General features: G+C 71.2%; 47 protein-coding genes, 1 tRNA gene and 1 pseudogene (1 of these 49 running past the window's edge). 33 read left to right on the forward strand and 16 right to left on the reverse strand.

Annotated elements, in window-relative coordinates:
• Positions 1-295 precede the first annotated feature (295 nt).
• Both ACWCQ6_RS18485 and ACWCQ6_RS18490 read left to right on the forward strand, forming a co-directional pair.
• A complete protein-coding gene (locus tag ACWCQ6_RS18485; RefSeq protein ID WP_451090371.1) occupies positions 296-1,162 on the forward strand; it encodes a PHP domain-containing protein in 867 nt (288 codons plus the stop codon).
• Between the two features lie 154 nt (positions 1,163-1,316).
• On the forward strand, positions 1,317-1,922 hold the full coding sequence (locus ACWCQ6_RS18490) for a MarC family protein (RefSeq protein ID WP_451090373.1): 606 nt from the start codon (positions 1,317-1,319) through the stop codon (positions 1,920-1,922).
• Between the two features lie 78 nt (positions 1,923-2,000).
• Here the strand turns inward: ACWCQ6_RS18490 and ACWCQ6_RS18495 are convergent, their stop codons facing one another.
• Entirely contained in the window at positions 2,001-2,153 is a 153-nt protein-coding gene (locus ACWCQ6_RS18495) for a hypothetical protein (RefSeq protein ID WP_177328023.1), read from the reverse strand.
• Between the two features lie 221 nt (positions 2,154-2,374).
• Here ACWCQ6_RS18495 and ACWCQ6_RS18500 point away from each other — a divergent pair, with 221 nt between their 5' ends.
• On the forward strand, positions 2,375-3,262 hold the full coding sequence (locus ACWCQ6_RS18500; RefSeq protein WP_451090375.1) for an NYN domain-containing protein: 888 nt from the start codon (positions 2,375-2,377) through the stop codon (positions 3,260-3,262).
• Here ACWCQ6_RS18500 and ACWCQ6_RS18505 read toward each other — a convergent pair.
• Positions 3,246-4,127 (reverse strand): alpha/beta fold hydrolase, encoded by an 882-nt coding sequence (locus tag ACWCQ6_RS18505; protein ID WP_451090377.1) that lies wholly within the window; start codon positions 4,125-4,127, stop codon positions 3,246-3,248. The genes ACWCQ6_RS18500 and ACWCQ6_RS18505 overlap by 17 nt on opposite strands.
• 117 nt (positions 4,128-4,244) lie before the next feature.
• Positions 4,245-6,077: a DEAD/DEAH box helicase gene (locus ACWCQ6_RS18510; protein ID WP_451090379.1), complete on the reverse strand. Its 1,833-nt coding sequence runs from the start codon at positions 6,075-6,077 to the stop codon at positions 4,245-4,247.
• Between the two features lie 484 nt (positions 6,078-6,561).
• Between ACWCQ6_RS18510 and ACWCQ6_RS18515 the strand changes: the two genes are divergently transcribed.
• Entirely contained in the window at positions 6,562-7,296 is a 735-nt protein-coding gene (locus ACWCQ6_RS18515) for a ferritin-like fold-containing protein (protein ID WP_451090381.1), read from the forward strand.
• 34 nt (positions 7,297-7,330) lie between these two features.
• On the opposite strand, the gene ACWCQ6_RS18520 is transcribed toward ACWCQ6_RS18515, so the two are convergent.
• The 4 genes from ACWCQ6_RS18520 to ACWCQ6_RS18535 form a co-directional block, all read right to left on the reverse strand.
• On the reverse strand, positions 7,331-7,600 hold the full coding sequence (locus ACWCQ6_RS18520; protein WP_451090383.1) for a hypothetical protein: 270 nt from the start codon (positions 7,598-7,600) through the stop codon (positions 7,331-7,333).
• A 196-nt stretch (positions 7,601-7,796) separates the two neighbouring features.
• Positions 7,797-8,024, reverse strand: coding sequence for a DUF3107 domain-containing protein (locus tag ACWCQ6_RS18525; RefSeq protein WP_451090385.1), 228 nt, complete (start codon positions 8,022-8,024; stop codon positions 7,797-7,799).
• Between the two features lie 141 nt (positions 8,025-8,165).
• Positions 8,166-8,807, reverse strand: a complete 642-nt coding sequence (locus ACWCQ6_RS18530; protein WP_018105511.1) for a TetR/AcrR family transcriptional regulator — start codon at positions 8,805-8,807, stop codon at positions 8,166-8,168.
• A gap of 168 nt (positions 8,808-8,975) precedes the next feature.
• Complete coding sequence (locus ACWCQ6_RS18535) at positions 8,976-9,191, reverse strand: hypothetical protein (RefSeq protein ID WP_451090387.1); 216 nt, start codon at positions 9,189-9,191, stop codon at positions 8,976-8,978.
• Between the two features lie 109 nt (positions 9,192-9,300).
• On the opposite strand from ACWCQ6_RS18535, the gene ACWCQ6_RS18540 reads away from it, so the two are divergent.
• The 8 genes and pseudogenes from ACWCQ6_RS18540 to moeZ all read left to right on the forward strand — a co-directional run bounded on the left by ACWCQ6_RS18540 (position 9,301) and on the right by moeZ (position 18,609).
• Complete coding sequence (locus ACWCQ6_RS18540; RefSeq protein ID WP_451090389.1) at positions 9,301-10,266, forward strand: alpha/beta fold hydrolase; 966 nt, start codon at positions 9,301-9,303, stop codon at positions 10,264-10,266.
• An 8-nt stretch (positions 10,267-10,274) separates the two neighbouring features.
• A complete protein-coding gene (locus ACWCQ6_RS18545) occupies positions 10,275-11,570 on the forward strand; it encodes a DUF3152 domain-containing protein (RefSeq protein ID WP_451090391.1) in 1,296 nt (431 codons plus the stop codon).
• Between the two features lie 145 nt (positions 11,571-11,715).
• A pseudogene (locus tag ACWCQ6_RS18550) lies at positions 11,716-11,922 on the forward strand (ABC transporter ATP-binding protein); the annotation flags it as partial.
• Between the two features lie 190 nt (positions 11,923-12,112).
• Positions 12,113-13,936 (forward strand): glycosyltransferase, encoded by a 1,824-nt coding sequence (locus ACWCQ6_RS18555; RefSeq protein ID WP_451090481.1) that lies wholly within the window; start codon positions 12,113-12,115, stop codon positions 13,934-13,936.
• A gap of 82 nt (positions 13,937-14,018) precedes the next feature.
• Positions 14,019-15,407 (forward strand): hypothetical protein, encoded by a 1,389-nt coding sequence (locus ACWCQ6_RS18560; RefSeq protein ID WP_451090393.1) that lies wholly within the window; start codon positions 14,019-14,021, stop codon positions 15,405-15,407.
• A gap of 154 nt (positions 15,408-15,561) precedes the next feature.
• The gene (locus ACWCQ6_RS18565) at positions 15,562-16,527 is read left to right on the forward strand and encodes an NAD-dependent epimerase/dehydratase family protein (RefSeq protein WP_451090395.1); all 966 of its coding nucleotides are present in this window, start codon (positions 15,562-15,564) and stop codon (positions 16,525-16,527) included.
• A complete protein-coding gene (locus ACWCQ6_RS18570; protein WP_451090397.1) occupies positions 16,515-17,345 on the forward strand; it encodes a spherulation-specific family 4 protein in 831 nt (276 codons plus the stop codon). The genes ACWCQ6_RS18565 and ACWCQ6_RS18570 overlap by 13 nt, the downstream gene beginning before the upstream one ends.
• Before the next feature lie 85 nt (positions 17,346-17,430).
• Positions 17,431-18,609, forward strand: a complete 1,179-nt coding sequence (gene moeZ, locus ACWCQ6_RS18575) for an adenylyltransferase/sulfurtransferase MoeZ (RefSeq protein WP_451090399.1) — start codon at positions 17,431-17,433, stop codon at positions 18,607-18,609.
• A gap of 70 nt (positions 18,610-18,679) precedes the next feature.
• Here moeZ and ACWCQ6_RS18580 read toward each other — a convergent pair whose 3' ends face one another.
• The 3 genes from ACWCQ6_RS18580 to ACWCQ6_RS18590 all read right to left on the reverse strand — a co-directional run bounded on the left by ACWCQ6_RS18580 (position 18,680) and on the right by ACWCQ6_RS18590 (position 24,904).
• Positions 18,680-20,260 (reverse strand): alpha/beta hydrolase, encoded by a 1,581-nt coding sequence (locus tag ACWCQ6_RS18580; RefSeq protein ID WP_451090401.1) that lies wholly within the window; start codon positions 20,258-20,260, stop codon positions 18,680-18,682.
• 161 nt (positions 20,261-20,421) lie between these two features.
• Positions 20,422-22,026 (reverse strand): alpha/beta hydrolase, encoded by a 1,605-nt coding sequence (locus tag ACWCQ6_RS18585; protein ID WP_451090403.1) that lies wholly within the window; start codon positions 22,024-22,026, stop codon positions 20,422-20,424.
• Positions 22,027-22,147: 121 nt separating this feature from the next.
• The gene (locus tag ACWCQ6_RS18590) at positions 22,148-24,904 is read right to left on the reverse strand and encodes a lysylphosphatidylglycerol synthase transmembrane domain-containing protein (protein WP_451090405.1); all 2,757 of its coding nucleotides are present in this window, start codon (positions 24,902-24,904) and stop codon (positions 22,148-22,150) included.
• Between the two features lie 221 nt (positions 24,905-25,125).
• On the opposite strand from ACWCQ6_RS18590, the gene ACWCQ6_RS18595 reads away from it, so the two are divergent.
• From ACWCQ6_RS18595 to nudC, 5 genes are all read left to right on the forward strand, one after another.
• A complete protein-coding gene (locus ACWCQ6_RS18595; protein WP_451090407.1) occupies positions 25,126-25,545 on the forward strand; it encodes an MGMT family protein in 420 nt (139 codons plus the stop codon).
• Between the two features lie 341 nt (positions 25,546-25,886).
• Positions 25,887-29,447, forward strand: a complete 3,561-nt coding sequence (locus tag ACWCQ6_RS18600; RefSeq protein WP_451090409.1) for an ATP-dependent helicase — start codon at positions 25,887-25,889, stop codon at positions 29,445-29,447.
• 63 nt (positions 29,448-29,510) lie between these two features.
• Entirely contained in the window at positions 29,511-32,951 is a 3,441-nt protein-coding gene (locus tag ACWCQ6_RS18605) for a UvrD-helicase domain-containing protein (RefSeq protein WP_451090411.1), read from the forward strand.
• Positions 32,952-33,037: 86 nt separating this feature from the next.
• Complete coding sequence (locus tag ACWCQ6_RS18610) at positions 33,038-34,432, forward strand: dipeptidase (protein ID WP_451090413.1); 1,395 nt, start codon at positions 33,038-33,040, stop codon at positions 34,430-34,432.
• A gap of 44 nt (positions 34,433-34,476) precedes the next feature.
• Entirely contained in the window at positions 34,477-35,424 is a 948-nt protein-coding gene (gene nudC, locus ACWCQ6_RS18615) for an NAD(+) diphosphatase (RefSeq protein ID WP_451090415.1), read from the forward strand.
• Between the two features lie 75 nt (positions 35,425-35,499).
• Here nudC and ACWCQ6_RS18620 read toward each other — a convergent pair whose 3' ends face one another.
• Positions 35,500-35,754 (reverse strand): mycoredoxin, encoded by a 255-nt coding sequence (locus tag ACWCQ6_RS18620; protein WP_072483861.1) that lies wholly within the window; start codon positions 35,752-35,754, stop codon positions 35,500-35,502.
• A 342-nt stretch (positions 35,755-36,096) separates the two neighbouring features.
• Between ACWCQ6_RS18620 and ACWCQ6_RS18625 the strand changes: the two genes are divergently transcribed.
• From ACWCQ6_RS18625 to ACWCQ6_RS18645, 5 genes are all read left to right on the forward strand, one after another.
• Positions 36,097-38,349: an ATP-dependent DNA helicase UvrD2 gene (locus ACWCQ6_RS18625; RefSeq protein WP_451090417.1), complete on the forward strand. Its 2,253-nt coding sequence runs from the start codon at positions 36,097-36,099 to the stop codon at positions 38,347-38,349.
• A 165-nt stretch (positions 38,350-38,514) separates the two neighbouring features.
• Positions 38,515-38,850, forward strand: a complete 336-nt coding sequence (locus ACWCQ6_RS18630) for a hypothetical protein (RefSeq protein WP_451090419.1) — start codon at positions 38,515-38,517, stop codon at positions 38,848-38,850.
• 173 nt (positions 38,851-39,023) lie between these two features.
• Entirely contained in the window at positions 39,024-39,392 is a 369-nt protein-coding gene (locus tag ACWCQ6_RS18635; protein ID WP_451090421.1) for a WhiB family transcriptional regulator, read from the forward strand.
• A gap of 32 nt (positions 39,393-39,424) precedes the next feature.
• Positions 39,425-39,748: a hypothetical protein gene (locus ACWCQ6_RS18640; protein WP_451090483.1), complete on the forward strand. Its 324-nt coding sequence runs from the start codon at positions 39,425-39,427 to the stop codon at positions 39,746-39,748.
• A 192-nt stretch (positions 39,749-39,940) separates the two neighbouring features.
• Entirely contained in the window at positions 39,941-40,156 is a 216-nt protein-coding gene (locus ACWCQ6_RS18645; protein ID WP_451090423.1) for a hypothetical protein, read from the forward strand.
• Positions 40,157-40,206: 50 nt separating this feature from the next.
• Here ACWCQ6_RS18645 and ACWCQ6_RS18650 read toward each other — a convergent pair whose 3' ends face one another.
• Positions 40,207-41,601: an ABC1 kinase family protein gene (locus tag ACWCQ6_RS18650; RefSeq protein ID WP_451090425.1), complete on the reverse strand. Its 1,395-nt coding sequence runs from the start codon at positions 41,599-41,601 to the stop codon at positions 40,207-40,209.
• 41 nt (positions 41,602-41,642) lie between these two features.
• Positions 41,643-42,788 (reverse strand): ThiF family adenylyltransferase, encoded by a 1,146-nt coding sequence (locus tag ACWCQ6_RS18655; RefSeq protein WP_451090427.1) that lies wholly within the window; start codon positions 42,786-42,788, stop codon positions 41,643-41,645.
• Between the two features lie 226 nt (positions 42,789-43,014).
• Between ACWCQ6_RS18655 and ACWCQ6_RS18660 the strand changes: the two genes are divergently transcribed.
• From ACWCQ6_RS18660 to ACWCQ6_RS18675, 4 genes are all read left to right on the forward strand, one after another.
• A complete protein-coding gene (locus tag ACWCQ6_RS18660; protein ID WP_451090429.1) occupies positions 43,015-43,638 on the forward strand; it encodes a M48 metallopeptidase family protein in 624 nt (207 codons plus the stop codon).
• A 107-nt stretch (positions 43,639-43,745) separates the two neighbouring features.
• Complete coding sequence (locus ACWCQ6_RS18665; protein ID WP_451090431.1) at positions 43,746-45,329, forward strand: TerD family protein; 1,584 nt, start codon at positions 43,746-43,748, stop codon at positions 45,327-45,329.
• Between the two features lie 11 nt (positions 45,330-45,340).
• Entirely contained in the window at positions 45,341-46,021 is a 681-nt protein-coding gene (locus ACWCQ6_RS18670; RefSeq protein ID WP_451090433.1) for an AIM24 family protein, read from the forward strand.
• 18 nt (positions 46,022-46,039) lie between these two features.
• Entirely contained in the window at positions 46,040-46,795 is a 756-nt protein-coding gene (locus ACWCQ6_RS18675) for an AIM24 family protein (protein ID WP_451090435.1), read from the forward strand.
• Between the two features lie 74 nt (positions 46,796-46,869).
• On the opposite strand, the gene ACWCQ6_RS18680 is transcribed toward ACWCQ6_RS18675, so the two are convergent.
• Together ACWCQ6_RS18680 and ACWCQ6_RS18685 are read right to left on the reverse strand one after the other, a co-directional pair.
• Positions 46,870-47,418: an NUDIX hydrolase gene (locus ACWCQ6_RS18680; protein WP_451090437.1), complete on the reverse strand. Its 549-nt coding sequence runs from the start codon at positions 47,416-47,418 to the stop codon at positions 46,870-46,872.
• A complete protein-coding gene (locus ACWCQ6_RS18685; RefSeq protein WP_451090439.1) occupies positions 47,415-48,875 on the reverse strand; it encodes a zinc-dependent metalloprotease in 1,461 nt (486 codons plus the stop codon). Before ACWCQ6_RS18685 ends, ACWCQ6_RS18680 begins: the two co-directional genes overlap by 4 nt.
• Positions 48,876-49,067: 192 nt before the next feature.
• On the opposite strand from ACWCQ6_RS18685, the gene ACWCQ6_RS18690 reads away from it, so the two are divergent.
• From ACWCQ6_RS18690 to ACWCQ6_RS18705, 4 genes are all read left to right on the forward strand, one after another.
• Positions 49,068-50,210, forward strand: coding sequence for an SDR family oxidoreductase (locus tag ACWCQ6_RS18690; protein WP_451090441.1), 1,143 nt, complete (start codon positions 49,068-49,070; stop codon positions 50,208-50,210).
• A 139-nt stretch (positions 50,211-50,349) separates the two neighbouring features.
• Positions 50,350-50,811: a molybdenum cofactor biosynthesis protein MoaE gene (locus ACWCQ6_RS18695; RefSeq protein ID WP_451090443.1), complete on the forward strand. Its 462-nt coding sequence runs from the start codon at positions 50,350-50,352 to the stop codon at positions 50,809-50,811.
• A 129-nt stretch (positions 50,812-50,940) separates the two neighbouring features.
• Positions 50,941-51,111, forward strand: coding sequence for a hypothetical protein (locus ACWCQ6_RS18700; protein WP_451090445.1), 171 nt, complete (start codon positions 50,941-50,943; stop codon positions 51,109-51,111).
• A 143-nt stretch (positions 51,112-51,254) separates the two neighbouring features.
• Positions 51,255-52,343 (forward strand): YlbL family protein, encoded by a 1,089-nt coding sequence (locus ACWCQ6_RS18705; RefSeq protein WP_451090447.1) that lies wholly within the window; start codon positions 51,255-51,257, stop codon positions 52,341-52,343.
• A gap of 29 nt (positions 52,344-52,372) precedes the next feature.
• Here ACWCQ6_RS18705 and ACWCQ6_RS18710 read toward each other — a convergent pair whose 3' ends face one another.
• Positions 52,373-52,933, reverse strand: coding sequence for a PPA1309 family protein (locus ACWCQ6_RS18710; RefSeq protein ID WP_451090449.1), 561 nt, complete (start codon positions 52,931-52,933; stop codon positions 52,373-52,375).
• 137 nt (positions 52,934-53,070) lie between these two features.
• Between ACWCQ6_RS18710 and ACWCQ6_RS18715 the strand changes: the two genes are divergently transcribed.
• From ACWCQ6_RS18715 to ACWCQ6_RS18725, 3 genes are all read left to right on the forward strand, one after another.
• Positions 53,071-56,043, forward strand: a complete 2,973-nt coding sequence (locus tag ACWCQ6_RS18715) for a UPF0182 family membrane protein (RefSeq protein WP_451090485.1) — start codon at positions 53,071-53,073, stop codon at positions 56,041-56,043.
• A gap of 52 nt (positions 56,044-56,095) precedes the next feature.
• A tRNA-Met gene (locus tag ACWCQ6_RS18720) sits at positions 56,096-56,169 on the forward strand.
• A 213-nt stretch (positions 56,170-56,382) separates the two neighbouring features.
• A protein-coding gene (locus ACWCQ6_RS18725) for a sel1 repeat family protein (RefSeq protein WP_451090451.1) crosses the window boundary here: on the forward strand, positions 56,383-57,671 show its 5' portion. The gene runs 904 nt beyond the window's last position; 1,289 of the gene's 2,193 nt are visible here — the first part of the coding sequence; its start codon is at positions 56,383-56,385; the stop codon falls past the right edge of the window.

The following is a 57,671-nucleotide window of genomic DNA, read 5'->3' on the forward strand; positions in this document are numbered from 1 at the left end:
CACGAACACCTCGGCCACGAATGCGCCGAGGCGTTCACGGAGCCGCTCCACCTCACCAAGATCCACAGGCCGCAGCATGCGCCACCGCAACCACCGAGATCAAATCAACCTAACGAAGTACTACTAAGGGCTGTCCCGAAAGTGGCGTCGTCCGCCCGGAGGGCGTTCCCGGTCAGGCGGGACTTTCGAAACCCGCCCTGGAGACCGGAGCCTCCGGGCCCGGCCGGGCGCCGTTCGAATGCCGGTTATCCTGAGATGTCCCCTTGTCCGGCCCCGAGCATCTGGAGTACGCGTCGTGCGCATCGACCTGCACACCCACTCCACCGCTTCGGACGGCACGGACACCCCCGCCGCGCTGGTACGGAACGCCGCCGCCGCGGGCCTGGATGTCGTCGCGCTCACCGACCACGACACCGTGCGCGGCCACGCCGAGGCGATCGCCGCCCTTCCCGAGGGGCTCACCCTCGTCACCGGCGCCGAGCTCTCCTGCCGGATCGACGGCGTGGGCCTGCACCTGCTGGCCTACCTCTTCGACCCCGACGAGCCCGAGCTGGCCCGCGAACGCGAGCTCGTGCGCGACGACCGGGTGCCGCGCGCCCGGACCATGGTGCGCAAGCTCCAGGACCTCGGGGTGCCCGTCGAATGGGAGCAGGTCGCGAGGATCGCCGGGGACGGATCGGTCGGCAGACCGCACGTCGCCACCGCGCTCGTCGAACTCGGCGTCGTGAAGACCGTCTCCGACGCCTTCACGCCCGAATGGCTCGCGGACGGCGGACGCGCCTACGCCGAGAAGCACGAACTCGACCCCTTCGACGCGATCCGGCTGGTCAAGGCCGCCGGTGGTGTCACGGTCTTCGCCCACCCTGCCGCCGTCAAGCGCGGCGAGGTGGTGCCCGAGTCCTCGATGGCGCGGCTCGCCGCCGCCGGCCTCGACGGCATCGAGGTCGACCACATGGACCACGACGAGCCGACCAGGGCCAGGCTGCGCGGGCTCGCCCACGACCTGGGGCTGCTGACCACCGGGTCCAGTGACTACCACGGCAGCCGCAAGACCGTCGGGCTCGGCGAGTACACCACCGACCCCGAGATCTACGGCGAGATCACCCGGCGCGCCACGGGAGCCTTCCCGGTGCCGGGGACCGGCGGGCCGCGCCCCGTGTAACGACGCACGCGCCGGGGCCGGACCACGGGGCCCGTACGCACACCGCCGTCCCTCCCCCTTCACGTTCTACTTTTGTGCACCTGGCCGTCGGGCCGCCGTCAAGGCTTCGGGGTGCGCTCCTCCAGGCCGTTTCTCTCTTCTCGCAAGGCTCACTGTGTTCGACGTCGCTGTTTTCGGATCCCTTTTTCTCACGCTTTTTGTGATTATGGATCCCCCCGGGATCACCCCGATCTTCCTCGCGCTCACTGCGGGCCGCCCCGCCAGGGTGCAGCGCAGGATGGCGTTCCAGGCGGTCGCCGTCGCTTTCGGCGTGATCGCCGTCTTCGGTCTGCTCGGCCAGCAGATCCTCGACTACCTGCATGTCTCCGTGCCCGCCCTGATGATCGCGGGCGGACTGCTCCTGCTGCTGATCGCACTCGACCTGCTGACCGGCAAGACCGACGAGCCGACGCAGACCAAGGACGTCAATGTGGCGCTCGTGCCGCTGGGCATGCCGCTGCTCGCCGGGCCCGGTGCGATCGTTTCGGTGATCCTGGCGGTGCAGGACGCCGACAGCGTGGCCACGCAGATCTCGGTCTGGTCGGCGATCCTCGCCATGCACATCGTGCTCTGGCTGACGATGCGTTACTCGCTGCTGATCATCCGGGTCATCAAGGACGGCGGTGTCGTGCTGATGACCAGGCTCGCCGGAATGATGCTGTCCGCCATCGCCGTACAGCAGATCATCAACGGCGTCACCCAGGTCATCCAGGGCTCCTGAGGTACCCGCCGGCACCACAGCGCCCCCGTACGGACCTCTTCCGTACGGGGGCGCTTCGTCTTTGTACGTCGTCGTGCGTTACGAAGCCGAGGTCTCGGCCGGGCGGATGTAGATGCGCTGGCCTATGGCTGCGGCCTGCTGCACGATCCGGTTGACGGAGGCGGCGTCCACGACGGTGCTGTCCACGGCGGTACCGTCGACATCGTCGAGTCGCATGATCTCGAAGCGCATGAGGCTTCCCTTCGTCTGATCCTCCTGCTGGAGAACTACTGGGAGGACGGCTGGCCCGTCCGCAAGGATGAGAGCACCGGACGCCACTGTCCCGTGCTCCATGAGAGGTACAACGACTTGCCCCGGTAAAACATTCCCTACGCTAAGGAAATTTTTTGGATGTCTAAGTATCAACTGGTCGCCGAGGGCGATCGGTCGACGAGGACCACGACGAGGCCCGAATGAACGAGGCAGATATCCGCGAACGCCTGGACCGCACCAACGAGCTGCTGCAGCGCGTGCTCGCCGAGGTGTCGAAGACCCCCTCGACCCACGCGATCTTCGTGGACGCGGGCTATGTGTACGCGGCGGCCGGACTGCTCGTCACCGGCACCGAGGACCGCCGCTCCTTCGATCTCGACGCGGAAGGGCTCATCGAGGCCTTCATCGACAAGGCCCGGACGATCTTCGCGGACAGCAGGCTGCTGCGCGTGTACTGGTACGACGGAGCCAGGCGGCGCATCCACACCGCCGAGCAGCAGTCCATTGCCGAACTCCCCGACGTCAAGGTCAGACTCGGCAACCTCAACGCCAACAACCAGCAGAAGGGTGTCGACTCACTCATCCGCACCGACCTCGAATCGCTCGCCCGGCACCGAGCCATCAGCGACGCGGCACTGGTCGGCGGCGACGAGGACCTGGTCTCCGCGGTGGAGGCGGCGCAGGGGTACGGGGCCCGGGTGCACCTGTGGGGCATCGAGGCGGGGGAGGGGCGCAACCAGGCCGAGCCGCTGCTCTGGGAGGTCGACAGCCAGCGCACCTTCGACCTGGACTTCTGCCGTCCGTACGTCACCAGACGTCCCGTCACCATCTACGAGGACGACACCCCCGCGCCCGCGCGCGAGGACGTCCGCTTCGTCGGCGCGCAGATCGCGGCCGCCTGGCTGGCCGCCCGGGGCCGCGAGTCCCTCGCCGACCTGCTGCCCGGACACCCCTACCTGCCGGGCTCCGTCGACCAGGACCTGCTGGTCGAGGCCGAACGGCTGCTCCAGCACTCGCTGCGCGGCCACGCGCATCTGCGGCGGGCGCTGCGCGACGGCTTCTGGCAGCACCTCAAGTCGCAGTACTGAGCCCTTCCGGTGCCGTCCACAGGCTGTCCCAGAACGCGGCGATCGCTGCCGCGGTCTGCTCCGGACGGTCCGTGTTGGGGGAGTGCTCGGCGCCCGCGATCCGGGTGCGGTGCGCGCCGAGACGCCGCGCCATTTCGTCGAGCAACGGCACCGGCCAGGTGTCGTCGCGCTCGCCGGAGAGCACATGGACCGGCAGCCGTACGGCGGCGAGTTCGGCCACCCGGTCCGGCTCGGTCACCAGCTGGCGGCCGGTGGCGATCAGCTGGGCGGGCCGGTGGCGCAGCCAGCGTCGGCGCAGAGCCTCGCCGTCCGTCGCCGCCTCCTCCGGCGGGTCGAGTGCGCGCATCGCGTCCCACACCGTGGCCATGCTCAGCGTCGCGAGCGCGTCGCTGAGCACCTTCACCTTGAGCTGCTGGGCCTCGACGATCTCGGCGGGCCCGGAGGACATCAGCGTCAGCGAACGGAACGGCGCGGCGTCGAGAAGTACGGCGGCGCGGGCGATCTGCCCGCCGAGCGAGTGCCCCAGAAGGTGCACGGAGCCTTCGCCGCCTGCTTCGAGAGCGGCCGCCTGGGCGAGCACATCAAGAGCCAACTCGCCCTGCACATAGCTCTCCTGACGGTCCGTCCCCTCGGTCTCGTACTGTCCGCGGCCGTCCACGGCGACGATCCGGTACCCGGCGGCCGAGAGCGGTTCGAGGAGCGCCATGAAGTCCTCCTTGCTGCCCGTGTACCCGGGCAGCAGGAGGGCGGTGCCGCGCACGGCATCGGGTGGCGAGGCGTCCAGCACGGCGAAGTCGCCGCGCGGAGTGCGCAGCTGGCGGGCGTGGGCGCAGGGGGGCGGGGTGAAGGTGTGCGGCCGGCTCATGGGACGAGGTTATGCCGTGGGAGGCCGGACGGGCAGAAGCGAGGTGCCGGAACGCCGGACGGGCCCGAGGACGTCCTCGGGCCCGTCCGGCGGATCAGGCTTCTGAGCGGTGGTAGCTCAGCCTTCGGTCTTCGCGGCGGCCGCGCGCGGCGCGCGGCGCCTGCGCGGCTTCGCCTCGCCCTCGACGGCCGGGGCCTCGGCCACGGCCTCCGTCTTCGGCTTGGCGGCCGCACGGGTGCGGCGGCGCGGCTTGGTCTCCGCGACGGGCTCGGAGATCGGCGCGATCTGGAAGTCGACCTCGTCCTCGGCCGGCTTGACGACGCGGGGGCGGCGACGCGGCTTGGTCACCGTCCTCGTCTCGGCCACCGGCTCGGAGATCGGCGCGATCTGGAAGTCGACCTCGTCCTCGGCCGGCTTGACCACGCGGGCGCGGCGGCGGCGCGGCTTGGTCTCGGCCGCGGGCGCCTCCTCGACCGGGGCCTCGGCGGTCCTCGGCGCCACCTCGACCTCGACCACGGCCTCCACCGCGTTCATCACGGCCTCGGCCGCGGCATCCGCGGCGCCGACCCGGGTGCGGCGACGGCGACGCGGCGTACGCGGCTCCGACGGGGCGTCGGCGGCCGGGGCCGGCGCCGCGGTGGCGGCGGGCGTCTCCTGGACGGCGGCGCCGCCCCGGGTGCGGCGACGCTGACGCGGCGTACGCGGCGCGCGCTCCTCGCGGACGGCGGGCGCCGGGGCGGACCTGCGGCCGCGGCCGCCCGTCTCGCCGAGGTCCTCGATCTCCTCGGCCCGCAGGCCGGCGCGGGTCCGCTCGGCCCGCGGCAGGACACCCTTGGTGCCGGCCGGGATGTCGAGCTCCTCGAAGAGGTGCGGCGAGGTGGAGTAGGTCTCGACCGGGTCGTTGAACTCCAGGTCGAGCGCCTTGTTGATCAGCTGCCAGCGCGGGATGTCGTCCCAGTCGACCAGCGTGATCGCGATGCCCTTGGCGCCTGCGCGGCCGGTCCGGCCGATGCGGTGCAGGTAGGTCTTCTCGTCCTCCGGCGACTGGTAGTTGATGACGTGGGTCACACCCTCGACATCGATACCGCGGGCCGCGACGTCGGTGCAGACGAGCACGTCCACCTTGCCGTTGCGGAAGGCGCGCAGCGCCTGCTCGCGGGCGCCCTGGCCGAGGTCGCCGTGGACCGCGCCGGACGCGAAGCCTCGCCTCTCCAGCTGCTCGGCGATGTCGGCCGCCGTGCGCTTGGTACGGCAGAAGATCATCGCGAGTCCGCGGCCGTTGGCCTGCAGGATGCGGGCGACCATCTCCGGCTTGTCCATCGAGTGGGCCCGGTAGACGTGCTGCGAGATGTTCGCGACGGTTGCGCCCTCACCGTCGGGCGAGGTGGCGCGGATGTGCGTCGGCTGCGACATGTAGCGGCGCGCGAGACCGATGACGGCACCCGGCATGGTCGCCGAGAACAGCATCGTCTGCCGCTTCGCGGGAAGCATCGTGATGATCTTCTCGACATCGGGCAGGAAGCCCAGGTCGAGCATCTCGTCGGCCTCGTCGAGCACCAGCGCGCGGACGTGCGAGAGGTCGAGCTTGCGCTGTCCGGCCAGGTCGAGCAGTCGGCCCGGGGTGCCGACGATCACGTCGACGCCCTTCTTCAGGGCCTCGACCTGCGGCTCGTACGCCCGGCCGCCGTAGATCGCGAGAACGCGGACGTTGCGCACCTTGCCGGCGGTGAGCAGGTCGTTGGTGACCTGCTGGCAGAGCTCACGGGTGGGGACGACGACGAGCGCCTGCGGCGCCTCGGTCAGCTCCTCGGGCCGGGCCCGGCCCGCCTCGACGTCCGCGGGGACGGTGACGCGCTCCAGCAGCGGCAGACCGAATCCGAGGGTCTTGCCGGTGCCGGTCTTGGCCTGGCCGATGACATCGGAACCGGAGAGCGCGACGGGGAGCGTCATCTCCTGGATGGGGAACGGGGACACAATGCCGACGGCTTCAAGGGCCTCGGCCGTCTCGGGAAGAATCCCGAGTTCACGAAACGTAGTCAGGGTGCTGCCTCTTCTGTGAGACGCGGTCCGAGGCGAACGCTGGGGGTCGTACCGTGCCGGGGTTGGTCATCCGGCCGCGTATGGCCGGGTGGCGCGGGACCACTGCCGTCGCTCGAGCGCTCGTGCCGCTGAGGGGGCCCCTCATCTGCGGTCGTACGTGGCGTACGCCCCGCGTGGAGGGCTGTCGGGTCGGAGCCGATCGGGCCACCGACCGGGCATCCTCATTCGTTTTTCACCATTTTCGCGCCACCGGTACATCCAAAATACTCAGTAGACGCAATACCACTGTACCCCGGATTCGCGCATGTGTGTTGGGCGAATTCATCGGAACGGTGTGATGTCACTGGCTGGCCAGGCCCTTCCGTCCCCCGCCGGGCGGGCTATTCTGCGCTCCATGGAGACGCCTGACAACGCCACTGAAACCCCTGAACCCACCGGAATCGCCGCCCAGGACTGGGCCACCGCGTCGATGGAGCCGCAGTACCGGGCAGCGGTCGTGGACCTGCTGGGAGCACTCGCGTACGGGGAGCTGGCGGCCTTTGAGCGGCTCGCCGAGGACGCCAAACTCGCGCCGACACTCGCGGACAAGGCGGAGCTGGCAAAGATGGCCTCCGCCGAATTCCATCACTTCGAGCGGCTCACCGACCGGCTGACCGCGATCGAGGTGGAGCCGACCGGTGCGATGGAGCCGTTCGCCAAGGCGCTCGACGACTTCCACCGCCAGACCGCTCCGTCGGACTGGCTGGAGGGCCTGGTCAAGGCGTACGTCGGCGACTCGATCGCCAGTGACTTCTACCGCGAGGTCGCGGTCCGGCTCGACATGGACACCCGCTCCCTGGTCCTCGCCGTGCTCGACGACACCGGGCACGGGAACTTCGCCGTCGAGAAGGTGCGCGCCGCGATCGAGGCCGACCCGCGCGTCGGAGGCCGGCTCGCGCTCTGGGCCCGCCGGCTGATGGGCGAGGCGCTCTCCCAGGCCCAGCGGGTGGTGGCCGACCGCGACGCGCTGTCGACGATGCTCGTCGGCGGTGTGGCGGACGGCTTCGACCTGGCGGAGGTCGGGCGGATGTTCTCGCGGATCACGGAGGCGCACACCAAGCGCATGGCCGCGCTCGGACTGGCCGCGTAACAGGCTCACCGGGGGCCGGTCCGCCGGGCCGGCCTCAGGCCGCCGCTGATCGCCTCAGCGGGCTGTTCCGGGGGCGGATCAGCAGCGAGAGCGTCACGGCCCCGATCAGCGTCGCGCCGACCAGCGTGGCCACGGCATGGCCCGGACCCAGCACCGAGTGCATGAGATACGAGCCGAACAGGGCTCCGAGGGGGCCGGTGGTGAAGACGACGCGGCGGGACGGGAGCCGGTGCGGCAGGGAGCGGAGCGCCGCCCAGGCGAGGGCGAGTCCGAGCACGACGGAGCCGAGTGCTTCCAGGATCACAGATGATCACCTCGCGAGTTGCGGGGCGGTTAGGGCCTGACCTGAATCGGTCGTTAGCGGTACTACCCGCCCGTCGCGGAACGCAACCCTCCTCGGCACCGGGTTCGCACGGGAATCACCCGGAACAGCAACGGGCAGCGGCCCGGTGGGAAACCCCACCGGGCCGCTGCCACGGTCACTGCTCGGAGCGTGCTGCCTACAGCGCGCCGAACCCGACACGACGCGTGCTGGGCTCGCCGATCTCCACGTAAGCGATCCGGTCGGCCGGCACCAGGACCTTTCGGCCCCTGTCGTCCGTGAGGCTGAGCAGCTGCGCCTTGCCGGTGAGAGCCTCGGCGACGGTGCTCTCGACCTCTTCGGCGGAAAGCCCGCTCTCCAGAACGATCTCCCGGGGCGTGTGCTGCACCCCGATCTTGACCTCCACGGCTATGTCCCTCCGACGGTCAGTCCCTGCGCGGTGAGCCGCGCCGTACGCAGCACACATTAGCCCGCTGGGGGGAGCCGCCAGTGGTCGGCGGGCAACGCCCGCAGCGAACACGGACGGCGGCCGTGCCGGGCGGACCGTTCAGTGCTGATCGATGCCGTGCAGCGGGAAACCCGCGATGCCCCGCCAGGCCAGTGAGGTGAGCAGCTGGACCGCCGTGTCCCGAGGAATGGCGGACCGGCTGGAGAGCCAGTAGCGGGCGACCACCTGGGAGACACCGCCCAGGCCGACCGCGAGCAGCATGGACTCGTCCTTGGACAGCCCCGTGTCCCCGGCGATGACGTCGGAGATCGCCTCCGCGCACTGCAGCGACACCCGGTCGACGCGCTCGCGCACCGCGGGCTCGTTGGTCAGGTCGGACTCGAAGACCAGCCGGAAGGCGCCGCCCTCGTCCTCGACGTACGCGAAGTACGCGTCCATCGTCGCGGCGACCCGGAGCTTGTTGTCCGTGGTCGAGGCCAGGGCCGTGCGGACCGCCTGGAGAAGCGACTCGCAGTGTTGGTCGAGAAGGGCCAGGTAGAGCTCCAGCTTTCCCGGGAAGTGCTGGTAGAGCACCGGCTTGCTGACCCCGGCCCGCTCGGCGATGTCGTCCATCGCGGCGGAGTGGTAGCCCTGCGCCACAAAGACTTCCTGCGCGGCGCCCAGCAGCTGATTGCGTCGGGCGCGGCGAGGCAGGCGAGTGCCCCGCGGGCGCGCCGCCTCGGTCTGCTCGATGGCTGTCACGCCGCCTCCCAAATTTGTGATCGGACACAGCTTTTCCGTGCACGCTGCGCCGTACAGCCATCGTACTTTTGGGTAACCCGGGTATGCGCGGCGCGGACGCAGAATTTCATGGACCGGACGGCTGCGGTAGCCACAGATTCCCCGGCCACCGGGACAAAGCAGTTTGTATCAGCGGTAATCGTCCTCATCCTGTGTCACGACGCGGGCCTGTTCCGCTGCATCGGCCTCGTTGGCGCTGTCCCGGTCGATGCCCGTGAGCGGTTCGTCGTGCTGCTGCTGGAGATCGGCCCGCTGCTCGGCGGCGTCCGCCCGGGGTGTCTCCTGGTCCGGTTCGTCCGGCTGGATGTACTCGAAGGTCTCCGGGTCGCTGGGGTCGACCGTCATGGTGACTCCCTTCCTTGCTTCGAGCGTAGGAGCTGCGCCCGCAGGCCGCTATGCGGTCTGTGACGGCGAACACATGAATCAAGGTGTGATCGTCTCGTAACATTGCCGCATGTCTTCGACCGAGCTGCCGGGAGTCCGCGCCGTCGCCGCCGCGGCGTCCCCGGCGGTGAGCGCCGTCCGGGTCGCGGAGGGGGAGGAGCTGCGCTCCGTCGCGCTCCCCGGGCTGACGCTGAGCGTCCGCTCCCGGCCGCCGGAGCGGACCGGGCTGCCGCCCGCGCTCTACGTGCACGGGCTCGGCGGCTCCTCGCAGAACTGGTCGGCGCTGATGCCGCTGCTCCAGGACGTGGTGGACGGCGACGCGGTCGATCTGCCCGGCTTCGGTGACTCGCCGCCGCCGGACGACGGGAATTACTCGGTCACCGGGCACGCCCGCACCGTGATCCGGTTCCTCGATGCCGAGGAGCGCGGACCGGTACACCTGTTCGGCAATTCGCTCGGCGGGGCCGTGGCCACCCGGGTCGCCGCGGTCCGCCCGGACCTGGTGCGCACCCTCACCCTCGTCTCGCCCGCGCTCCCCGAGATCCGGGTGCAGCGGTCGGCCCTGCCGACGGGGCTGCTCGCCGTGCCCGGCGTCGCAGGCCTGTTCGCCCGGATGACCAGGGACTGGTCCGCGGAGGACCGCACCCGCGGCGCGATGGCGCTCTGCTACGGCGATCCGGGGCGAGTCTCCGATGCGGGCTTCCGCGAAGCGGTGGCCGAAATGGAGCGCCGGACGGGGCTGCCGTACTTCTGGGACGCGATGACACGCTCCGCACGTGGCATTGTCGACGCGTACACGCTCGGCGGGCAGCACGGACTGTGGCGCCAGGCCGAGCGGGTGCTCGCACCGACCCAGCTCGTGTACGGCGGACGGGACCGGCTGGTCTCGTACCGGATGGCGAGCAAGGCGTCCGCGGCCTTCCGTGATTCGCGGCTGCTGACACTGCCCGACGCGGGGCACGTGGCGATGATGGAGTTCCCGGAGGCGGTCGCCCAGGCCTTCCGGGAACTGCTCGACGAACGCGGCGGGAGCTGATCCGGGGCGTGGGACGACATAGCCGAAAGGGCCCCGAACCCTCGGGGCCCGACATCGAGGCCGCCACCGCGGACGAGGGCGGCGTGTCCGCGGGCACCCGGCCGGGCCCCGGCACCGGGCGGCGCCGCAGGCCCGCGGACACGCCGCCCGGCTCCGACGGGCACAGCCCCTCCCAGCAAACCGGACATGTCCGCGGCGGCCACCCCGAACAGCACGAGCCCGGCGGCGGCTGGGGCACCGGCCCCCAGTCGCGCCTCCGGACCGACGACCAGCGGCCCGGAGCACGGCGGCCGGCGCCCGGGCAGCAGCCCGGCGCCCGGCCCCTCGTACCGGGACCGCGGCGCGAGTTCGTCGAGGCCTTCGACACGCCGCCCGCTCCGCCCGCACCGCGCGGTCCCTCCGTTCCGCCGGCCCGCCGCGCCGATCCGTACACCCCGGTCGGCGAGCGGGACGAGCAGCCGCCAGGCGGCGACGGCCCGGCGCCGGGCAAGGACGGCAAGGGCGCCAAGGGCCGCGCCTTCACGGGGATCGCGGCCGCCGCGGTGACCACGGTCCTCGCGGTGGTGGTGGCCGGGCAGGTCACCCAGGACAACGGCGGCGGGACCACCGCCGCACAGCCCTCGGGCGTCGACCGCCGCGGCCCCGACGGCGCCTCCCGCTCGGACGACCGCCCGCCCCCCGAGTCGGTGCGGACCAAGCCGCTCTCGTACGCACAGAAGATGGCCAAGGCCTATCCGATCGCCCCGGATCTGAAGGCGTCCGGAGAGTTCGAGACGATTCCGGGGACGGCGAAGGCCCCGGGCCGGGGGCACAAGTACCGCTACCGGGTCGATGTCGAGAAGGGGCTCGGTCTCGATGCCGCGCTCTTCGCCAGGGCCGTCCAGGAGACACTCAACGACGACCGCAGCTGGGCGCACGACGGGGCGATGACGTTCGAGCGGGTCTCCACCGACGACCCCGATTTCGTGATCACCCTGGCCAGCCCCGGAACCACCGGTGAATGGTGTGCGAAGTCGGATCTGGACACGACGGTGGACAACGTCAGCTGCGACTCCGCCGCGACCGAGCGCGTGATGATCAACGCCTACCGCTGGGCCCAGGGCTCGTCGACCTTCGGTCCGGACAAGCTCTTCGCCTACCGCCAGATGCTGATCAACCATGAAGTCGGGCACCGGCTGGGGAACGACCATGTGAGTTGCCGCACGCCCGGAGCCCTCGCTCCGGTGATGCAGCAGCAGACCAAGTCCCTGGACATCGACGGAATCAAGTGCCGTCCCAACGCCTGGGTGTATCCGCCCGGTTGAGCGTGGCCTTGGGCACCGGAGTGGTCTGCACCGGGGGACGTGCTCGTGGCCCCGCGTGAGCCGTACACGCGGGCGCTGCTGGCGGCGGTGCCCCGGGTGACGGAGCCGCGGACCTCCCCGGGCGGGAGGCCGGTGGACGGCACGGGCGCACGACCTCGCCGTCGTGCGGCAGGTCAGCGACCGGGGCGCCGTCGTGCGGCAGGGCCGGATCGTCGAGGAGGGCGCGGTGGACAAGGTGTACGGGAACCCCCGGGACCCTTGCGCCGAGCAGCTCCTGGCGGCCGTTCCCGCGCTCGACCCTGCGCCGGCGACGGTGCGCCGCGCGGCCCGCAAGGAGCTGGCCGCCGCCTGACCCTGTGTGACGGATCGCTTGCGTAGCGGAATAGAACGCTATCGGGGCGGGAAAGTTACGACGGTTCACCCCTTTCGGTGGTGCGACGGACAACCGTCCGTCGCACCACCGGCGTGTCCGCTTACGGTCGTCCCGCTGTGAGCCGCCATTCCAACGGCGGCCGCCCACAAGGGAGATCGGGGGTGTGCTCGTGCGGATCGGACTCCTCACCGACGGTGGCTATCCGTATGCGACCGGTGAGTCCGGGCTCTGGTGCGACCGTCTGGTGCGTGGGCTCGCACAGCACGAGTTCGATCTCTTCGCGCTCGGCCGCTCCGCCGAAAAGGAGGCGCAGGGCCGGGTCCAGCTCCTGATGCAGGTCGGCCGGGTGCGGACGGCGCCGCTGCGGACGGCCGACGAGGGAGTCCTGGTCACGGCCTCCAAGGGGCTGCTGGCCCGGATGGTGACGGGCGGGGGCACCCGCCCGTACGGGCGGCGCGAACGGCAGCGCTTCGCGGCGCACTTCGCGGCTCTGGCCGCATCGGTCTGCGCGGCGGGCCCGGCAGGCGGCGAGGACGAGGCCGCCGACGCGGGCGCGAGTGCCGGCGAACCGGGCGGCGAAGGGCGTACGTCCGCAGCGGACACGCAGTTCACGGACGGCCTGTACGGACTCGCCGAACTGGCCCGCGAGCACGGCGGACTCACCGCGGCCCTCCGCTCCGAAACCGCCGTGCGGCTGCTCGAAGCGGCCTGCCGCGCCCCGGGCGCCGGGCGCACCGTCCGGACCGCCGCCGTCCCCGACCTCCTCGCCTTCGCCCGGGAACTCGACCGGGTGCTCCGCCCGCTCTCGCTCGACTGGTACGACGAGGAGGGCCTCGGCGCGGTCGACCTCTGTCACGCGACGTCCGGCGGGGCCGTCGCGCTGCCGGGGCTGCTGGCCAAACGCTTCTTCGGGGTGCCACTGCTCGTCACCGAGCACGGCGCGCAGCTGCGGGCGCACTACCTCGCGGCGACCGGCGCCCCGCTGAACGCGCCGGTGCGCGCCCTGCTCGCCAACTTCCACGGTCGGCTCGCCACCGAGGTGTACCGGCAGGCCGCGATCATCACCGCCGGCAACGCCCATGCCCGCCGCTGGCAGGAAAGGTGCGGCGCCGAACGCGGCAAGCTGCGCACCGTTTACCCCGGCATGGAGTCCGGCCGCTTCACGGCGCTGGGGGAGAGCGGCGACAGCGGCCCCGACGACACCCTGGTCTGGGTCGGCCGGATCGAGCCGGCCAAGGACCTGATCGCGCTGCTGCATGCCTTCGCAGAGGTACGGAAGGCCGAACCGGACGCCCGGCTGAGGATCATCGGAGCCCCGGCCCCGGGCCCCGAAGCCGCCACCTATCTCGCACACTGCCGGGTCCTCGCCGCCCAGCTCTTCCCCGACGAGGCCACGGACGTGCATGCCGTCGGGGACAACCCGGTCTCCTTCGAGGAGATCGGCGGGGCCGAGGTGGCCGATCTGCCGGACGCCTACGCGGCGGGCGGAGTCGTCGTCCTGTCCAGCGTGGTCGAGGGCTTTCCGGCCGGGCTCGTCGAGGCGATGTTCTGCGGCCGGGCCACGGTGTCGACGGATGTCGGCGCGGTCGTCGAGATCATCGGCGGCACCGGGCTCGTGGTGCCCCCGCGCAACCCCAGGGCGCTGGCCGACGCCTGTCTCGCGCTGCTGCGGGACCCCGAGCGCCGCGCACGGCTCGGAGCGGCGGCGCGCGCCCGCGCACTTGAGCTCTTCGCCGTCGAACAGAACCTTGCGGCATTTCGCGGCATCTACCTGGAGCTGATCTCGCACGCCCCGGTGCGCAGGGAGGCCGAAGCGGTGGACGCCGACGGGGCACCGCGCCCGTTCGCCACCCCGCCGGAGGCACACGTCCTGGTCCCGTGGACGGCCTCGGGCCCCTACCCGGCGGCCACGGCCGAGCGCAGGCCCAGCTGGGCCTGCGGGCCCCGGGCCGCTTGCGTGGGAGCGCGGGGAGCGGGTGGCGGCGATGCGTGAACAGGGGCACGAGACGGCCGGGCCCGTCCGGAGCGGACCGGACCGGTCCGACGCGGCCGGCGACGATCACGGAGGAATCACCATGGGCGGCCCGACCGAGGTGTCCGACGCACCCGCGACACCGACCACCGGCGGAAGCTGGGACCGCCGCTCCCGGGCCCTGGTCTCCGAGGCCCCGGGAACGCGCGGGCCCTCCGAGATCCATGAGCCGTCCGGGAGGCACGAGCCCTCAGAGATACATGAGCCCTCCGGGACGCACGAGCCGGCCGAGTCCGTCCCGGCACCCGTGTCCGCCCAGGCAACCGTGGCCTCCGCGCCCTCCCGCGCCCCCGAGATCGCACGCCCCGCCCCGGCGCGCCGGCCCAGTGCCTCGCGCCGGGGCCCCGCCGACCCCGTGAAATCGCTGATGCACCGCCACCGCGAGCTCTGCGAACGGGCCGTCGATCCGCTGGAGATCGCCGCCGGGCTCGAAGCCCATGGCGTCACTGACCGTACCGCCGCCCGCTACCGGCACCGCGACGTCTTCTCGCTCGCCGAGGAACTCTTCGCCCGGGTGCCCGCCACGGCGGCGGGCTCCGCAACGGGTCCCGACGCGCCGGAGCGCGACATCGAGACCCGCGCCGCGTGGTCGCTCCGCGCGCTGCTGCCGGGCGCCGCCTGCACAGCGACCGCCGGCGCACTCGGGCTCACCGAGGGAGCGCTCGACGGCCGGGCACGGACCGCGATCGCCCTCGGCGGGGCGCTTCTCGCACTCATCGGACTCGTGGTCAGCCTGCGCAGCGGCCCCCTGCACGCCGAAGGCCGTACATCGGGTGCGGCCAAGGTGTACGGCTGCTGGCTCCTCGGCTATGTCCTGTACGGCGAACCGCTGCTCGACCAGGTGCTCAGCGGTGGCCCCGAGGGCCCCTGGGCGATCACCCCCGCACCGCTGCTGGGCCTGGCCCTCTCGCTCGCCCCGGCCACCTGGTGCGCCCACCTCTTCTCCGTACACGCCCACCGCAAACTCAACGGCAGCCGTGCACTGGAGGAGTTCGCCGCGGGGGTGCGCCCCCTGCTGTTCGGGGCCGTCGCACTCCACCTGTGCGCCCTCGCCGGACTGCTGTACCTCGCGCACCTCGGGTACGGGGGCGGCGGAGCGTTCGTGGGGGCGGCCGCGCTCGGGGTACTGCTCCTGCTCGCCCGGCTGCTGACCGTGCACGGGTTCCCCGAACTCGCCGCCGGCGGGCTGGCCGTCGCCTGCGCGGTCGAGGCCCTGGCACCCGCGCTGGTGCTGGCCGGGCGGCTGCCAGGTCTGCACATCCTCGCCCGCCCCGTCGACGCCCTCGTCACGGCGTCCGGCACCGGATCCGTACCCACCCTCGCCTGCGGTGCCTCCGCCCTGGGACTGCTGGTCGCCGCCACCGTCGTCCTCTCCAGGGCATCCGCCCACACCACCGCCCGGCCGGTCGATGAAGGCCCGGCCGTCGCGTAACCACCACAGCCGTACCACTGCCATCGCACGCCCCGCGGAGCCGACGCCGCGGGTCATTGCCCGCAACTGCATCTCACTTCCTCAAGGAGACACCGGACATGACCCCCCAATCCCCTTCACCGGCAGCTCGCCGTCGGCGCCGAGGGGGCGCGCGATGAGGGTGCTGCTGCTCGGAGCCAACGGATTCCTCGGCCGGTTCGTGGCCGACCGCCTGCTCGCCGACCCCGCCGTGCACCTCACGGCGCTCGGCCGCAGAGACGACGCCGATGTACGGTTCGACCTCGCCAGCGGCAGCCCCGGCGCGTTGACCCGCTTCCTGGACGCCGTCCACCCCGGAGTCGTCGTCAACTGCGCGGGAGCCACCCGAGGCGGGGCCCGCGATCTGACCCGCCACAACACCGTCGCCGTCGCCACGGTCTGCGAGGCGATGCGGCGCAGCGGCTGCACGGCCCGGCTCGTCCAGGTCGGCTGCTCGTCGGAGTACGGGCCCTCGCAGCCCGGTTCCTCCACCGCCGAGGACGCGATTCCGCGCCCCGGTGGCCCGTACGGCGTCAGCAAGCTCGCCGCCACCGAACTCGTCCTCGGCTCGGGCCTCGACGCGGTGGTGCTGCGGGTCTTCTCCCCGGTCGGTCCGGGCACCCCGGCCGGATCGCCGCTCGGCAGGCTCGCCGAGGCGATGCGCCGGGCCATGCAGTCCGGCGACGGCGAGCTGAAGCTCAGCGGCCTCGGCGTGCAGCGCGACTTCGTGGACGTACGCGATGTTGCGCGCGCCGTGCACGCCGCCTCGCTCTCCGCCGCCCAGGGCGTCGTCAACATCGGTACCGGGCGCGCCGTGCGGCTCCGGGACGCGGCCGCCGTCCTCGCCAGGGTCGCCGGATACGGGGGCGCACTCCACGAGCTCGACGCGCCCCCGCCCCGGCTGCCCATCGGCGCCCCGCGCACCTCGACCGAGTCGGTCATCGAGCACCTCTCGGCGACCCCGTCCCCCTACCCGGACGGCTGCGGCGCCTGGCAGCAGGCTGATGTACGCACCGCCAGGGACCGGCTCGGCTGGCGCCCCCGGATCAATCTGGAGGAGTCCCTCGCCGACATCTGGATGGAGGCGGCATGCCGTATCTGACCAGCATCGGCACGGCCCGCCGGACCAGCGGCGCCGAGCAGTTCGGCTTCGGCGTGCCCGGCTGCGCGCACCCGCTGCTCGCGCCGGCCGAATGGGCCGAGCTGGCCCGCCCCGGCACTCCGCTGCACTGGGCCGTCCTCAATGTCGACAACGGCCCCGGTGCCCGCCCCGACCCGCACTGCCTGGAAGCCGCAGGCCGGCTCCGCAACGCGCGCGAGCGGGCCCTGCACGGCGAGGATCCGCAGGACTCGGTACGGGCGGCGGGCGGCCGGCTGCTCGGCCATCTCGACCTGGCCTTCGGCAGCCGCCCCTTCGGGGAACTGATCGCCGACGCGCAGTCGTTCCTCGACTGGTACCGCGTCGAGGGCTTCTATCTCGGCCGCTGTCCGGCCGAGCGCGCCCACCTCCCGGCGGTACGCCGGCTCACCAGCACCCTCGCGACGCTCCTCGACGACGGCGACCGCCCGTACGGGGAGGGGAGCGGGCCGCTGGTGCTGGGTCTGGGCACCCATCCGTACCCCGGCTACGCCGAGGCCGCCGACCAGTTGGTCACCTTCAGCGGGCCTTGGACCGAGTACCGCTGGTCGCAGGTGGCGGAGTGGACCGCCTCCTATCCGCCGGAGAGGTTCGCGCACTTCGTCCATGGTGTTCCGCGCACTCATCTCGATGAGGCCATGCGCATCGCCCGCTGGCAGGGCGCGGGCACGATCTTCTTCACGGATCGAGACGGCCAAAACGGTCAAATGGAACCGTTTGCTGTGCTGCCCAGGTACTGGGACGAAATCGTCTCGCGGATCGGACCTGGTATCTCGGAATGAGAGGGGGCGTGGCAGTGTTACGGGAAGAACAACCGTACGCAGACGAAGTACGTAGAAACCGACCACCTGCATTGTTGAGGTTCCTGTGTCGCTGCCACCCCTGGTCGAGCCAGCTGCTGAGCTCACCGTCGACGAGGTCCGCAGGTACTCCCGCCACCTGATCATCCCGGATGTCGGGATGGACGGACAGAAGCGGCTGAAGAACGCGAAGGTGCTCTGTGTCGGTGCCGGCGGTCTCGGCTCGCCGGCCCTGATGTACCTGGCCGCGGCCGGTGTCGGCACGCTCGGCATCGTGGAATTCGACGAGGTCGACGAGTCGAACCTGCAACGCCAGATCATCCACAGCCAGTCCGACATCGGGCGCTCCAAGGCCGAGTCCGCCAAGGACACGGTGCTGGGCATCAACCCGTACGTGAACGTGGTCCTTCACGAGGAGCGGCTCGAAGCCGACAACGTGATGGACATCTTCGCCCCGTACGACCTGATCGTGGACGGCACGGACAACTTCGCCACCCGCTATCTGGTCAACGACGCGGCCGTACTGCTGAACAAGCCGTACATCTGGGGCTCGATCTACCGGTTCGACGGGCAGGCGTCCGTCTTCTGGTCCGAGCACGGTCCCTGCTACCGCTGCCTCTACCCGGAGCCGCCCCCGCCGGGCATGGTCCCCTCCTGCGCCGAGGGCGGTGTGCTCGGGGTGCTCTGCGCGTCGATCGGCTCCATCCAGGTCAACGAGGCCATCAAGCTGATTGCCGGCATCGGCGACCCGCTGGTCGGCCGACTGATGATCTACGACGCCCTGGAGATGCAGTACCGCCAGGTCAAGGTCCGCAAGGACCCCGACTGCGCGGTCTGCGGCGAGAACCCCACCGTCACCGAACTCATCGACTACGAGGCATTCTGCGGCGTCGTGTCCGAGGAGGCCCAGGAGGCGGCGCTCGGCTCCACGATCACTCCCAAGCAGCTCAAGGAGTGGATCGACGCCGACGAGAAGATCGAGATCATCGACGTCCGTGAGCCGAACGAGTTCGAGATCGTCTCGATTCCGGGCGCGAGGCTGATCCCGAAGAACGAGTTCCTGATGGGCAGCGCCCTCCAGGACCTCCCGCAGGACAAGCGCATCGTCCTGCACTGCAAGACGGGTGTCCGCAGCGCCGAGGTCCTCGCGGTCCTCAAGTCCGCAGGCTTCGCCGACGCGGTCCACGTGGGAGGCGGCGTGATCGGCTGGGTCAACCAGATCGAGCCCGAGAAGCCGGTGTACTGAGAACACCTTCCGACACGGCGAAGGGGCCGGTCCGCACGGACCGGCCCCTTCGCCGCGTCTCCGGGCCGCCCTACGAGCAGGTCTTGCCGTCCTGTGGGACCATCCCGTCGAGGAAGTACGCGTCCACGGTCGACGTCACGCAGGTGTTCCTGCCGTACGCGCTGTGCCCCTCGCCCTTGTTGGTGAGCATGATGCCCACGCCCTTGCCCAGTTCGTCCGCCATCCTCCGGGCGCCCTCGTACGGTGTCGCCGGGTCACCGGTCGTGCCGACGACCAGCACCGGACCGGCGCCCGGAGCGCTCGCTTCCGGGTGGTCGTGCTCACCCTGCACCGGCCACTGCGAGCACCAGCCCGCCGTGTCCCACGCCAGGAACGGGCCGAACACCGGGGACAGCTTCCGGAACTCCGGCAGCAGCGCCCTGGCCTCGTCCGCCGTCGGCCGGAGCTTGCCGTCCGCGCAGGAGATGGCGCGCTGCGAGTGGCTCTGGGTGTCGTAGTGACCCTTCTCGTCACGGCCGTTGTACGAGTCGGCCAGCTGGAGCAGCATGTTGCCGGTGCCGCTCTTCTCGGCCTCGTCCAGCGCCTGCGTCAGGTACGGCCAGTTGCTCTTGGAATAGAGCGGCGTGACGATGCCGGTGATGGCCAGCGATTCGTTGAGCTCGCGGCCCGAACGGGTCGGCAGTGGCTTCTTGTCGATCCGCTCCAGCAGCTTCGCGATCCGCTGCGTGCCCGCCTTCGGATCCTGGCCGCGGTCCTTGAGGTAGTTCCCCAGCGCCCGCTGGAAGCCGGTCGCCTGGTTGCGGGCGTGCCCGACGGTGTCCGCGGTCGGGTCGACGACGGCGTCCAGGACGGTCCGCCCGACCTTCGCGGGGAAGAGGTGGGCGTAGGTGCCGCCGAGTTCGGTGCCGTACGAGATGCCGAAGTAGGTGAGCTTCTTGTCGCCGAGCACCTCGCGGATCAGGTCCATGTCCCGGGCGGCGTTCGTCGTGCCGACGTACGGCAGGACCTTGCCGGAGCGGCGCGCGCAGCCGGCGCCGAAGTCCGCGCCGTCCTTCAGGAACGCCGTCTCCTCGGCCGCCGTGTCCGGGGTCATGTCGATCTTCCGGTAGGCGGACTCCTGCTCCTTGTCGGTGCGGCAGCTCACCCCTTCGCTGCCCGCGACCCCGCGCGGGTCGAACCCCACCAGGTCGTAGCGGGAGTTGAGGTTGCCGTACGAGCCGGCGGCACGGGGCAGTATCGAGACCCCCGAACCGCCCGGGCCGCCGAAGTTGAACAGCATCGAGCCGAGGCGTCGACCGGTGTTCCGGGCCTTCTTGCGGATCAGCGCGATCCCGATCGTCTCGCCGTCGGGCTTCGCGTAGTCCAGCGGCACCCGGACCGTCGTGCAACGCCACTCGGGGCCGGGGGCGCTCTCGCCCGCGCGGGCCTCGCAGCCCTTCCAGTCCAGCCGCTGGGAGGTGAGGACCACGGGCAGCCGGGGCGTGCCCGGCTGCCCGCTCGGCGCGGTGGACGGCCCGCCGGCCGAGGACGCGGCATCGTGGTCCGCCCGGTCGTCCGGCTTGTCGTCCGAACCTCCGCCGCAGCCCGCGAGCAGCCCCGTCAGCAGAAGTGCGGTGCCGGCCAGAGCCCCGGCGCGTGCGTGTGCGACCACGTGCGTCCTCCCCGATGTGCCTGTACTCACGTCGTACAGAAAGTCCGCTCATGCTAAGGGCTGTTGTCCGACTGCCGGCTGCCGTGCTCCGGGCGGCGACGGCGGTCCGACGACTGGGCCTGGCCAGGGGCCTCTCGGGGGTGCCGGCCGGGGATGCGCCGCTACTGGCAGATGGTTCCGGCCGCCGGGATCCTGCCGTTCAGCAGGTAGCCGTCCACGGTCTGCTGCACGCAGGCGTTGCCGCTGTTGTACGCGCCGTGCCCCTGGCCCTCGTACGTCACCTCCACGCCGACGCCCTTGCCCAGCGCGTCGGTCATCGCCTTGGCGCCCCCGTACGGCGTCGCCGGGTCGCCGGTGTTGCCGACGACGAGGATGGGGGCCGCGCCCGGGGCGCTGACGTCCGGGCTGATCCAGGCGCCCGGCACCGGCCAGCCGGTGCAGGTCATCAAGGCCCAGCCCAGATAGTTACCGAAGATCTTCGAGGCGGACCGGAACTCGGGGAGCTTGGCCTCGGTCTGGTCCGTGGTGAACCGCTGCTTGGAGTCGGCGCAGTTGATGGCGGTGTTGGCGGCCATCGAGTTGTCGTACTGGCCATTGTCGGAACGGCCGTTCAGCGAGTCGGCGAGGGCGAGGAGCAGCGCGCCGTTGCCGCCGTCGGCCTCGTCGACGCCCTGCTCCAGCAGCGGCCAGGTCTCCTTGGAGTAGAGGGCGGCCGCGATGCCGGTGGTCGCCAGGGTCTCCGTCAGCTGGCGCGAGCCGAGTCCCTCGATCGGCTGCTTCTCCAGTCTGTCGAGCAGATCGGAGATCCCCTGCTCGACCTCCTGCGAGTTGGCGCCGGGCAGCCTGCAGGCGTCGCCGCGGTCGGCGCAGTCCTTGGTGAAGTTGTCCAGCGCCAGCTGGAAGCCGCTGGCCTGGCCGAGCGCGGTCTGCTCGAAGTTCTGCGTCGGGTCGATCACCGCGTCCAGCACCGACCTGCCGACGTTGTTCGGGAACAAGTGGGCGTATACGCCGCCCAGTTGGGTGCCGTACGAGATGCCGAAGTAGTACAGCTTCTTGTCGCCGAGCACCTTGCGCATCAGATCCATGTCACGGGCGGCGTCGGTGGTGCCGACGTAGGGGAGCTGCGTGCCGGAGTTCTTCTCGCAGGCCGCCGCGAAGGTTTTGGTGCCGTTGACGAAGGTGTTCACCTCCTCGGGGGTGTCCGGGGTGCCGTCGATCTCGTATCGGGCGTCGAGCTGCTTGTCGGTCTCGCACTTCACGCCGTCGCTGCGGCCCACGCCGCGCGGGTCGAAGCTGACCAGGTCGTAACGGGCGCGGAGCTTGTCGTAGTCGGTGCCGAAGGCGGGCAGGGTGGCGACGCCGGAGGCGCCGGGACCGCCGAAGTTGAAGATGAGGGAGCCGATTCGCTTGTCCTGGTGCTTGGCCCTGGCCCGGATCAGTTCCAGCCGGATCGTCTCGCCCGTGGGCTTCGCGTAGTCGAGCGGCGCGCGCATGAACGCGCACTCCCAAGGGGTGCCGCCGGGCAGCGGGGACGGCGCCGTTCCGCTGCCCTGGGCCGGGGACGGGGCGGGGCAGGGCTTCCATGTCAGTTTCTGGGAGGCGAGGTCGCCGGGGGTGCCGGTCTCGGCGGCGTTCGCCGCGAGCGGCGTGCTCTGCGGCCCGTCCGGGTCTTCCTTGTTGCCGCTCTCCGAGCAGGCGGCGATGGGCAGGAGCACGGTGACGGCGGCGGCCAGGGCGGCGGCGCGCAGAGCAGGGGAGGTCCTCATGGGCCCATGGTGCGGCGGGAATCCGGGCGCTGCACGGGGCACCGGTCCATGCGGGTGGCGGGTCGCCGCGCCGTCGCCCGACTGGCCTTGCGGGTGGCCCCGTATGGCGGCTGAGGTCGCGTCAGAGTTCGCCCTTGCGGGTCAGATGATTGAAGCAGAGCCAGCCGGGAAGCACCGGCAGCCACAGCGTCAGCAGGCGGAACAGCAGCACGGCGGGTGCCGCTACTTCCTTCGGCAGGCCGACCGCGATCAGCCCGAGCGTCAGCGCGCCCTCGACCGCGCCCATGCCGCCCGGTGTGGGCGCCGCCGACCCCAGCGCGTTGCCCGCCAGGAAGACCACCGCGATGCTGGCGTAGCTGAGATGCGGCACGTCCGGACCGCTGAAGGCCCGGACCGAGGCGTCCAGGCACATCACGAACATGCCGGTCAGCAGCAGCATTCCGCCGATGCCGGTCAGCAGCTTCTGCGGCCGCTGCACCACGTCGAGCATGCGCGGCACGACTCCGGCGAACAGCGACCGCACCCGTGTCACCACGAACTTCCGCAGGAACGGGACCGCCGTCACCACCAGCACCAGCACGGCGACCGTCAGCAGCCCGGCGATCACCGTCCTGGACGGGGTGAGCGAGGACGGCGTCCTCTCGGTGCCGGTCAGATAGCCGAAGGCCGCCAGGAGCACGATGTGGCAGCCGAGACCGAACAGCTGCGAGGCGCCGACGCTTGCCACGGCGAGCCCCGGACGCACCCCGGCCCGTTGCAGGAAGCGGGTGTTCAGCGCCACACCGCCGACCGCCGCCGGGGCGACGATCTTCACGAAGGATCCGGCGATCTGCGCCAGTACCGTCTTGCCGAACGACACCCGCTCCGGCACGAAGCCCAACAGGCTCATCGCCGCCGCCACGTAGCTGAGCGCTGAGAAGGCGACCGCGGCCGCCACCCAGCCCCACTCCGCCTGCTCGACGACCGCGCCGAAATCGGCCTGGGTGACCTGTGAGATGAGGAAGTACGCGGCGATCGCACCGGCGATGCAGCTGAGCAGGGTGCGGGCCTTGATGCGTTCGAGACGCACCGGTTCGACCGGTGCCTGCGGTCGGATCAGCAGCACCTGCCGCCGCATCTGGGAAAGCAGGTCCTCCTCGCGGGCTTCGTCCAGGGCGTCGTCCAGGGCGCGTTTGTCGGCCTGCTTCTGGTTGCGCAGCGCCTTGCGGTCGGCCCTGCGGTCGCCGGCGGCCGCCCCGTGATCGGCCGCCCTGGCCCGCTTGGCCGCGTCCGACGCCTCCAACACCGCCTCGCGCTCCCGCTGCGAGCGCTCCCGGGCGAGCCGGCGCAGCGCCGCCCGGGTGGAGCGGCTCAGCGCGATCGGCTGGAGCAGCGGCAGACAGTCCGCGACCGCGTCGGGGCCGAGCACCTCCAGCGCACCGGCGACGGCCCGCTCGGCGCCGACCCGCAGCCCCGTCGTGGTCAGCAACTGGGCGACGTCCATCCGCAGGACCAGATCACCGGCCGCGATCTCGCCGCCGCGCAGATCGGTGACGAACACCTTGCCGGAACGGTCCACCAGGATGGCGTCGCCGGTGAGCCTGCGGTGCGCGATCCGCCGGGACTGGAGCGCCTTCACCTGACGCCAGGAGCCGTGCAGCACCTCGTCGGTGATCTCCGAGTCCTCCAGCGCGTCCAGCGAACGGCCGCCGATGTGCTCGTACACCAGCATCACGGCGTCGGGTCCGAGCTCGGACGTGGCGATCAGCTTGGGCGCGTTGGCCCCGGCGGCGATCGCCGCGTAGGCGAGCAGTGCCTCCTGTTCCAGTGCCTGGCGCAGCGACTGGATGGAGCGGCGCTGGGTGATGCCGCGCAGGGTGAGCCTGCGCCACAGCCGGTAGAAGAAGCCCTGGGCCTGCTGCTCGCGGTCGACGATCGTGACGTCGAGCGGCGGCCCGTCATCCAGGGTGACCAGATAGCGGCGTCCCCGGTCGCTCTGGTCGCCCGAGTCCGGGGCGTCGTCGGCGCGCATCGCGCTGACCGGGCGGAAGCCGACATGGCGCAGACCGGCCATCAGGTGCTGACCGGTCGGCCGTACGTTCGGCGAGCCGACCGCGTACAGCGTGCCGTACGCCACGGTCCAGCCGATCAGCACGGTGAGGACGATCGAGAACGGGGTCGTGTAGCCGCCGACCAGCATGGCGAACGCGTCGAGCAGCAGTACCACCCACAGCACGACCCGCCAGCGCGGCCGTCTCGCCATGCCGACCGCCGTCATATAGGCGATCACCGGCGCGAGATAGCCGTGCACGGGATCGGTGAGCGCGGCACCGGGCTGCGGCTGGGTCAGGGCGTCCTGGATGGTCTCGGGGGCGGACTCGGCGACCCACAGGTCGGCGGCGAGCGTGACGCCGTGGGCCAGTACGGCGGCGAGCACCCCGTCGGCGATCCGCAGGCCGTCGCGTTTGATCAGCCGCTCGATGGCGAAGACGACCGGGACGAGCAGTACGGCGATGCTGGAGACCAGACCCGCCGTCTTGATCACGATGTCGGGGGCCTGACCGGTGCCCTTGTTGATGTCCTGTTCGAGACCGGTGGTCGTGCCGTGGGCGAATGCACCGATCGACAGCAGGACGGCGATCGCCAGGACTCCGATGAGGAGCCGCATGAGGTCGGAGGGGCGGTGCACCCGGGCGGAGAGCAGCGGTTCGTCTCCCGAGACGCGCTCGGCCTGCTCCGCCACGGCGGTCGAGAGCGTCGAGCCGGCCAGATGCGCGGGGAACTCTTCCCGCTCGCCGCCGGGCTTCCCGGGCTCGGCGCGGGGCTCTTCGGCGGGTGCGTGGGACGTGTCCGGCTGCGACCCGGCATCAGGGGCGTCCGCCGCCTTCGGTGGCTGCACGCCCTGCTCCTTCGTCGCCTCTGATTGGTCTTCGTGTTCTCGTATCACCGGTCACCGCCCGCACGATGGTGGCACGGCCCGGCGACACGGCTGGGCATCAGGGTGCACTGCACGGACATGGGAAGCGCAACATACGCCCCTTCGCTGCCGCCTGCAGGCCCTGTGACCGGACGCACACGGAACGGGCCGGAATGTCGGCGACGTACGGCAGGATGGGCCGGATGAGCCAACAGCGCACGAGCGGCGACGGGACGAGCGACGACCGCACGAGCCACGCACTGCCGGAGTACGCGGAGCGGGTGCTCGATGTCGCCGAGCTGATCCCGCCCGGCCGCGTCATGACGTACGGCGATGTCGCCGAGTGGCTGGGCGAGGGCGGTCCGCGCCAGGTCGGCCGGGTCATGTCGCTGTACGGGGCCGCGGTGCCGTGGTGGCGCGTGGTGCGCGCCGACGGGGCACTGCTCCCGGGCCACGAGCTGCGCGCGCTGGACCATTACCGCACGGAGGGCACCCCGCTGCGCGAGGCGTCGCGCAGCGCGGAGGGCCACCTGCCACGCCTCGACATGAAGCGGGCACGGTGGGACGGCGTCACCGCGGACGGGGGCGTGGACCGGGACAAGGGCGGAGGTGCTCACAACTGACAGCTTCCGCCATCCGGCGGCACAGCGGGCGGCGCCGGGGCCGTACGACGTATCCGACTTCCGGGAAGTGCCCCGGGGCGCACAAGAAGTGATCGGGAGCGTGCAGAAAGCGACTGCCGGCAAGGTCTGTGGCATGTGACACGGCGGGACCGTGGCCGCGCGGAGTGACGGAATCCACGGCCGGGTGCGGCACCGGGTACGCAACGACGTCCGCGCTCCGGAACGTGACGAGGCACGCAGCGCTCCCGCCCCGTATCGCGTCCCCGCTGACGTAACTTCGTAAGTTCGCGGCGCGCACCGCATCCTCATCATCAGTACACCCACCAGGACCGGCGATCCACGTGAGCTCCTCCTCCTTCACCCGGCACAGTCCGCCCCGTCGGACACGGCAGCGGGCCGCGGGCGCGTACCGTCTGGTGCGCACCCCGCCGGGCTCCGTGGACCCTCCTCTCCTGGACGCGGCGCAGCGCGCGGTGGTTGATCACCCCGGCGGCCCGCTCCTGGTGCTCGCCGGGCCCGGTACCGGCAAGACGACCACGCTCGTCGAGGCGGTCGCCGCCCGCATCGCACGGGGCGGCGACCCGGCCCGCGTCCTGGTGCTCACCTTCAGCCGCAAGGCCGCAGTGGAGCTGCGCGACCGGATGGCCGCCCGCCTCGGCGCCGCCCGCGGTCCGCAGGCCACCACCTTCCACTCCTTCTGCTACGCACTGGTCCGCGCCCACCAGGACGCCGACCTCTTCGCCGAACCGATGCGGCTGCTCTCCGGACCGGAACAGGACGTCACCGTCCGCGAGCTGCTCGCCGGCCAGCTCGAACTGGAGCGGGACGGCTTCGCGCGCATCCGGTGGCCCGACGAGCTGCGGGCCTGCCTGACCACGCGCGGCTTCGCCGACGAGGTGCGTGCGGTGCTGGCCCGCAGCCGTGAGCTGGGTCTGGGGCCGGACGCGCTGGCCGCCTTCGCCCGTCGCACCGGCCGGCCGGACTGGGGCGCCGCCGCCGGGTTCCTCGCCGAGTACCTGGACGTGCTGGACGCGCAGGGGGTGCTGGACTACGCGGAGCTGGTGCACCGGGCCGTGCTGCTCGCGGAGCGCCCCGAGGTGTCGGCGCTGCTCGCGGGGCAGTACGACGCGGTGTTCGTCGACGAGTACCAGGACACGGACCCGGCGCAGGTGCGGCTGCTGCACGCGCTGGCCGGCAACCGGGGCAGCGCCCCGGGTGCCGGCGGCGGCCGGGACCTGATCGCCTTCGGTGACCCGGACCAGTCGATCTACGCGTTCCGGGGCGCCGATGTGAACGGCATCCTCGACTTCCCGGAGACGTTCCGCCGGGCGGACGGCGCCCCGGCCCCGGTCGGCGTGCTCACCACCTCGCGGCGTTCCGCCGGACAGCTGCTGGCCGCCACGCGGCTGCTCACCCGCCGGATGCCGCTGACCCGGCTGCCCTCGGCGAAGGTCCGCGCCCACCGGGAGCTCACCGCGGTCCGCGAAGGCGGCGGCGTGGAGGCGTACACCTATCCGACCGCGTCCACCGAGCTCGACAACATCGCCGATCTGCTGCGCCGGGCCCATCTGGAAGACGGCGTCCCGTGGAACGAGATGGCGGTGCTGGTACGGGCCGGGGGCCGTACGATCCCCTCCTTGCGCCGGGCCCTGACGTCGGCGGGCGTCCCGCTGGAGGTCGACGGGGACGACCTCCCCCTGCGCCACGAACCGGCGGTGGCCCCGCTCCTGACGGCCCTGCGCGCGGTCGCCACGGCGGCCCTGCGCCGGGGTGCGCCGGGCGCGCAGGATGCAGCGCAAGCGGCGGAGGACGTTGCGGCGGGCACGGACGCGCAGGCTTCGTCAGCGGGCGCGGGTGCGCAGGGTGTCGTAGCGGGCGCGGGCGCTCAGGATGTCGCAATGGGCGTGGGCGCTCAGGACGTCGCAGTGGGCGCGGATGTGCAGGATGTCGCAGCGGACGAGGACGCTCAGGATGTCGCAGTGGGCGCGGATGTGCAGGTCGTCGCAGCGGGCGAGGACGCGGCGGTCTCCTGGCTCGACACCGAGACCGCCCTGACCCTGCTCGCCTCCCCCCTCGGCTCCATGGACGCGGCCGACCTGCGCCGTCTCGGCCGGGCTCTGCGCGACGAGGAGCGGGCCGCCGGGAACCGCGTACCGGCCCCCTCCGGCGTGCTGCTGGCCCGAGCGCTCGCCGAGCCCGAGCGGCTCGTGGCGCACGATCCGGCGTACGCCCGCGGTGCCCAGCGTCTCGGCGCACTCCTGCGCAAGGCCCGCGAGCTCCTCGAAGGCGGCGGCACCGCGGAGGAGGCCCTGTGGGCACTGTGGTCCGGCACCCCCTGGCCGGGCCGGCTGGAGCGCGCCGCGCTGCGCGGCGGTGCGGGCGGCCGCAACGCCGACCGCGACCTCGACGCCGTCTGCGCCCTCTTCGACACCGCGGCCCGCGCCGAGGAACGCACCGGCGGGCGCGGCGCGCTCAACTTCCTGGAGGAGGTCGACGCCCAGGACATCGCCGCCGACACCCTCTCCAGGCGCGCGGTGCGACCCGACGCCGTACGGCTGATGACCGCGCACCGCTCCAAGGGCCTGGAGTGGCGCCTCGTCGTCGTCGCGGGTGTCCAGGAGGGGCTCTGGCCGGACCTGCGCCGCCGCGGTTCGCTGCTGGAGGCGGACCGGATCGGCCGCGACGGTCTGGCCGAACCGCTCACCCCCGGCGCCCTCCTCGCCGAGGAGCGCAGGCTCTTCTACGTCGCGGCGACCCGCGCCCGCGAACGGCTCGTCGTCACCGCGGTGAAGGCGCCCGCCGACGACGGCGACCAGCCCTCCCGCTTCCTCGCCGAGCTGGGCGCCGAACCGCGTGACGTCACCGGCCGGCCGCGCCGCCCCCTCGCGGTCGCCGCGCTCGTCGCCGAACTCCGCGCCACCACCGTCGACCCCGAAGCCTCCGACGCCCTGCGCGAGGAGGCCGCCCGCCGCCTCGCCCGGCTCGCCGCGCTCACCGACGAAGAGGGCCAGCCGCTCGTACCCGCCGCCCACCCCTACCGCTGGTGGGGCCTGTACGAACCGACCAGCTCCGCGGTCCCGCTCCGCGACCGGGACCAGCCCGTGACGCTTTCCGGCAGCGCGCTCGACCAGCTCGCCAACACCTGCGCGCTCCAGTGGTTCCTCGGCCGCGAGGTGAAGGCGGATGCCCCGGCGACCGCGGCCCAGGGCTTCGGCAACGTCGTCCACGTACTCGCCGACGAGGTGGCCTCCGGACGCACCCCCGCCGATCTCGCCGTCCTGATGGAGCGGCTGGACTCGGTCTGGGACGGGCTCGTCTTCGACGCCCCCTGGAAGTCCCGGCAGGAGAAGGAGCAGGCACGGGCCGCCCTCGAACGCTTCCTGCGCTGGCACGTCATGGACCGGGCCGGCCGTACCCCCGTCGCGAGCGAGCACGACTTCGACGTGACACTGGAAGCGGGGGAGTACGAGGTGCGCATCCGGGGCTCCATGGACCGCGTCGAACAGGACGCCGAGGGCCGGGCCTACGTCGTCGACTTCAAGACCGGCAAGCAGTCCCCGACCAAGGACCAGGTCGCCCGCCACCCCCAGCTCGCCGTGTACCAGCTGGCCGTCCGGGCGGGCGCGGTCGACGAGGTCTTCGACGGCCGCCGCCCCGAGCCCGGCGGCGCCGAACTCGTACAGCTGCGCCAGGCCGCCGCCAAGAAGGAGGGCGGCGAAGCCCATCCCAAGGTGCAGGCGCAGGAACCCCTCGCCGGTGAATGGGTACCGGAACTGCTGGCCACCGCCGCCGGCCGGGTCCTGGACGAGCGCTTCACCCCCACGACCGGCCAGCACTGCACGCACTGCACCTTCCGGGCCTCGTGCAGCGCACAGCCGGAGGGCCGCCACGTCCTGGAGTGAGCGGGGCGGCCGGGCACCCGGCGGCCCCGCACGTTGTCGGTGCGTCCGGTTAGCCTCTCTGGGGTGTCCTCACGCATCACCGATCCCGAGCAGCTCAAGGAACTCCTCGGGATCCCGTTCACCCCGGAGCAGACGGCCTGCATCACCGCACCGCCCGCCCCGCAGGTGATCGTGGCCGGAGCCGGGTCCGGGAAGACCACGGTGATGGCGGCGCGCGTGGTGTGGCTGGTGGGCACCGGCCAGGTCGCGCCCGAGCAGGTCCTCGGGCTCACGTTCACCAACAAGGCGGCCGGTGAGCTCGCCGAACGCGTCCGCAAGGCCCTGATCGCGGCCGGGGTCACCGATCCGGACGCCATCGACCCGGACAACCCCCCGGGCGAGCCCGCCATCTCCACGTACCACGCGTTCGCCGGCCGGCTCCTCACCGAGCACGGACTGCGCATCGGACTCGAACCCACCACCCGCCTCCTCGCCGACGCCACCCGCTACCAGCTCGCCGCCCGCGTACTGCGCGAGGCCCCCGGCCCCTATCCGGCCCTGACCAGGTCCTTCCCCACCCTCGTCAGCGATCTGCTGGCCCTCGACGCCGAGCTCGCCGAACACCTCGTACGCCCCGACAGGCTCGCCGAGTACGACACGGAGCTGCTTCGCACACTGGAGACCGCCAGGCTCAGCAACGCCGAGCTGCGCAGGATCCCCGAGACCGCCGAGGCCCGTGGCGAACTGCTCCGGCTGACCCGGCGCTACCGCGAGGCCAAGAAGAGCCGTGACCTCCTGGACTTCGGCGACCAGATCGCGCTCTCCGCCGAGCTGGCCCTCACCCGCCCCGAGGTCGGCACGATCCTGCGCGAGGAGTTCCGGGTCGTGCTGCTCGACGAGTACCAGGACACCTCCGTGGCCCAGCGCCTGCTGCTCTCCGCCCTCTTCGGCAATGGCCCCGGGGGGACGACCGGGCACGCCGTCACCGCCGTCGGCGACCCCTGCCAGGCGATCTACGGTTGGCGCGGCGCGTCCGTCGCCAACCTCGACGACTTCCCGCTGCACTTCCCGCACGCCGACGGCACCCCGGCCACCCGTTACTCCCTCAGTGAGAACCGCCGCAGCGGCGGCCGGCTCCTGCACCTCGCCAACGGCCTCGCCGCACCGCTGCGCGCCATGCACGAAGGTGTCGAGGCACTGCGCCCCGCCCCAGGCGCCGAGCGCGACGGCATCGTCCGCTGCGCGCTGCTGCGCACCCACGCCGAGGAGATCGACTGGCTCGCCGACTCGATCGCCCACCTGGTGCGGACCGGCAAGGCACCCGGCGAGATCGCCGTCCTGTGCCGCACCGCGGGCGACTTCCCGGAGATCCAGGCCGCGCTGGTGGCCCGCGACGTCCCGGTCGAGGTCGTCGGCCTGTCCGGGCTGCTCCACCTGCCCGAGGTCGCCGACCTCGTCGCGGTCTGCGAGGTGCTCCAGGACCCCGGCGCCAACGCTTCGCTGGTCCGGCTGCTCACCGGCCCCCGCTGGCGGATCGGCCCCCGCGACCTGGCCCTGCTCGGCCGCCGCGCCCGGCTCCTCGTCCACCGCGCTGCCCAAGGCGACGAGGCGGACGCCGACCCCGACCGCCGTCTCGCCGAGGCCGTCGAGGGCATCGACCCGGCCGAGGTGATCTCGCTCGCCGACGCGCTGGACACCTTCCTCGAATCGGGCGGTGAGGAGGACGACGGGCTGCCGTTCTCCACCGAGGCCCGCATCCGCTTCGCCCGCCTCGCCGCCGAGCTGCGCGACCTGCGCCGCTCGCTGGCCGACCCGCTGATGGACGTCCTGCACCGGGTCCTGGCCACCACCGGCCTGGAGGTCGAGCTCTCCGCGTCCCCGCAGGCCCTGGCCGCCCGCCGCCGCGAGACACTCGCCAACTTCCTCGATGTCGCTGCCCGCTTCGCCGCCGTCGACGGCGAGGCCACCCTCCTCGCCTTCCTCGGCTTCCTGCGCACCGCCGTCCAGTACGAGAAAGGCCTGGACAATGCCCTGCCCGGCGGTGAGAACACCGTCAAGGTCCTCACCGCCCACAAGTCCAAGGGCCTGGAGTGGGACGTCGTCGCCGTCCCCGGCCTGGTCACCGGCCAGTTCCCCAGCGGCCAGTCCCGCGAAGCCTGGACCGCCCAGTCCAAGGTCCTCCCGCACGCCCTGCGCGGGGACCGGGCGACCCTCCCCGACGTGCACTCCTGGGACGCCAAGGGGATCAAGGCGTTCAAGGAGGAGATGAAGGAGCACCAGCACACCGAGGAGCTCCGCCTGGGATACGTCACCTTCACCAGACCCCGCACCCTGCTGCTCGGCTCCGGCCACTGGTGGGGCCCGTCCCAGAAGAAGCCGCGCGGCCCGTCCGGCTTCCTGCACGCGCTGTACGAGCACTGCGTGGCCGGGCACGGCGAGATCGAGGTCTGGGCCGACGAACCGGCCGAGGACGAGGAGAACCCGGCGCTCGACGGGGAGACCGCCGACCACGCGTGGCCGCTTCCGCTGGACGACACCGCGCTGACCCGCCGCAGGGCCGCCGCGGAGACGGTGATGGCCCACCTGGAGGCCCTCGCCATGACGGGGGGCGTGCCGGACGCGTACGGGGTGCTGCCCGACGAAGCTCCGGAACCGGACGACGGCGCCCACGACGACGCCCCGTTTCCCGACGACGAGGCGTACTACGACGATGCCGACGACTGGGACGCGCTGTCCACCGAGCGCCCTCCGGCCGCCCCCCGTACCGCCGCCCCCGCGCCGCACGTTCCAGCGGCCCGCACCCCCGAGGCCGCCGGGGCGCACCGCCTCACCCCCGAGGAGGCCCGCACCCTCGCCTCCTGGGACCGCGATCTCGACGCCCTCACCGGCGAGCTGCGCCGCGCCCGCGCCACCGTGCGCGACGTCCTCGTCCCCGCCTCGCTCTCCGCCACCCAACTGCTGCACCTCGCCGACGACCCCGACGGCTTCGCCCGGGAGCTGGCCCGCCCGATGCCGAAACCCCCGCAGCCGGCGGCCCGCCGGGGCACCCGCTTCCACGCCTGGGTGGAGTCACGTTTCGAGGAGCTGCCGCTGCCCATGCTCGGGCCCGACGAACTGCCCGGCGGTGACGAGAACGACGCCGAGATCGCCGACGAGCGCGACCTCGCCGCACTCAAGGCGGCCTTCGAGCGCACCCCGTACGCCCGCCGCACCCCCTACCGCGTCGAGACGCCGTTCCAGATCACCCTGGCCGGCCGGGTGATCCGGGGCCGTATCGACGCGGTGTACCGCACCGGGGACACATACGAGATCGTCGACTGGAAGACCACCCGCACCAACACCGCCGACCCCCTGCAGCTCGCGGTCTACCGACTGGCCTGGGCGGAACTGCACGACCTGCCGCTCACCGACGTCACCGCCACGTTCCTGTACGTACGCACCGGCGAGACCGTCCACCCCACCCGCCTCCCCGGCCGGGCGGAACTTGAACGGATCCTGCTGGACGAGCCACCGCCCACGGCGTAGGACCTGCCGGCGGATCAGGCCCGGACAGGTCCCCGGGCCACCGCGGGCGGGCGGACCCCGCTGGGCGAGGCACTAGGCTCAAGGCCATGAGCGACACCCCGGACAGCGCCGTCCGTACGTACACCGAGCAGCACCGCACAGCCTTCCTGGACGACCTGGCCGCCTGGCTGCGCATCCCGTCCGTATCCGCCCAGCCGGTCCACGACGGGGACGTACGGCGCAGCGCCGAGTGGCTGTCCGCCAAGCTCGAGGAGACCGGCTTCCCGGTCACCGAGATCTGGGAGACGCCCGGAGCCCCCGCGGTCTTCGCCCACTGGCCGTCCGGCGACCCGGACGCCCCGACCGTCCTCGTCTACGGGCACCACGACGTGCAGCCCGCTGCCCGGGAGGACGGCTGGGACACCGACCCGTTCGAGCCGGTGATCCGCGACGGCCGCATGTACGGGCGGGGCGCCGCCGACGACAAGGGGCAGGTGTTCTTCCACACACTCGGCGTCCGGGCCCACCTCGCCGCCACCGGCCGCACCGCCCCCGCCGTCAACCTCAAGCTCCTGATCGAGGGTGAGGAGGAGTCCGGCTCGCCGAACTTCCGTGCCCTGGTCGAGGAGCGGGCCGACCGGCTCACCGCCGACGCCGTGATCGTCTCCGACACCGGCATGTGGGACGAGTCGACCCCCACGGTCTGCACCGGCATGCGCGGCCTCGCCGAGTGCGAGATCGAGCTGCACGGCCCCGAACAGGACATCCACTCCGGTTCGTTCGGCGGCGCGGTCCCCAACCCGGCCACCGCCGTCGCCCGGCTCGTCGCCGCGCTGCACGACACGGACGGCCGGGTCGCGATCCCCGGCTTCTACGACGGCGTGGCCGAACTCACCGATGCCGAGCGCGCGCTCTTTGCCGAGCTGCCCTTCGACGAGGCTGCCTGGCTGCGTACCGCCAAGTCCCGCGCGGCATCGGGCGAGGCCGGATACTCCACGCTGGAACGCGTCTGGGCCCGCCCCACCGCTGAGGTCAACGGCATCGGCGGCGGCTATCAGGGCGCCGGAAGCAAGACGATCATCCCGTCCTCCGCCCTGGTGAAGATCAGCTTCCGGCTGGTCGCCGGCCAGGACCCCGACCGCGTCCAGCAGGTGGTCCGGGCCTGGGCCGAGGCACAGGTCCCGGCCGGTGTCCGGCACCGGATCACCTTCGCCCCGGCCACCCGCCCCTGCCTGACCCCGCTGGACCACCCCGCCCTGCAGGCCGTGGCCCGCGCCATGGGACGGGCCTTCGGCCAGAAGATCCTCTTCACCCGCGAAGGGGGCTCGGGACCTGCCGCCGACCTCCAGGACGTGCTGGGCGCCCCCGTCCTCTTCCTGGGCATCTCCGTACCGTCCGACGGCTGGCACGCCCCCAACGAGAAGGTCGAGCTGGACCTTCTGTTCAAGGGCGTGGAGACGACCGCGCACCTCTGGGGCGAGCTGGCCGCCGCACTCCGCTGAATCCTCTGAACACCCGATCCGTCCCGGGGGAGTAGGAAGCACCTGTGAGCACCTTCGACAACGCCACCGCAGACCGGCCCATCGGTCTGACCGCGCCCAGCGGCATCGACCGCGCCGCGCACCACCGCCTCGACGAGGCATGGCTGTCCGCCGCGTGGAGCCACCCGACCACCCGCGTGTTCGTCGTCTCCGGCGGCCAGGTGCTGATCGACGACACCGCCGACGGCGGTACGGAGATCGTCATGACCCCGGCCTTCGATGCCCCGGTCACCGAGACCCACCGCTACTTCCTCGGCACCGACGAGGAAGGCGTCAGCTACTTCGCGCTCCAGAAGGACTCCCTGCCAGGTCGCATGGACCAGCCGGCCCGTCCGGCCGGCCTGCGCGAGGCCGGTCTGCTGCTCGGCCCGCGCGACGCGGGCCTGATGGCGCACGCGGTGGCCCTGGAGAACTGGCAGCGCCTGCACCGCTTCTGCTCCCGCTGCGGCGAGCGCACGGTCATCGCGGCGGCCGGTCACATCCGCCGCTGCCCGGCCTGCGGCGCCGAGCACTACCCGCGTACCGACCCCGCGGTGATCATGCTGGTGACCGACGACCAGGACCGCGCCCTGCTGGGCCGTCAGGTGCACTGGCCCGAGGGCCGCTTCTCGACGCTCGCGGGCTTCGTCGAGCCGGGGGAGTCGATCGAGCAGTCCGTGGTGCGCGAGGTGTTCGAGGAGGCGGGGGTCACGGTCGGCGAGGTCGAGTACATCGCCAGCCAGCCCTGGCCGTTCCCGTCGAGCCTGATGCTCGGCTTCATGGCCCGGGCCACCTCGGCCGAGATCAATGTGGACGGCGAGGAGATCGAGGAGGCCCGGTGGTTCTCCCGCGAGGACCTGAAGGCCGCCTTCGAATCGGGCGAGATCCTGCCCCCGTACGGCATCTCGATCGCGGCACGCCTGATCGAACTCTGGTACGGCAAACCGCTCCCGAAGCCGGGCACTGTCGGCTGACCCCGGATCCCTGCCGGAACGCCCCCTCCGGTGTCCGACCGGAGGAGGCGTCCTCGTACCGCGAGAGAGGCGGGATCAGGCGGCGAGCGCCTGCTTCACCTGCGCCAGGGACGGGTTCGTCATGACGGCCTCGGCGCCCGTGGAGCCGACCACCAGGACGGTGGGAACGGTCTGGTTGCCCCCGTTGGCCTTCTCGACGAAGGCCGCGGACTGCGGGTCCTGCTCGATGTTGATCTCGTTGTACGCGATGCCCTCGCGGTCCATCTGGCTCTTGAGCCGACGGCAGTAGCCGCACCACGTGGTGCTGTACATCGTCACAGTGCCCGACATGTCTTCGTGCTCCTTGGTCTCGTCAGTCTTCTCAGACTCGTCTGTCGCATCCGTCTCATCCGTCACGCGGAGAAGCTGGACCGTGCGTCGCCGCACGGAATGGCAACGTACGCGAGGCAACCGCCATTCCCGCAGCCGGGCCGGGACGGTCGGGGTGGCCGGGCCTGCCGGGATGGTTGGGACGATCGGGAGGGCCGGGACTGCCGGGACGGTTGGGACGGCGGGGACCGCCGGGACCACCTGGACGGTCGGGCCGCAGTGGGCCGGAGCGGTTTCGGGGATCAGCCGGCCCGGTTGCTCCCGCACCGGTGTGGGAGCAACCGGGCCGCATTAGTACGACAGATGCCGTTCCCCTGTGGACAACTTCCGCGCCCGTCTCTCCCGACCTGGCAGCATGGCGGGGTGACAGCAGCAACGCATTCCTCTCTCTTCCCGCAGGTCCCCGAGTCGGCCGACGCCGTGCTCGACGGCCTGGACCCCGAGCAGCGCGAGGTCGCCACGGCCCTGCACGGCCCGGTGTGTGTGCTGGCCGGAGCCGGTACGGGCAAGACGCGTGCGATCACCCATCGCATCGCGTACGGGGTGCGTGCCGGGATACTCCAGCCCACCAGTGTGCTTGCCGTCACGTTCACCAACCGGGCCGCCGGTGAGATGCGCGGACGGCTGCGCCAGCTCGGCGCCGGAGGCGTCCAGGCGCGGACGTTCCACTCCGCCGCCCTGCGCCAGCTCCAGTACTTCTGGCCGAAGGCGGTCGGGGGTGACCTGCCCCGGCTGCTGGAGCGCAAGGTCCAGCTGGTCGCCGAGGCCGCCGCCCGCTGTCGCATCCGGCTCGACCGCAACGAGCTGCGGGACGTCACCAGCGAGATCGAGTGGTCCAAGGTCACCCAGACCGTGCCCGCCGACTACCCGGCCGTGGTCGCGAAGACCCAGCGCGACGCCCCGCGCGACCCGGCCGAGATCTCCCAGATCTACGCGGCGTACGAGGAGCTGAAGCGCGACCGCTCGGTGATCGACTTCGAAGACGTGCTGCTGCTCACCGTCGCCATCCTTCAGGACCGCCACGACATCGCCGACCACGTCCGCCGTCAGTACCAGCACTTCGTCGTCGACGAGTACCAGGACGTCAGCCCGCTCCAGCAGCGGCTGCTCGACCTCTGGCTCGGAGACCGGGACACCCTGTGCGTCGTCGGTGACGCGAGCCAGACGATCTACTCCTTCACCGGAGCCACCCCCGACCACCTGCTGAACTTCCGCACCCGCCATCCCCACGCGACAGTGGTCAAGCTGGTCCGGGACTACCGCTCCACCCCCCAGGTCGTCCATCTGGCCAACGGGCTGCTCGGCCAGGCCCGTGGCCGCGCCGCGGAGCACCGGCTCGAACTGGTCTCGCAGCGCGAGTCCGGCCCCGAGCCCGTCTACACGGAGTACGCCGACGAGCCCTCGGAGGCCGAGGGCACCGCCCGCCGGATCCGCGATCTGATCGCCACCGGGGTCCCGGCCGGCGAGATCGCCGTGCTCTACCGGGTCAACTCCCAGTCCGAGGTCTACGAACAGGCCCTGGCGGACGCGGGCGTGCCGTACCAGCTGCGCGGTGCGGAGCGCTTCTTCGAGCGGGCGGAGGTGCGGGAAGCGGGAGTCGCCCTGCGCGGCGCCGCCCGCGCCGGGGGCAACGACTCCCTGCTCGACAAGGCGGAGGGGCTGCCCGCAGAGGTGCGCGCGGTGCTCTCCACCAAGGGGTGGACCTCGGAGCCCCCCGCGAGCTCGGGGGCGGTGCGCGACCGCTGGGAATCGCTGGCCGCCCTGGTCCGGCTCGCAGAGGACTTCGAACGGGCCAGGCCGGGCGCGACGCTCTCCGACCTGGTGGCGGAGCTCGACGAGCGGGCCGCCGCCCAGCACGCCCCCACGGTCCAGGGCGTCACCCTCGCCTCGCTTCACTCGGCGAAGGGCCTGGAGTGGGACGCCGTGTTCCTGGTCGGCCTGACCGAGGGCATGGTGCCGATCACCTACGCCAAGACCGACGAGCAGATCGAGGAGGAGCGCCGCCTGCTGTACGTCGGCGTCACCCGGGCCCGCCTCCACCTCTCGCTGTCGTGGTCGCTCTCCCGCTCGCCCGGCGGCCGCGCCGTACGGCGCCCGAGCCACTTCCTCAGCGGGCTGCGCCCCGGCTCGGTGCCCCTCGGCGCACGCGGCGCGGGCGGTGGCGGGGGGATCGAACGGGGCCCGGCGCCGGTCGCCAAGCGCGGACGCCGGGGCCCCGCCCGCTGCCGGGTCTGCGGCAAGACCCTCACCGACGCCGGTGAGATGAAGCTGATGCGCTGCGAGGACTGCCCCTCCGACATGGACGAGGCGCTCTACGAGCGGCTGCGCGACTGGCGGGCCGTCAGGGCGAAGGAGATCGGTCAGCCCGCCTACTGCGTGTTCACGGACAAGACGCTGATGGCGATCGCCGAGGCCGTACCGGGCAGTGCGGGCGAACTGGCGGTGATCTCCGGGGTCGGCGCGCGGAAGTTGGGCCGGTTCGGGACCGCGGTTCTGGCCATTTGCGCAGGTGAGATGGTGGAAGAGGTGCTTGGCGAGGCTGCTGACGAAGTGTGAGAAAAACTCGTCGAAAAAATAGTTTGCGCCTGCCCCAGTCATCACCATAGGTTCTTAACCACGGGAACAGCGACTTCTCTGAAGCCCTGGCCCTGTGCTGTACTTATCCAAATACGTAGGACCGGCCCGCCGGTCCGCCCGAGACGCCGAGAGGAGGCGATTGAAGTGATCAGCATCATCAAGACCAACAAAATGACCGATCTTTCGGTCGTCTCCGCCTGCTCGCTCGGCCTCTCCTGCTCTTTCGAGTCCTCGCTCCGTGGCACCGGTCTGTCCGGCATTTCCGTCGCCGGTCCGCTGTCTCCGGCGAGCCTTCCCGTGCGGGAGCGCAATGAGCGACCGGCTCAGGCACCGGCAGCAGCAGTAGCGAAGGGACAGGCCCAGGCCTATGCCTTTGCGGCCGTCGGTGCGGGAGCGGAATCCGGCGCCAAGAAGCAGACGACGCAGCACCACACGATGTGGGCCTTCCGTGGGCCTGAACCCTGGAGCGATCCAGCCTGATTCACCATCAGGCCGGCGCCTTCAGGGCCGCGGAACCCCACTCGGGATCCGCGGCCCTTTTGTTTTGTCCAAACGGACGAGACACCAAGAAGGAGCCTCGGGACAAGCAACACCCGGTACCAGCCGCCACCCGGCCAACAGGCCGGAACGACCAGACGAGGACACCACCCACCGTGCAACTCGAAGCGCACGCCCCGTCCGTACCGCCTTCCGAAACGATCCCGCCGCCCGGCCTCACGGAGGACTCCGCCTTGATCCCCCTCACCGCGCTCACCGCGCTCGACGACGCCATCGAGAACCTCGGTGTGCCCGTCCCGTGCCGCTCCTACGACCCGGAGGTCTTCTTCGCGGAGTCGCCCGCCGACGTCGAGTACGCCAAGTCCCTCTGCCGCACCTGCCCGCTCGTCGAGGCCTGCCTCGCAGGTGCCAAGGAGCGTCGCGAGCCGTGGGGTGTCTGGGGCGGTGAGCTCTTCATCCAGGGCGTTGTCGTCGCTCGCAAGCGGCCGCGTGGCCGTCCGCGCAAGAACCCGGTCGCGGCGTGATCGCCGGGCTGGGGGTCACGGCCCCCAAACCCATGAAGCGCATCGGCACCATCGACCGTCCCCACACCCACGATCCCCGAAATCAGGCAGAAATGTCCGTCCCCACCAACGAGCCCGTCGGCTCCGCAACACCGAATGTCACGATCACCGGCGCGAACGACTCGCGTCAGAACAGGACCCGCGAGATGCAACTCATCCCAGAAGCCCTGGCTCGTGCTCATATGCACGATCGCCTGAGGGAGGCCGACACGCAACGGCACGCCATGCGCCTGGTCAATGCGCGCCGGATGCAGCGCCGGGCCGAGCGTGCCTCGATGCGCGCCCGCCGAGCGCTGGCCATGGCGGTCATGCACTAGCCGGGCCGAACACCAGCAACACCTGCCGCCGGGCAACCGCTCTGCCCGGCGGCGATCAGTACCCATAGTCAGTAGCCCTTCCGCGGGGCCGGTCCGAACGGGCCGGCCCCGCGGTCGTGCTGTGTGGTGATGCTGTGCGGCAGTGTTGTGTGGTGCCGCGCGGGGCGGCGGAGACGGAGTTATCGTCACGAGGTGGACGAGGAGACACAGCGCCGGATTCAGCAACCCGCGCAGAGCGACGCCGCGGTCGTCGCCTGTGCCCTGTGCGGCACCTCCGCCGAGGGGGAAACCGCACCGCCGACCTGGATCTGCTCCGTGGAGAACGGCAGGCACCAGTACTTCTGCGAAGAGTGCGCCCGCACCCACATCAGGGCGATCGAGAGCCGCCTCGACTCCGCCTGGTGGTGATCCCGACGGTGACCGACCGGCGGCAACGCGGCCCGCTCGTGAGCCCCGGCCTATGCCCCGGCGGGCGCGTCGCCTGCCAACTCCTTCACTACCGGGCCCGGCTCGCCCTCCGGCAGAAAGCCCGGCAGCCAGGATTCGAGCTCGTCACGCAGCCGCACCGTCGCACCCAGCTGGCACAGCACCCCGATCGTACTCAGCGTCACCCGGTGTATCAGTAGATAGGCGGGCGGCAGATTCAGCTGCTTGCCGAGCTGGTGAGCGGGTGAGCGCGGATCCGCGATCCGCGCCGCCTGATTGCGCATCCAGCTCCGGGTGAAAGTGAACTCCTCCACCTGTGCCGGTTCGATGATCGGCAGGAGATAGTCGAGCACCGCATCCGGGTCGAGGTCGATCGAGTCCTTGACGAACCCCTCCTCGCGCAGCAGCTCGTACACCACTTCCGCCTCGCCCGCCAACGTCAGCCGCAGGGAGTCCCCGATGGTCTGCGGCAGACCGCCCGGCAGCCGGTCCACCGTCCCGAAGTCCAGCACTCCGAGCCGCCACTGCCCTTCGTCGCCGGTCTCCTCGTCGGGCAGCAGCAGCCGGAAGTTTCCCGGATGCGGGTCCGCGTGCAGCAGACCGGTGCGCGCGGGCCCCGAGAAGAGGAAGCGCGCCAGCAGCTGACCGGCCCGGTCCCGCTGCTCCGGCGTGCCCTCCGCGATCACCTCGGCCAGAGGGACACCGTCCATCCACTCCGTCACCAGGACCTGGTCGGACTGATGCACCACACCGGGGATCACCACATCCGGGTCGTCCGCGAACTCCTCGGCGTGCTCCCGCTGCGACCTGGCCTCCTGCTCGTAGTCCAGCTCCTCCGAGACCCGGTCGCGCAGCTCCGTGATGAGAGGTTTGATGTCCAATCCGGGGACCAACGGGCCGAGCAGGCGGGCGAATCTGCTGAGCTGGGTGAGATCCGAGAGCAGCGCCTGACCGGCACCCGGATACTGCACCTTCACCGCGACGTTCCGCCCGTCGTGCCACACCGCCCGGTGCACCTGGCCGATCGAGGCGGCGGCCGACGGCCTGTCCTCGAATTCGAGGAACAACTCCCGCCAGCCCTCGCCGAGCCGCTCCTCCAGCACCGCGTGGACGGTGTCGCTGGGCATGGGCGGCGCGGCTTCCTGCAGTTTGGTGAGCGCCGCCCGGTACGGTCCGGCGACCTCCTCGGGCAGCGCGGACTCGAAGACGGACAGGGCCTGACCGAGCTTCATCGCCCCGCCCTTCAACTCGCCCAGGACCTTGAACAACTGTTCCGCGGTGCGCTGCTGCATCTCCCGGGCGACCAGCTCCGCCGATCTTCCGCCGATCCGCTTGCCCAGACCCCACGTCGCCCGGCCGGCGAAGCCCAGAGGCAGGGCGGCCAACTTGGCGGTACGGGTGACCGCTTTCCGGGGTAGATCAGACATGAGCCCCTCCAAATCCCAGACTGCCGTACCGCGTGCGGCGGTTACCCGGCCATTGTGTCCTGCCTCGTGGCGGCCCCGGAGGGGCGCTCCCTCCCAGTGTGTCCAGCCGCTCCACAGGAACAGTCGAGGTGGGGTCCCATCCGCTCGGGCCGCCAGTCCAACAGCGGCAGCGCGGCCTCCCAACGAGTCCCGGTGCTGGCGGGCAGTTCCCCGTCCAGGAAGGACAGCGCGTGGGCGGCAGCCAGGCCCGCCACCGCCGTTGCCAGGCCCAGGTCACAGGCCTGCACGGCAGTTCGCCGCCCGGACCGCCACTGGGACAGCATCCTCGTCCAGTCCTCGTCCCGGGCGGCGCGCTCCAGGGCCAGGCACCCGGCGCAGGCCGTACCCCCGGGCAGGACCAGTGGCCCGACGATTCCCGTCGCCTCCATCACTCCGGCGTAGAGGTGAGGAGTCCCCGAGGTGATCCACGGTTCGGCCGACTGCGGGTCGGGGGCGTACACCGAGAGGCCGTCTCGGGGGGCCACCACGATCAGCGACAGTCCCGGCTCGCCGCTGCCCGGGGACCCCGCCGTCTCCGCCGCCCGGGGAGCCGCACCCGCGGCCGATCTGCGCACCAACTGCCGGGCGGCGGTGTCCCTGCGCTCCCCGACGGCCGTCGGAGGAAGCCCGCCGGGCGAGACGTCCCACGGCTCGGTGTGCCCGCCGTCCAGAACCTCCACCCGGCCCACCCCGGACCCGGACAGCACCGCCGCGATCGCTGCGCCGACCCGGCCGGCGCCTCGCACCTGGACCCGCATCGCCCGACGGGCCGCCAGTCGCCGTATTCCGCTGCCCGGTTCGGGATGGACGACGGAGAGCGACGCCAGATCGGGGCGGTGCCGGTCCAGGGCGCCGGGCCGGTTCCGTAGCGCATCGGTCTCCGGGCCGGCGGCCCGCACGTCGTCGATCAGCCCGGCATTGGCCAATCGTGCGATCAGGGTGTCCACTTGATGGGCCGACAGGTCCAGTGTGCGGGCCTCCTCGCGCAGCAGCGGCAGGCCGCGCGTGCCGTCGAGCAGTTCCAGAAAACTGCCTGTGGCGATATCCAGCGGGCCGAACTTCACCGCATGGGCGTGAGTCACCCCGAATTGCACGGTGCCTCCGCTGCGCCATGCGCGGCGCAGTGCGGGCTTCAACATCGGATGCACGGCTACCCCCGGTCTGTGTTCCTTGATTGCTGATCGCTGCGTGCGGGCCGCGGCCCTGATCTCCGCGGAATCCGTTGCCAGAATGCAGCCGAGCGCCGAAGCGTGCAGAAAGTTGTCCACAGGCATGGGGTATTAGTCGTTCAAATGGTGCATGCCGTGGAGTGGATCAGGCGTGAACCCTCCCGGAGGCGGGACTTCCTCCACTGATACCGGGTAACGTCGTGACGTGCCCGCCGACCCGTCACCCGGATACGCCGGGGAGACCCCCGTGCGCAGCGCCGGAACCCAGCAGCGCCGCGCGGCTGACCGTCCGCCCCGCGCCTCGGCGACGAGCGCGGTCGAGGTCCGCCGGAGCGACCGCCGCAGCAGAACGGTCTCCGCGTACCGGGAGGGCGACCGCACCATCGTGCTCATCCCGGCCCGGATGTCGGAGGCGGAGGAGCGGCGCTGGGTCGGCGTGATGCTCGACAAGCTCGCGGCACAGGAGAGCAAACGCGTCCTCGGCGACGGCGAACTCACCGCGCGGGCCGAGCGGTTGTCCGCCCAGTATTTCGAGGGCCGTGCCCGGCCGGCGTCGGTGCGGTGGGTGACCAACCAGAACACCCGCTGGGGGTCATGTACTCCGGCGGAGGGCAGCATCCGTCTGTCGCACCGGCTGCAGGGCATGCCCGAGTATGTCGTCGACTACGTACTGGTCCACGAGCTGGCGCATCTGCTCGTGCCCGGCCACGGTCCGCGCTTCTGGCGGCTGCTGGAGGCGTATCCCCGTACCGAGCGGGCTCGCGGTTACCTGGAGGGAGTGGTGGCGGCCGAGCGGCTGCCCCAGCAGCCCGCCGCCCCCGGTGAGTGACGTCCGCAGATTCTGTACCGGGTGTGTACCGACTTAGCTCGATGTCGGCGTTTGCGGTTAGCCTGGCGCGACGCATTCACATTCGGGATGGGGGACGGTCGTTACGCATGGCCAGGGAATTCCAACGCGGTCACAAGTCCAAGATCAGTGATCTCACGGCGGGGACGGATCTGTACGTAGGTGTGCAGATCGCCGGTCCGGGGCTGACCTTCGACATCAGTTGCTTCGGCCTCGATGCCGATGAGCAGCTCTCCGACGACCGGTATTTCATCTTCTTCAATCAGCCTAAATCGCCCGAGGAGTCCATTCAGCTTCTCGGCGCCCAGGCCGGCGACACCGAGTCGTTCCGCGTCACCCTGGACCGCATTCCGGCGAACATCCACAAGCTGTCGTTCACCGCGACGGTCGATGGCGCCGGGCAGATGTCCCAGATCGGTCCCGGATACATCCGGATCGTCGCAGGTGGCGAAGAAGTCGTCAGGTACGCCTTCAGCGGTTCGGAGTTCACCACCGAACGTGCGGTGATGCTGGGCGACTTCTATCTGAAGGACGTCTGGCGATTCGCCGCGGTCGGCCAGGGATTCGACGGCGGCCTCGAAGCGCTGCTGAAGAACTTCGGCGGTGAGGTCGCCGAGGAGGAGCCCGCCGCGCCTCAGCCGCAGGCGGCGGCTCCGTCGTTCGCCCCGCCCGCCCAGGCGTCCGCGCCGGCGCCCGCCCCGTCCTTCGGGGCCCCGGCCGCACCACAAACACCTCAGGCCCCGCAGCCCGCCCCGTCCTTCGGTGCTCCGGCTGCCCCCGCCCCCGCTCCGCAGCAGCAGATGCATGCCGCGCCGACGATGGCCGCACCGCTGGCACCGCACGGCGGCACAGTGCCGCCGCCCGCCCCCGCCCCGGCTCCGTACGGCCAGCCGGGCCAGCCGCAGTTCGGCCAGGTCCCCGGCCAGGCCCCGGCGCCCTACGGTCAGCAGCCCCCGGGCATGCAGCCGCCCGGTCCGCCCCAGGGCGTACCGCAAGGTGTGCCGCAGGCCGGTGCCGGTCTGCAGGCGGCGCTCCAGCCGTACAAGGAGACGGCTACCGGTCAGCGCTGGACCCCGCAGAACCAGCAGCTCATGCGGGTCGACCTCACCATGGGCGGCACGCCCGTGTTCGCCCGCCAGGGCAGCATGGTGATGTACCAGGGCAAGGTCGACTTCAGCTACAAGGGGGCCGGCTTCGCCGGCCGTATCGTCGGCAACGCCACCGGCCAGGAAATGCAGCTGATGCGCTGCACCGGCCGCGGACAGGTCTTCCTTGCCGAGGGCGGCTCCCATCTGCACGCCATCGAGCTGCAGGGCGACAGCATCTGTGTCTCCGCGGAGAACGTCCTCGCCTTCGACGAGTCGTTGCAGCACGAGGTGCGCAGGATCGAGGGCCACGGCATCCCCGGCGGCGCCCTGTTCACCATGCAGTTCCAGGGCACCGGCACCGTCGTCGTCAAGACCCACGGCGTCCCCGTCGTCCTGCCCGTCACGCCGACCACCTTCGCCGACTGCAACGCCGTCGTGGCCTGGTCGGCCGCGTCCCAGGTGATCATCTCCAGCCAGGTCCGGCTGCGCCGCAACGCGTACCCGGGACACAGCGGGGAGACCGTGAACCTCCAGTTCCGGGGAGCCCCCGGCAACTTCATCGTCGTCCAGCCCTACGAGGTCTGAGGGAGCCCGTCATGAATCAGCAGCTCGCGGGCTACGCCCCGACCCCCGTCACGGCCCGTATGGAGAACCACGGCCGCACGATGCTCAAGGTCGCCATGGCCACCGGCCAGGACCTCTACGCACGTACCGGCTCGATGGTCGCGTACGAGGGCTTCATCCAGTACGAACCCAACCCGCCCGCCGTCCGGCAGATCGCCTCCCAGTGGATCACCGGCGAGGGCGCACCGGTCATGAAATGCTCCGGCGACGGACTGCTCTACCTCGCCGACTACGGCGCCGATGTGATCGTCATCAACCTCAACAACGACTCTCTCTCGGTCAACGGCACCAACGTCCTCGCCTTCGACGGTCATCTCACCTGGGGCGTGGAGCGGGTCAAGGGCCTCGCCAAGTTCGCGGGCCAGGGTCTGTGGAACGTCTGCATCTCGGGCACCGGCTGGGTCGCCATCACCTCGCGCGGCACACCGATCGTCGTCGACTGCGGACGCGGCGAGGACGAGACCTATGTCGATCCGGACGCCCTCGTGGCCTGGTCCCCGAACCTCAAGGTGAAGGGCAAGCGCAGCTTCAAGGCCTCCTCGCTCATCGGGCGGGGCAGCGGCGAGGCGTACCAGATGGCTTTCTCCGGCCAGGGCATCGTCGTCGTGCAGCCGAGCGAGGACAGTACCGACCGCCTGCGGGCCCGGAACTGACGGGGAGAAGAACACACCATGCAGAGTCCGCTTTTCAGCTACACGGAACAGCAGTCCCAGGACCGGTACACCGTCCAGAACCCGCAGCTCCTGCGGGTCTCGCTGACCGGCCACGACGACGTGCTCGCCCGCAAGGGCGCCATGGTCGCGTACCAGGGTCTGATGGAGTTCGACGGCGAGTACCAGTCGCACGGGCAGCGCCGCGCCCGCGCGAACACCGGTGAGGGCCTGGACCTGATGCGCTGCTCCGGGCAGGGCACCGTCTACCTCGCCAACCTCGCGCAGTACATCCATGTCGTGGATGTCGACCGGGACGGCATCACGGTCGACAGCGCCTATGTCCTGGCGCTGGACTCCTCGCTGCACACCGAGGTCATCGCGGTGGACAGCCAGTACGGCATCTCGGGCACCGGGAAGTACCAGCTCAACATCTCCGGCACCGGCAAGGTCGTCCTGATGACCTCGGGCCAGCCGCTGATGATGCAGGTCACGCCGGACAAGTACGTCAACGCCGACGCCGACGCGATCGTCGCCTGGTCAAGCTCGCTGCGGGTGCAGATGCAGGCCCAGACGCACTCCTCGGGTGTCTGGCGGCGGCGCGGGAACACCGGTGAGGGCTGGGAGCTCAACTTCCTCGGCCAGGGCTTCGCCCTGGTCCAGCCGAGCGAGGTGCTGCCCCCGCAGAACCACGAGATCGGCCAGGGCGTCCGGGCCCAGTACGGAATGGGCCAGCAGGGCGCGCACGGTCAGAACCAGAACAACTCCTGGAACTGAGCCACCGCGCACCGGCGCGGGTGAGGGGCGGTCTCCGCGGAGACCGCCCCTCACCCGTGTTCCGCGTGCCGCTCCTACCGGCGCTGCTCCAGCGTGGCGCGGGCGCGCTCCATCAGCCGTACGACCGATGCGTCGGCCACCGAGGCGACCTCGTCGTACCCGAACCAGCGCAGGTCCAGCGACTCGTCGCTGATCTGCTCCGTCGCACCCGAGGGTGCCAGTGCCACGTACTGCACATCCAGATGCCAGTGACAGGGCGCGGGGATCGCGTGGCGGTCCAGCGTCACCGGGCCGCCCGCGAGCAGGGTCAGGCCGGTGACGCCGGACTCCTCGGTCGCTTCCCGCAGCGCCGCGGCGGCGAGTGAGACGTCCTGCGGCTCGCAATGCCCGCCCATCTGCAGCCACATCCGGAGCTTGCGGTGGAGGGTGAGCAGGACCCTGCCGCGCTCGGGGTCGACGACCAGCGCGCTGGCCGTCAGGTGGCCGGCTTCGCAGGCCTTCCACATGCCGTCGGGATGCCGGGCCAGATGGTCGAGATAGACCTGGCGCAGCCCGTCCTGGCCCGGGTCCGCCGGATTCCCGTACCCCTTCAGTACGAGAACGGCGTCGTCGTACAGGCTCACCGGTCGGTGTCGCCCTTGCCGTCGTCCTCGCGGCCGTCGGCCCGACCCGTGCCGGGCGAGTCCTTGCCGTCCGCCTCCGGGGCAGGCTGCTGCGGGCCCTTAGCGGCCTCGCCGAGCATCTTGTCCAGCTCGGAGAAGTCCAGCTGCTCGCGGTGCACGAAGCCGTCCGGATCGTCCAGGTCCTGGGCCGTCGGCAGCATGTCGGGGTGCTCCCACAGGGCGTCGCGCCCGTCGAGTCCGCGGGCGTCGGTGAGGGACGCCCACAGGCGCGAGGCGTCACGCAGCCGCCGCGGACGCAGCTGAAGCCCGATGAGCGTGGCGAAGGTCTGCTCGGCCGGACCGCCGGAGGCGCGGCGCCTGCGCATCGTCTCGCGCAGCGCGTCCGCCGAGGTCAGACGGGACTTCGCGGCCTCGTGAACCACGGCGTCCACCCAGCCCTCGACCAGCGCGAGTGCCGTCTCCAGCCGGGCCAGGGCGGCCTTCTGCTCGGGAGTGTCCTCCGGCTGGAACATGCCCTGCTGAAGGGCGTCCTGAAGCTGCTCGGGCTGCGACGGGTCGAACTGACCGACCACGTCCTCCAGCTTGCTGGTGTCGACCTTGATGCCGCGCGCGTACCCCTCGACGGCGCCGAACAGATGCGAGCGCAGCCACGGGACATGGGCGAAGAGGCGCTGGTGCGCGGCCTCGCGCAGGGCGAGATACAGCCGCACCTCGTCCTGCGGCACGCTGAGGTCCTTGCCGAACCGCTCCACGTTCAGCGGCAGCAGCGCGGCCTTGCCCGCCGGGCCCAGGGGCAGGCCGATGTCGGTCGATCCGACCACCTCGCCCGCCAGCACGCCGACGGCCTGCCCGATCTGCTGGCCGAACATCGCGCCGCCCATCGACCGCATCATGCCGATCAGCGGGCCGGCCATCGCCTGCATCTCCTCGGGCAGCACGTCGCCCATGGCGAGACCGACGCGCTCAGCCACCGGGTCGACCAGCTTCTGCCAGGCCGGAAGGGACGCCTCGACCCACTCCGCCCGGCTCCACGCCACGGTGGAGACCGAGCCGGAGGGCAACGACGTCACGCCGTCCAGCCAGAGGTCGGCGAGACGCAGCGCCTCGTCGACCGCGGACCGCTCGGTCGGGCCGACGCTGGCGTCCTTCGTACCGTCCGGCGTGCCCTGCGAGACCGTCTGGCGGGCGATCTGCTTGGCCATGTCCCAGTTCACGGGACCGCCCTCGTAGCTCAGCATCTGGCCGAGCTGCTGGAAGGCGGCGCCCAGGTCGTTGGGGTTCATCGAGCCGAACATCGCCGCGAACGGGTTTTCCCCGCCCGCGCCGGGCCCGAAGCCGAACGGGTTCGCCGGCCCGCCCGAGCCCTGCCCACCTCCGGTGGGGTCCTTCTTCTTGCCCTCGTCGCCGTTGTCCGGCTCCTCCGGCGGAAGGCCGAATCCGAATGGGGTGTCACTCACGGGGTTTCCTCGGCTCGTAGGGCCGCCGGCTCGAACCGACGGCGACTGCCCGACATCACCATCCAGCGTAGACACCAAACCCCGCGCAGGGCCTCAGTGCTCCGCCGGCTCCCGGCCTGCGGCAGGATGGACGCCACCTGGTACGCACGCGTCATTCGGGTACGTACTGAAGACAACCGCTGGAGACGCCCGGTGAGTTCCCCAGATCCTCAGGTTCGCGCAGCGCGAAACCTGTCCGCCCCCTCGACCGAGAACAAACCAGAAAAGAACCGATCCCGGAGCCGTGGACCCGTCGTCGCGGTCACCGGAGCCGCCGGCGGCGTGGGCGAGCTGCTCACCGCACGCCTCGCGGCATCCGAGGAGATCAAGCAGGTCGTCGCCATCGACGAACGCCGCGGAGAGGTCTCCGAGGCGACCTGGCACATCCTTGACGTCCGCGACCCCGCCATCGCGGAGAAGCTGCGCGGCGCAGATGTCGTGGTGCATCTCGCACTCGATCTCGATCTGGAGACCGATCCCGCCGCCCGCACCGCGTACAACGTTCGCGGCACCCAGACCGTGCTGACGGCCGCCGCGGCCGTCGGTGTGCACCGGGTCGTGCTGTGTACCTCGGCGATGGTCTACGGGGCGCTGCCCGACAACGACATCCCGCTCTCCGAGGACGCCGAGCTGCGCGCCACGGCCGAGGCCACCGGCGTCGGCGACCTCCTGGAGATCGAACGGCTGGGCCGCCGGGCGCCCCGCGCCCATCCCGGACTCAATGTGACCGTGGTCCGGCCCACCGTCCTGGTCGGCGGTACGGACACCGCGCTGACCCGCTACTTCGAGTCGCCGCGCCTCCTGGTCGTCGCCGGATCGCGTCCGACCTGGCAGTTCTGCCATGTCGACGACCTGGTCACGGCCCTGGAGTACGCCGCGCTCGAAAGGATCGACGGCGAGTTCGCGGTCGGCTGCGACGGCTGGCTGGAGCAGGAGGAGGTCGAGGAGCTCAGCGGCGTCCGCCGGATGGAGCTGCCCTCCGCCGTGGCCCTGGGCGCCGCCGCCCGGCTGCACCGGATCGGCCTCACCCCGTCCCCGGCGGGCGATCTGGCGTACACGATGCACCCCTGGGTGGTCAGCGTGAGCCGGCTGCACGACGTGGGATGGCGCCCGAGGTGGACCAATGAGGAAGTGCTCGCCGCCCTCCTCGAAGAGGTCGAGGGCCGGCACACCGTCGCCGGACGCCGTCTCGGCCGCAAGGACGCCACCGCGGCGGGTGCCGCCGGTGCGACCGTGGCACTGCTCGGCACCGCCGCCCTGGTCCGCCGTGCCCGCAAGGCCCGCCGCCGCATCTGAGAGCCGCCCCGGACCTCCTCCTCCCAGGGACTTCTGTAGAAGCTCCCACGGACTTCTGCAGAAGGCTCCAAGGTCAGGGGCGGCCCGCCGGTGGAAAGAGCTATTCCGCGTTGTCGGTGCCGTACGGCACCATGGGCCCATGGCACCCACCAACGACCACCCCGGCGAGCAGGCGGCGGGCGACCCAGTCCGGCTGCTGGAGATCCGCGACACCCCGCTGTCGGTCGACGAGATCTTCCGGGCCGTCGGGGACGACGCTGCGGGCGGCACGGCGCTCTTCGTCGGCACGGTGCGCAACCACGACGGCGGTCAGGATGTCGACGCTCTCGGGTACTCCTGCCACCCCTCGGCGCAGGAGGAGATGCGCCGGGTGGCCGAGAAGGTCGTCGCCGACTTCCCGGTCCGGGCGCTGGCCGCGGTCCATCGGGTGGGTGACCTCCAAGTGGGTGACATCGCCGTGGTCGTCGCCGTCTCCTGCCCGCACCGCGCGGAGGCGTTCGCGGCCTGCCGCAAGCTCATCGACGACCTCAAGCACGAGGTACCGATCTGGAAGCATCAGAGCTTCTCGGACGGGACCGGGGAATGGGTCGGCGCCGGCTGAGCGCAAGCCGGCCATGAGGCCGTCCGGGCCCGATTTGCGTAACCCCACCCCTGCCGTGAGCGTGGGTTTTTCAGACGGTTAATCTGCTGATCGGACAGTTGCGGTCGCTCATGGGGTAGGGAGGTCGTAATGGCAGCACTTGCCTGGTTGCTGATTCCGCTTTTCGCTGCGCTCGGCGCTGCGATATGGGGAAGCTGGGCCACTCGTAATCGAACAACCGGCGATGTCACCGAGCTCGCCGGTTATGCCAGGTTCCGTGAGGCGATGGAGAAGTCGCACTCCGGTTCCGATGTCGCCTGACGTTTCATCGCGCGTACGCAGTCGCCAATCCGCATCGCGGCTCCGACTGCCGACATCCTCCGGCGCGGCCCGCGCCCGGTTCCCCGCCCCGTACGGACCGGCCCCGGCGGTGCACTGACAGGCCCTTCCCGTACTGTCGTTCCATGCCACGCCGCACCGCGACGATGCTCGCCTCCACCCTGATCCTCATCGCGCTGCTCTGCGCAGGCGTGCTGATCCCCGTGCCCTATTCGGAGATGTCCCCCGGTCCGACCGTGAACACCCTGGGCAAGGTCGACGGCGAACCCGTCCTGCAGATTTCCGGGCACAAGACGTATCCGACGTCCGGCAATCTCAATATGACGACGGTCAGGGTCACCGGTGCCGACTACAGCATGAATCTCGTCGAGTCCGTCTACGGCTGGCTGGCCCACGACAGCGTGGTCGTACCGCACGACACGCTTTACCCCGACGGCAAGACCGAGCAGGAGTCGACGCAGGAGAACGCCGAGGAGTTCAGCCAGTCCCAGGAGAGCGCCAAGGTCGCCGCGCTGACCGAACTGGGCATCCCGGTCACCTCGCGCGTCGTGGTCTCGACGGTCGTCAAGGGCAGTCCCGCCCAGGGCAAGCTGCACGCGGGCGACGTGATCAAGCAGGTCGACGGCAACCCCGTCAAGCAGCCCGAGGACGTCGCGAAACTAGTCACCCGCCACGATCCCGGCGAGAAGGTCACGTTCACGATCATCCCGGCCCGCACGGCCCAGGCGGCCGAGAAGGCCGGCAAGGAGCCCGAGGGCAGCCGGAAGGTCGTCATCACCACGGTGAAGGCACCCAAGGAGAATCGCGCGATCGTCGGCATCCAGGCCGGAACGGACCACACGTTCCCGTTCCGGATCGACATCAAGCTCGCCGATGTCGGTGGCCCGAGCGCCGGTCTGATGTTCTCGCTGGGCGTCATCGACAAGCTGACACCCGGCAAGCTCACGGGCGGCAAGTTCATCGCGGGCACGGGCACGATCGACGACAAGGGCAAGGTCGGCCCGATCGGCGGCATCAACATGAAGCTGGTCGGTGCGCGCGACGCCGGCGCCAGGTACTTCCTGACACCGGAAGAGAACTGCAAGGCCGCCGCCTCCGACACCCCGAGCGGACTCACGCTGGTGAAGGTGAAGACGATCGACGACGCGAAGAAGTCGCTGGAGAAGATCCAGGTGGGGGACACGGCCGGGCTGCCGAGCTGCTCGGCAGGCTGACCGCGCCCCCGCGGGGGGACGCGACGGGGTCAGGACTCGAAGGTCGCGGCCAGTGCGTCGGCCAGCCCGGGCACCAGGCCGGCGCCGGTGCGCACCTCGCTCGGGGTGTCCTTCGCCCGAAGCCGTACGGCCGACTCACGCGTACCGTCCCGCAGGACCGCCACGGTCATCCGCACCTCCTGGCGCTCCGGGTGCTTGGCGACCCACTTGGTCAGCTGCGCGTCGCTGAGCCCCTCGGGCACCGAGGCCTCGGCGGACGGCGGCAGCATCAGGCGCTCCACCGTCAGCGCGCACCCGATCACCGCGTCGGGCCAGGCGATCGTGGCGAGGAACTCGTCCAGGGCGGTCCCCGGCGGCAGCTCGTCCTGCTCGATGGGGGTCAGTGAGGCGGACGGGGAATCGGTGCTGTCCAGACCGAGCTGGGCGGCGAGGCCGGGCTCCTGGACCCGCAGCTTGGCGGTGTCGACCAGTGCGAAGAGCCGGGCCGGCTGGTCCCAGCCGAGGCCGGAGATGTACTCGTCGATTTCGAGCACGGCCACGGTGAGCGGGCTCGCGGCCATCGGAGGGCCTGAGGGGGAAACGTTGGACATGGCCAATATCCTGCCTCCTTCCGACCCGGGAACGGGAACTAGGTAAAGCCTCAGTAAGTTGCATAGGTGGGCTCTACGATCGCTGGGCCCGCTTCACACGACCCGCGAACTTCGAGGTGCGCACGTTGGCTTTCCAGATGCCGGACCGCGGCGGAGGCCCGACCGGGCCACGGATCAGAGTCGGCCGCCCGTCCCGGCGTGCCCGTACCCTGCTCATGACACTTGGCGTCCTGGCGGTTCTCGCCATGGCGTTCGTCATGTTCGCCGGGTTCTGGACGGACTGGCTCTGGTACCGGTCGGTCGATTATTCGTCCGTCTTCACCACCACCATGTGGACCAAGATCGGCCTGTTCCTGGTCTTCGGACTGCTGATGGCATTCGCCGTCGGACTGAACATCTGGCTCGCGTACCGGCTCCGGCCGCCGCTGAGCGCGATGTCGCTGGAACAGCAGAGCCTGGACCGCTACCGGATGAGCCTCGCCCCGTACAAGAAGTGGGTGCTGCTCGCGATCGCCGTGCTCGTCGGGCTGATCGCCGGAGCATCCGCCTCCGGCCAGTGGCGTACCTGGCTGACGTATGTGAACGGCGTGGCGTTCGGGCAGAAGGACCCCCAGTTCCATCTGGACGTGTCCTTCTACGCCTTCGACCTGCCCTGGTACCGCTTCCTGCTGGGCTTCGGCTTCGCGGCCACGGTGCTCTCGCTGATCGCCGCCGCGATGACCCACTATCTGTACGGCGGGCTGCGCATCACCAGCCCCGGCGCGCGGGCGACCGGCGCGGCCACCGGCCACCTGTCGGTGCTGCTCGGCGTCTTCGTCTCGCTGAAGGCCGTGGCGTACTGGCTCGACCGGTACGGCCTGGCGGTGAAGTCCAGTGACTTCAAGGCCACGGACAACTGGACGGGCCTGCGGTACGTCGACGCCAACGCCTACCTTCCGGCGAAGACCATCCTGTTCTGTATCGCCGCGATCTGTGCCGTGCTCTTCTTCGCCACGCTCTGGCGCCGCACCTGGCAGCTCCCGATGATCGGCTTGGGTCTGATGGTGCTCTCGGCGATCCTGATCGGCGGGCTGTACCCGGCGATCGTGCAGAAGTTCCAGGTCCAGCCGAACGAGCAGGCCAAGGAAGCGCCGTTCATCCAGAAGAACATCGACGCGACGCGTGACGCGTACGACATCGACGACGCGCAGGTGGACGACTACTCGGGCAAGAGCACGACGGACGACGAAGCCAAGCTGCGCGCGAGCGCGGACACCGCCGCCAGTTACCGGGTGATGGACCCCAACGTCGTCTCCCCGGCCTTCCAGCAGCTCCAGCAGAAGAGGAACTACTACCAGTTCCCCAAGACGCTGGACGTGGACCGCTACAAGGACGCCTCCGGCAAGGACCAGGACACGATCATCGGTCTGCGCGAGCTCAACCTCGACGGCATCCCCAAGCGCAACTGGATCAACGACCACTTCACCTACACCCACGGCTACGGTGCCATCGCGGCCAAGGGCACGACGACCGGCAAGAACCCGAAGGGCTCCCCGGACTTCACCGAGTCCGGTCTGCCGACGAGCGGCGAGTTCCCCACGTACGAGCAGCGGATCTACTACGGCGAGAAGACCGAGCAGTACTCCATCGTCGGCGGGCCCCAGAAGGAGCTCGACTACGAGCAGGACGGCGAGAAGACCACCAGCTACAAGGGCAACAGCGGGGTCAGCCTCTCCAACGCCTTCAACCGTGCCGCGTACGCGGTGGCGTTCAGCGAGCCGCAGATCCTCTACTCGGGAGCCATCGGCGAGGGCTCGCGAATTCTCTACAACCGCACGCCCAAGGAGCGCGTCGAGGCGGTCGCTCCGTGGCTGACCATCGACGGCGACGCCTATCCGGCGGTGGTGAACGGCCGCATCCAGTGGGTCGTCGACGCGTACACCACCACCAACAGCTACCCCTACGCCTCGCGTACGACGCTCGGTGACACCACGGCAGACTCGCTGACCACCAACCAGCGCGCGGTCGTCACCCAGCAGAACCAGGTCAACTACATCCGCAACTCGGTGAAGGCCACCGTCGACGCGTACGACGGGACGGTCAAGCTGTACGAGTGGGACACCGAGGACCCGGTCCTCAAGACCTGGAGCAAGGCGTTCCCGGGGACGGTGACGCCCAGGTCGGACATCCCGCCGGAGCTCATGGACCACCTGCGGTACCCGCAGGACCTGTTCAAGGTGCAGCGTGAGCTGCTCACCCGGTACCACGTCACGAACCCCGCCCAGTTCTACAGCGGCAGTGACGCGTGGCAGGTCCCGGACGACCCGACCAAGAAGGAGTCCGGTGCCGTCCCGCCGTACTACCTGAGCATCAAGATGCCGGACCAGACGGCCCAGAAGTTCTCGCTGACGACGACGTTCACCCCGAAGGGGCGGCCCGACCTCGGGGCGTTCATGGCGGTGGACGCGGACGCGGCCAGCAAGGATTACGGCACGATCAGACTGCTCAGAGTGACGACGACGGTGAAGGGGCCCGGCCAGGTACAGAGTGAGCTCAACGGCAACGACGACGTCGCCGAGTTCGTGAGAAACCTCAAGGGAACAGACTCCGACATCGAGTACGGCAATCTGCTGACCGTGCCGCTCGAAGGAGGCTTCCTCTACATCGAGCCGGTGTACACGCGCGGTGGCACGCAGAACTATCCGCTGCTGCGCAAGGTCGCCGCCTCGTACGGGTCGAAGACCGTCTTCGAGAACAGCCTCGGGGAGGCGCTCAACGCGGTCTTCGGGGTGACGGACTCCGGCACCACCCAGCCGCCGACGGACACCACCCGGCCCCCGGGCGACACCACGCAGCCACCGGCCACCGGTGACGCGGCGCTGAAGAAGGCGATCGCGGACGCGCAGAAGGCCTACTCGGAGGGCCAGGCGGCTCTCAAGGAGCAGGACTGGGCCGCCTACGGCAAGGCCCAGGAAGATCTGCAGGACGCGTTGGAGCGTGCGGCAGCCGCCCAGCCCAAGTCGGGCAGTGCGAACGGCGCGGGCGGTGCGAAGGACGGTGCTAAGGCCACGGACGGCGCGACCGCCTCGGACGAGAAGGGCAGACCGGCGGGCACTGACACCAGTGGCTGAGTAACCGGGTAAAGGCTTCACCCCGTGTCGTGGTACGGTTTCCACACAACGACGCGGGGTGGAGCAGCTCGGTAGCTCGCTGGGCTCATAACCCAGAGGTCGCAGGTTCAAATCCTGTCCCCGCTACTGAAAGACGAAGGCCCGGATCCTTTCGAGGATCCGGGCCTTCGTCATGCCGTGGCGACTTTCTTGTGCAAGGTGCGTGAAGTGCGGTTCGCGGGGCACGAGTTGGGTCCGGACGTGTTTGACTTATCTCTCTGTGGGCATGTCGACAAAACGCTGAAGTGACCTCACTGGCCGCGATATACCAGGTGTACGCGGGTTGCAGGTGGTGCGACGATGGTATTTATGGGGGACAGGGCAACTCTGTTGGAGACAGGGCGGTTTGTGCAACGTCGCGTTGATCCGCCGGACAACGCGATGAATGCGGCTTTTGGTGGTGCCGCCGCGGAGAACAACGAGACCACTGACACACCTGAGACACCCGATACACCTGAGATCATCAAGGCGACCGAGACTGCCGAGACTGCGGGGTGTGCCGCGACCGTCGAGAGCACAGAGTTCACAGAGAACACGGGAAGCGCTGGGGCCGACGGGAGCACCGGGACCGCGGGGGTCGCGCAGACTTCCGGGAGCGCCGGGAGCGCCGGGAGCGCCGGGAGCGCCGGGAGCGCCGGGAGCGCCGGGAGCGCCGGGGGCGCCGGGAGCGCCGAGAGCGAGGAGAGCGCCGAGAGCGAGGCGCGTCACCGTCGCGCCGCCGACGCCGGGGACACCGCATCGATGAGCATCCTCGGTGCCCTTCTGCTGCGCCGGGGTGACCTGGACGGCGCCGAACCGTACCTGCGCGGGGCCACCGCGGACGGCGACCGGGCCGCGGCCAACAACCTGGGCGTCCTCCTCCACCAGCGCGGATACGTCGACGACGCGGCCGGCTGGTGGCGTATCGCCGCCGTCGCCGGCTCCGCCGCCGCCGCGCACGCCCTGGGCCGCTACTATCGCGAGCGCGGCGACGAGCCCGGTGCCGAGTACTGGCTGCGGCAGTCCGCCGAGCAGGGCCACGCGCTGGGTGCGTACGCCCTCGCCGACCTGCTGGAACACCGCAGCGATGTCGGCGCGGAGCGCTGGCTGCGGGCCGCCGCGGAGCAGGGGCACCGGGAAGCCGCGTACCGCCTCGCACGCATGCTGGACCGTAACGCCGCCGACGACCCGCACGACGCCTTCGGCCGCCCGGGACTGGGACCCGGCGCGGGCGAGCGGTCCCGTGCGCCCGGCCGTTCCGCGGTGCGCAGGGACGACGGCCCGGTGGCGGGACCGGCGACCGGGCGTGTGGGCGAGGCGGAGCAGTGGTACCGGCAGGCCGCCGCGCGTGGCCACCGGCGGGCCGCCCTGCACCTCGGCGCCATCCTCGAACAGCGCGGCGAGCCCAAGGAGGCCGGCCGCTGGTACCTCATCTCCGCGAAGGCGGGCGAGGCGCGCGCCGCCTGCGCGCTCGGCTTCCTGCTGCGTGACGCGGGCGACGAGGAGAGCGCCGCCGTGTGGTGGCTGCGCGCCGCCCAGGACGGCGACGGGAACGCCGCCAACGCCCTGGGAGCCCTGCACGCAGCCAGGGGCGAGCAGCAGACCGCCGA

This window comes from Streptomyces sp. NPDC001880, from assembly GCF_053594575.1.

What these genes read in the sequence shown, in the direction of transcription:
- ACWCQ6_RS18565 (WP_451090395.1), top strand. Translation starts at nt 15,562, where the DNA reads ATGAGGGTGCTGCTGCTCGGAGCCAACGGATTCCTCGGCCGGTTCGTG.
- ACWCQ6_RS18495 (WP_177328023.1), bottom strand. Translation starts at nt 2,153, where the DNA reads ATGCGCTTCGAGATCATGCGACTCGACGATGTCGACGGTACCGCCGTG.
- ACWCQ6_RS18570 (WP_451090397.1), top strand. Translation starts at nt 16,515, where the DNA reads ATGCCGTATCTGACCAGCATCGGCACGGCCCGCCGGACCAGCGGCGCC.
- ACWCQ6_RS18625 (WP_451090417.1), top strand. Translation starts at nt 36,097, where the DNA reads ATGCCGTTCCCCTGTGGACAACTTCCGCGCCCGTCTCTCCCGACCTGG.
- ACWCQ6_RS18705 (WP_451090447.1), top strand. Translation starts at nt 51,255, where the DNA reads ATGCCACGCCGCACCGCGACGATGCTCGCCTCCACCCTGATCCTCATC.
- ACWCQ6_RS18640 (WP_451090483.1), top strand. Translation starts at nt 39,425, where the DNA reads ATGAAGCGCATCGGCACCATCGACCGTCCCCACACCCACGATCCCCGA.
- ACWCQ6_RS18710 (WP_451090449.1), bottom strand. Translation starts at nt 52,933, where the DNA reads ATGTCCAACGTTTCCCCCTCAGGCCCTCCGATGGCCGCGAGCCCGCTC.
- ACWCQ6_RS18540 (WP_451090389.1), top strand. Translation starts at nt 9,301, where the DNA reads ATGTCTTCGACCGAGCTGCCGGGAGTCCGCGCCGTCGCCGCCGCGGCG.
- ACWCQ6_RS18595 (WP_451090407.1), top strand. Translation starts at nt 25,126, where the DNA reads ATGAGCCAACAGCGCACGAGCGGCGACGGGACGAGCGACGACCGCACG.
- ACWCQ6_RS18500 (WP_451090375.1), top strand. Translation starts at nt 2,375, where the DNA reads ATGAACGAGGCAGATATCCGCGAACGCCTGGACCGCACCAACGAGCTG.
- ACWCQ6_RS18670 (WP_451090433.1), top strand. Translation starts at nt 45,341, where the DNA reads ATGAATCAGCAGCTCGCGGGCTACGCCCCGACCCCCGTCACGGCCCGT.
- ACWCQ6_RS18585 (WP_451090403.1), bottom strand. Translation starts at nt 22,026, where the DNA reads ATGAGGACCTCCCCTGCTCTGCGCGCCGCCGCCCTGGCCGCCGCCGTC.
- ACWCQ6_RS18665 (WP_451090431.1), top strand. Translation starts at nt 43,746, where the DNA reads ATGGCCAGGGAATTCCAACGCGGTCACAAGTCCAAGATCAGTGATCTC.
- ACWCQ6_RS18560 (WP_451090393.1), top strand. Translation starts at nt 14,019, where the DNA reads ATGGGCGGCCCGACCGAGGTGTCCGACGCACCCGCGACACCGACCACC.
- ACWCQ6_RS18535 (WP_451090387.1), bottom strand. Translation starts at nt 9,191, where the DNA reads ATGACGGTCGACCCCAGCGACCCGGAGACCTTCGAGTACATCCAGCCG.
- ACWCQ6_RS18505 (WP_451090377.1), bottom strand. Translation starts at nt 4,127, where the DNA reads ATGAGCCGGCCGCACACCTTCACCCCGCCCCCCTGCGCCCACGCCCGC.
- ACWCQ6_RS18675 (WP_451090435.1), top strand. Translation starts at nt 46,040, where the DNA reads ATGCAGAGTCCGCTTTTCAGCTACACGGAACAGCAGTCCCAGGACCGG.
- ACWCQ6_RS18695 (WP_451090443.1), top strand. Translation starts at nt 50,350, where the DNA reads ATGGCACCCACCAACGACCACCCCGGCGAGCAGGCGGCGGGCGACCCA.
- ACWCQ6_RS18610 (WP_451090413.1), top strand. Translation starts at nt 33,038, where the DNA reads ATGAGCGACACCCCGGACAGCGCCGTCCGTACGTACACCGAGCAGCAC.
- ACWCQ6_RS18510 (WP_451090379.1), bottom strand. Translation starts at nt 6,077, where the DNA reads ATGACGCTCCCCGTCGCGCTCTCCGGTTCCGATGTCATCGGCCAGGCC.
- ACWCQ6_RS18620 (WP_072483861.1), bottom strand. Translation starts at nt 35,754, where the DNA reads ATGTCGGGCACTGTGACGATGTACAGCACCACGTGGTGCGGCTACTGC.
- ACWCQ6_RS18515 (WP_451090381.1), top strand. Translation starts at nt 6,562, where the DNA reads ATGGAGACGCCTGACAACGCCACTGAAACCCCTGAACCCACCGGAATC.
- ACWCQ6_RS18700 (WP_451090445.1), top strand. Translation starts at nt 50,941, where the DNA reads ATGGCAGCACTTGCCTGGTTGCTGATTCCGCTTTTCGCTGCGCTCGGC.
- ACWCQ6_RS18715 (WP_451090485.1), top strand. Translation starts at nt 53,071, where the DNA reads ATGCCGGACCGCGGCGGAGGCCCGACCGGGCCACGGATCAGAGTCGGC.
- ACWCQ6_RS18650 (WP_451090425.1), bottom strand. Translation starts at nt 41,601, where the DNA reads ATGTCTGATCTACCCCGGAAAGCGGTCACCCGTACCGCCAAGTTGGCC.